General features: G+C 68.0%; 54 protein-coding genes (2 of these 54 only partly in view). 37 read left to right on the forward strand and 17 right to left on the reverse strand.

Annotated features, from left to right (window positions below; translation table 11 throughout):
- Both A7G45_RS28470 and A7G45_RS28475 read left to right on the forward strand, forming a co-directional pair.
- A protein-coding gene (locus A7G45_RS28470; RefSeq protein ID WP_260941875.1) for a hypothetical protein crosses the window boundary here: on the forward strand, nt 1–26 show its final stretch. 898 nt of this gene lie to the left of the window's left edge; only the last 26 of its 924 coding nucleotides appear in the window; the start codon falls outside the window, past its left edge; the stop codon is at nt 24–26.
- Entirely contained in the window at nt 23–1177 is a 1155-nt protein-coding gene (locus A7G45_RS28475; protein ID WP_260941877.1) for a hypothetical protein, read from the forward strand. The genes A7G45_RS28470 and A7G45_RS28475 overlap by 4 nt, the downstream gene beginning before the upstream one ends.
- 32 nt (nt 1178–1209) lie before the next feature.
- On the opposite strand, the gene A7G45_RS28480 is transcribed toward A7G45_RS28475, so the two are convergent.
- On the reverse strand, nt 1210–2247 hold the full coding sequence (locus A7G45_RS28480; RefSeq protein ID WP_260941879.1) for a DUF8017 domain-containing protein: 1038 nt from the start codon (nt 2245–2247) through the stop codon (nt 1210–1212).
- Between the two features lie 267 nt (nt 2248–2514).
- On the opposite strand from A7G45_RS28480, the gene A7G45_RS28485 reads away from it, so the two are divergent.
- Nucleotides 2515–3174: a hypothetical protein gene (locus A7G45_RS28485; protein WP_260941881.1), complete on the forward strand. Its 660-nt coding sequence runs from the start codon at nt 2515–2517 to the stop codon at nt 3172–3174.
- Between the two features lie 25 nt (nt 3175–3199).
- On the opposite strand, the gene A7G45_RS28490 is transcribed toward A7G45_RS28485, so the two are convergent.
- Nucleotides 3200–4303, reverse strand: a complete 1104-nt coding sequence (locus tag A7G45_RS28490; protein ID WP_260941883.1) for an ABC transporter substrate-binding protein — start codon at nt 4301–4303, stop codon at nt 3200–3202.
- A 211-nt stretch (nt 4304–4514) separates the two neighbouring features.
- Here A7G45_RS28490 and ctaD point away from each other — a divergent pair, with 211 nt between their 5' ends.
- From ctaD to A7G45_RS28505, 3 genes are all read left to right on the forward strand, one after another.
- Complete coding sequence (ctaD, locus tag A7G45_RS28495) at nt 4515–6212, forward strand: aa3-type cytochrome oxidase subunit I (protein ID WP_260941884.1); 1698 nt, start codon at nt 4515–4517, stop codon at nt 6210–6212.
- A 60-nt stretch (nt 6213–6272) separates the two neighbouring features.
- Nucleotides 6273–7511: a phosphoserine phosphatase SerB gene (serB, locus tag A7G45_RS28500; protein ID WP_260941885.1), complete on the forward strand. Its 1239-nt coding sequence runs from the start codon at nt 6273–6275 to the stop codon at nt 7509–7511.
- An 83-nt stretch (nt 7512–7594) separates the two neighbouring features.
- On the forward strand, nt 7595–7906 hold the full coding sequence (locus A7G45_RS28505; protein WP_260941886.1) for a hypothetical protein: 312 nt from the start codon (nt 7595–7597) through the stop codon (nt 7904–7906).
- 6 nt (nt 7907–7912) lie between these two features.
- Here the strand turns inward: A7G45_RS28505 and yczR are convergent, their stop codons facing one another.
- Entirely contained in the window at nt 7913–9364 is a 1452-nt protein-coding gene (gene yczR / locus A7G45_RS28510) for a MocR-like transcription factor YczR (protein WP_260941887.1), read from the reverse strand.
- Nucleotides 9365–9665: 301 nt separating this feature from the next.
- Here yczR and yczE point away from each other — a divergent pair, with 301 nt between their 5' ends.
- The 7 genes from yczE to A7G45_RS28545 all read left to right on the forward strand — a co-directional run bounded on the left by yczE (nt 9666) and on the right by A7G45_RS28545 (nt 15743).
- Complete coding sequence (yczE, locus tag A7G45_RS28515; RefSeq protein ID WP_260942225.1) at nt 9666–10331, forward strand: membrane protein YczE; 666 nt, start codon at nt 9666–9668, stop codon at nt 10329–10331.
- Nucleotides 10328–11158 carry an ABC transporter ATP-binding protein gene (locus A7G45_RS28520; protein ID WP_260942227.1) on the forward strand — a complete coding sequence of 277 codons (831 nt, stop codon included), beginning with the start codon at nt 10328–10330 and terminating at the stop codon, nt 11156–11158. The genes yczE and A7G45_RS28520 overlap by 4 nt, the downstream gene beginning before the upstream one ends.
- Nucleotides 11155–11955: an NUDIX hydrolase gene (locus tag A7G45_RS28525; protein ID WP_260941889.1), complete on the forward strand. Its 801-nt coding sequence runs from the start codon at nt 11155–11157 to the stop codon at nt 11953–11955. Before A7G45_RS28520 ends, A7G45_RS28525 begins: the two co-directional genes overlap by 4 nt.
- Nucleotides 11955–12605: an enoyl-CoA hydratase gene (locus A7G45_RS28530; RefSeq protein ID WP_260941891.1), complete on the forward strand. Its 651-nt coding sequence runs from the start codon at nt 11955–11957 to the stop codon at nt 12603–12605. Before A7G45_RS28525 ends, A7G45_RS28530 begins: the two co-directional genes overlap by 1 nt.
- Nucleotides 12606–12675: 70 nt before the next feature.
- A complete protein-coding gene (locus A7G45_RS28535; protein ID WP_043987816.1) occupies nt 12676–13701 on the forward strand; it encodes a class I SAM-dependent methyltransferase in 1026 nt (341 codons plus the stop codon).
- A gap of 31 nt (nt 13702–13732) precedes the next feature.
- Nucleotides 13733–14938, forward strand: coding sequence for a THUMP-like domain-containing protein (locus A7G45_RS28540; protein WP_260941894.1), 1206 nt, complete (start codon nt 13733–13735; stop codon nt 14936–14938).
- Between the two features lie 103 nt (nt 14939–15041).
- Nucleotides 15042–15743 carry an esterase gene (locus A7G45_RS28545; RefSeq protein ID WP_260941896.1) on the forward strand — a complete coding sequence of 234 codons (702 nt, stop codon included), beginning with the start codon at nt 15042–15044 and terminating at the stop codon, nt 15741–15743.
- A gap of 55 nt (nt 15744–15798) precedes the next feature.
- Here the strand turns inward: A7G45_RS28545 and A7G45_RS28550 are convergent, their stop codons facing one another.
- Entirely contained in the window at nt 15799–17130 is a 1332-nt protein-coding gene (locus A7G45_RS28550) for a BamB-related PQQ repeat family beta-propellar protein (RefSeq protein ID WP_260941899.1), read from the reverse strand.
- 64 nt (nt 17131–17194) lie between these two features.
- Here A7G45_RS28550 and A7G45_RS28555 point away from each other — a divergent pair, with 64 nt between their 5' ends.
- A complete protein-coding gene (locus A7G45_RS28555) occupies nt 17195–17932 on the forward strand; it encodes an acyltransferase (RefSeq protein ID WP_043395209.1) in 738 nt (245 codons plus the stop codon).
- Here A7G45_RS28555 and A7G45_RS28560 read toward each other — a convergent pair whose 3' ends face one another.
- The 4 genes from A7G45_RS28560 to A7G45_RS28575 are packed head-to-tail and all read right to left on the reverse strand — an operon-like array spanning nt 17933 to nt 23110.
- Nucleotides 17933–19429, reverse strand: coding sequence for a multicopper oxidase family protein (locus tag A7G45_RS28560; protein ID WP_260941901.1), 1497 nt, complete (start codon nt 19427–19429; stop codon nt 17933–17935). It lies immediately after the preceding gene.
- Nucleotides 19430–19486: 57 nt separating this feature from the next.
- Nucleotides 19487–20716 carry a glycosyltransferase family 4 protein gene (locus A7G45_RS28565; RefSeq protein ID WP_043987813.1) on the reverse strand — a complete coding sequence of 410 codons (1230 nt, stop codon included), beginning with the start codon at nt 20714–20716 and terminating at the stop codon, nt 19487–19489.
- A gap of 28 nt (nt 20717–20744) precedes the next feature.
- Complete coding sequence (locus A7G45_RS28570; RefSeq protein ID WP_260942229.1) at nt 20745–22277, reverse strand: 1,4-alpha-glucan branching protein domain-containing protein; 1533 nt, start codon at nt 22275–22277, stop codon at nt 20745–20747.
- A 29-nt stretch (nt 22278–22306) separates the two neighbouring features.
- Entirely contained in the window at nt 22307–23110 is an 804-nt protein-coding gene (locus A7G45_RS28575) for a class I SAM-dependent methyltransferase (RefSeq protein ID WP_260941903.1), read from the reverse strand.
- A gap of 263 nt (nt 23111–23373) precedes the next feature.
- On the opposite strand from A7G45_RS28575, the gene A7G45_RS28580 reads away from it, so the two are divergent.
- The 7 genes from A7G45_RS28580 to A7G45_RS28610 all read left to right on the forward strand — a co-directional run bounded on the left by A7G45_RS28580 (nt 23374) and on the right by A7G45_RS28610 (nt 30792).
- Nucleotides 23374–24174, forward strand: a complete 801-nt coding sequence (locus A7G45_RS28580; protein ID WP_043395216.1) for an electron transfer flavoprotein subunit beta/FixA family protein — start codon at nt 23374–23376, stop codon at nt 24172–24174.
- A 47-nt stretch (nt 24175–24221) separates the two neighbouring features.
- A complete protein-coding gene (locus A7G45_RS28585) occupies nt 24222–25178 on the forward strand; it encodes an electron transfer flavoprotein subunit alpha/FixB family protein (protein ID WP_260941905.1) in 957 nt (318 codons plus the stop codon).
- A 103-nt stretch (nt 25179–25281) separates the two neighbouring features.
- Nucleotides 25282–28065, forward strand: a complete 2784-nt coding sequence (locus A7G45_RS28590) for a helix-turn-helix transcriptional regulator (RefSeq protein WP_260941906.1) — start codon at nt 25282–25284, stop codon at nt 28063–28065.
- Between the two features lie 116 nt (nt 28066–28181).
- Nucleotides 28182–28580, forward strand: a complete 399-nt coding sequence (locus A7G45_RS28595; RefSeq protein ID WP_260941907.1) for a cupin domain-containing protein — start codon at nt 28182–28184, stop codon at nt 28578–28580.
- Nucleotides 28577–29236, forward strand: a complete 660-nt coding sequence (locus A7G45_RS28600; protein ID WP_260941909.1) for a nitroreductase — start codon at nt 28577–28579, stop codon at nt 29234–29236. The genes A7G45_RS28595 and A7G45_RS28600 overlap by 4 nt, the downstream gene beginning before the upstream one ends.
- 99 nt (nt 29237–29335) lie before the next feature.
- Nucleotides 29336–30079, forward strand: coding sequence for an SDR family oxidoreductase (locus tag A7G45_RS28605; protein ID WP_260941911.1), 744 nt, complete (start codon nt 29336–29338; stop codon nt 30077–30079).
- Complete coding sequence (locus A7G45_RS28610; RefSeq protein ID WP_260941913.1) at nt 30076–30792, forward strand: SDR family NAD(P)-dependent oxidoreductase; 717 nt, start codon at nt 30076–30078, stop codon at nt 30790–30792. Before A7G45_RS28605 ends, A7G45_RS28610 begins: the two co-directional genes overlap by 4 nt.
- 66 nt (nt 30793–30858) lie before the next feature.
- Here A7G45_RS28610 and A7G45_RS28615 read toward each other — a convergent pair whose 3' ends face one another.
- Nucleotides 30859–31773 carry an MBL fold metallo-hydrolase gene (locus tag A7G45_RS28615; protein WP_260941915.1) on the reverse strand — a complete coding sequence of 305 codons (915 nt, stop codon included), beginning with the start codon at nt 31771–31773 and terminating at the stop codon, nt 30859–30861.
- A gap of 203 nt (nt 31774–31976) precedes the next feature.
- Between A7G45_RS28615 and A7G45_RS28620 the strand changes: the two genes are divergently transcribed.
- The 5 genes from A7G45_RS28620 (at nt 31977) to A7G45_RS28640 (ending at nt 38108) form a co-directional block, all read left to right on the forward strand.
- A complete protein-coding gene (locus tag A7G45_RS28620; RefSeq protein ID WP_260941917.1) occupies nt 31977–32555 on the forward strand; it encodes a sigma-70 family RNA polymerase sigma factor in 579 nt (192 codons plus the stop codon).
- Between the two features lie 39 nt (nt 32556–32594).
- Nucleotides 32595–34373 carry a flavin-containing monooxygenase gene (locus A7G45_RS28625; protein ID WP_260941919.1) on the forward strand — a complete coding sequence of 593 codons (1779 nt, stop codon included), beginning with the start codon at nt 32595–32597 and terminating at the stop codon, nt 34371–34373.
- Entirely contained in the window at nt 34370–35851 is a 1482-nt protein-coding gene (locus tag A7G45_RS28630; RefSeq protein ID WP_260941921.1) for an aldehyde dehydrogenase, read from the forward strand. Before A7G45_RS28625 ends, A7G45_RS28630 begins: the two co-directional genes overlap by 4 nt.
- A 152-nt stretch (nt 35852–36003) precedes the next feature.
- Nucleotides 36004–36771, forward strand: a complete 768-nt coding sequence (locus A7G45_RS28635; RefSeq protein WP_260941923.1) for a hypothetical protein — start codon at nt 36004–36006, stop codon at nt 36769–36771.
- Nucleotides 36768–38108 (forward strand): hypothetical protein, encoded by a 1341-nt coding sequence (locus A7G45_RS28640; RefSeq protein ID WP_260941924.1) that lies wholly within the window; start codon nt 36768–36770, stop codon nt 38106–38108. The genes A7G45_RS28635 and A7G45_RS28640 overlap by 4 nt, the downstream gene beginning before the upstream one ends.
- A 17-nt stretch (nt 38109–38125) precedes the next feature.
- Here the strand turns inward: A7G45_RS28640 and A7G45_RS28645 are convergent, their stop codons facing one another.
- A complete protein-coding gene (locus A7G45_RS28645) occupies nt 38126–39268 on the reverse strand; it encodes an NDMA-dependent alcohol dehydrogenase (protein WP_260941926.1) in 1143 nt (380 codons plus the stop codon).
- Between the two features lie 108 nt (nt 39269–39376).
- On the opposite strand from A7G45_RS28645, the gene A7G45_RS28650 reads away from it, so the two are divergent.
- The 8 genes from A7G45_RS28650 to A7G45_RS28685 all read left to right on the forward strand — a co-directional run bounded on the left by A7G45_RS28650 (nt 39377) and on the right by A7G45_RS28685 (nt 46076).
- Nucleotides 39377–40210, forward strand: coding sequence for a GNAT family N-acetyltransferase (locus tag A7G45_RS28650; protein ID WP_260941928.1), 834 nt, complete (start codon nt 39377–39379; stop codon nt 40208–40210).
- Nucleotides 40207–41061 carry a lysophospholipid acyltransferase family protein gene (locus A7G45_RS28655; protein WP_260941929.1) on the forward strand — a complete coding sequence of 285 codons (855 nt, stop codon included), beginning with the start codon at nt 40207–40209 and terminating at the stop codon, nt 41059–41061. The genes A7G45_RS28650 and A7G45_RS28655 overlap by 4 nt, the downstream gene beginning before the upstream one ends.
- A gap of 33 nt (nt 41062–41094) precedes the next feature.
- On the forward strand, nt 41095–42282 hold the full coding sequence (locus A7G45_RS28660; protein WP_260941931.1) for a cysteine desulfurase family protein: 1188 nt from the start codon (nt 41095–41097) through the stop codon (nt 42280–42282).
- A gap of 2 nt (nt 42283–42284) precedes the next feature.
- Nucleotides 42285–43352 carry a tRNA 2-thiouridine(34) synthase MnmA gene (gene mnmA / locus A7G45_RS28665; RefSeq protein WP_260941934.1) on the forward strand — a complete coding sequence of 356 codons (1068 nt, stop codon included), beginning with the start codon at nt 42285–42287 and terminating at the stop codon, nt 43350–43352.
- A gap of 76 nt (nt 43353–43428) precedes the next feature.
- Nucleotides 43429–43917 carry an SRPBCC family protein gene (locus tag A7G45_RS28670; protein WP_260941936.1) on the forward strand — a complete coding sequence of 163 codons (489 nt, stop codon included), beginning with the start codon at nt 43429–43431 and terminating at the stop codon, nt 43915–43917.
- Entirely contained in the window at nt 43914–44246 is a 333-nt protein-coding gene (locus A7G45_RS28675; protein WP_260941938.1) for an ArsR/SmtB family transcription factor, read from the forward strand. Before A7G45_RS28670 ends, A7G45_RS28675 begins: the two co-directional genes overlap by 4 nt.
- A 10-nt stretch (nt 44247–44256) precedes the next feature.
- Nucleotides 44257–45267: a methionine synthase gene (locus tag A7G45_RS28680; protein WP_260941940.1), complete on the forward strand. Its 1011-nt coding sequence runs from the start codon at nt 44257–44259 to the stop codon at nt 45265–45267.
- Between the two features lie 116 nt (nt 45268–45383).
- Nucleotides 45384–46076 (forward strand): hypothetical protein, encoded by a 693-nt coding sequence (locus A7G45_RS28685; protein WP_260941942.1) that lies wholly within the window; start codon nt 45384–45386, stop codon nt 46074–46076.
- On the opposite strand, the gene A7G45_RS28690 is transcribed toward A7G45_RS28685, so the two are convergent.
- The 7 genes from A7G45_RS28690 to A7G45_RS28720 form a co-directional block, all read right to left on the reverse strand.
- A complete protein-coding gene (locus tag A7G45_RS28690; RefSeq protein WP_260941943.1) occupies nt 46073–47692 on the reverse strand; it encodes a 4-coumarate--CoA ligase family protein in 1620 nt (539 codons plus the stop codon). The genes A7G45_RS28685 and A7G45_RS28690 overlap by 4 nt on opposite strands.
- 80 nt (nt 47693–47772) lie before the next feature.
- Entirely contained in the window at nt 47773–47964 is a 192-nt protein-coding gene (locus tag A7G45_RS28695; RefSeq protein ID WP_260941945.1) for a ferredoxin, read from the reverse strand.
- On the reverse strand, nt 47961–49172 hold the full coding sequence (locus A7G45_RS28700; protein ID WP_260941947.1) for a cytochrome P450: 1212 nt from the start codon (nt 49170–49172) through the stop codon (nt 47961–47963). The genes A7G45_RS28695 and A7G45_RS28700 overlap by 4 nt, the downstream gene beginning before the upstream one ends.
- The gene (locus tag A7G45_RS28705; RefSeq protein ID WP_260941949.1) at nt 49169–51619 is read right to left on the reverse strand and encodes an Ig-like domain-containing protein; all 2451 of its coding nucleotides are present in this window, start codon (nt 51617–51619) and stop codon (nt 49169–49171) included. The genes A7G45_RS28700 and A7G45_RS28705 overlap by 4 nt, the downstream gene beginning before the upstream one ends.
- 159 nt (nt 51620–51778) lie before the next feature.
- Complete coding sequence (locus tag A7G45_RS28710) at nt 51779–52678, reverse strand: helix-turn-helix domain-containing protein (protein ID WP_260941951.1); 900 nt, start codon at nt 52676–52678, stop codon at nt 51779–51781.
- Between the two features lie 146 nt (nt 52679–52824).
- Nucleotides 52825–54021 (reverse strand): IS30 family transposase, encoded by a 1197-nt coding sequence (locus tag A7G45_RS28715; protein ID WP_276554911.1) that lies wholly within the window; start codon nt 54019–54021, stop codon nt 52825–52827.
- Between the two features lie 453 nt (nt 54022–54474).
- Entirely contained in the window at nt 54475–54888 is a 414-nt protein-coding gene (locus A7G45_RS28720; RefSeq protein ID WP_260941953.1) for a F420-dependent biliverdin reductase, read from the reverse strand.
- A gap of 35 nt (nt 54889–54923) precedes the next feature.
- Between A7G45_RS28720 and A7G45_RS28725 the strand changes: the two genes are divergently transcribed.
- The 3 genes in view from A7G45_RS28725 to cobM are tightly spaced (at most 31 nt apart) and all read left to right on the forward strand, a layout consistent with a single transcriptional unit that may run on beyond the window.
- The gene (locus A7G45_RS28725; protein WP_260941955.1) at nt 54924–55682 is read left to right on the forward strand and encodes a decaprenylphospho-beta-D-erythro-pentofuranosid-2-ulose 2-reductase; all 759 of its coding nucleotides are present in this window, start codon (nt 54924–54926) and stop codon (nt 55680–55682) included.
- A 31-nt stretch (nt 55683–55713) separates the two neighbouring features.
- The gene (cbiE, locus tag A7G45_RS28730; protein ID WP_260941957.1) at nt 55714–56895 is read left to right on the forward strand and encodes a precorrin-6y C5,15-methyltransferase (decarboxylating) subunit CbiE; all 1182 of its coding nucleotides are present in this window, start codon (nt 55714–55716) and stop codon (nt 56893–56895) included.
- A protein-coding gene (cobM, locus tag A7G45_RS28735; RefSeq protein ID WP_260941959.1) for a precorrin-4 C(11)-methyltransferase crosses the window boundary here: on the forward strand, nt 56892–57228 show its beginning. The gene runs 419 nt beyond the window's last position; the window shows 337 of its 756 coding nt (coding positions 1–337); its start codon is at nt 56892–56894; its stop codon lies off the right edge, out of view. The genes cbiE and cobM overlap by 4 nt, the downstream gene beginning before the upstream one ends.

A 57228-nucleotide genomic window follows, 5' to 3' on the forward strand; every position in this document is an offset into this window, starting at 1 on the left:
CCGCCGTGGTGAGGGACCTTTCGTGAGCAAGTGCCCACGCTGTTTCACTCCGCTGAACCCGCACCATCACCTGTGGACTCTTCCGGTCCAGGCCGGTGGTCAGCGCTACCGCGATGACATCGCCACCGCATTCCAGGGCGCCCCGGCCGACATCGGTCCCGTGTTCACCTGGACCCGACCACCCGGATTCCCCGGCCCGCCACCGGTCGCACAGGCCAGCCAGACCCTCAAAGGCCCGGCGGTCGAAATCTGCCCGGTCTGTCACTTCGAACTGCCGAACGGCTGGCGCACGGGGCATGCCATCTGCATCGCCATGGCGGGCGCCCGCGCGACCGGCAAAAGCCTGTTCATCGCGGTACTGATCAAACAGCTGCAACTCCTGGGCGAAACCCTCGGAATCTCCATCGAACCTGCCACTCGCAGCACCGCGGCGGCCTACGCCACCACATATGAAGAACCGTTGTTCGTGCAGCGCGGGCTGATCCCGCCGACCCCCACGGTGGACACCCAATCCTCCCGGCATCGCGAACCGCTGATGTTCTCGCTCGGCACCTGGCATGGTGTCCCGCGTTTCCTCGTACTGCGCGACGTCGCCGGCGAGGACATGGAATCCGGTGATCTACACGCGCCGGCGTTCCGATTCTTCGCCAACGCCGACGCCGTCTTCTTCATGTTCGACCCGCTGCGCGTCAAATCCGTGCGTGATCAACTGCAAGACCTGCTGCCCGCCCAGAGCATCAGCGGCGGCGACCCGCGCAGCGTGCTGAACAACGTGCGCCTCGCCATCGGACCGGGTCAACCCAAACTGGCGGTCATCCTGTCCAAGTTCGACGCTCTGCGCGCCCTGCGCGACGTGGAAGGTTCCGAATGGAGCCTCATCATGTCCAATTCCGGCGCCGGGTTCATGCGGGATACCTCCGGCTTCCGTTACTACGACGACGGCAGCGGAAGGCTACTGCACGAAGAGGTTCGCAGCCTGCTCACCAAACTCAATGCCGGCCCCATGGTGGCCGCCGTGGAAAACCCCGCAACCGGCGGCCCACTGCCATTCCGGTACTTCGTGGTGTCCACACTTGGGCAACCACCATCCGGGAATCGCTTGCACCCACGCGGAATTGCGCCGTTCCGTTGCACCGACCCCGTCCGCTGGGTCACCTCGGCCTACGGCGTCCTCTGAACCAGCGACCGCTGACGCACACCGCTCGGAGGTCACCCTGCGCGACGGATGGTGTCGAGGATCTGCGCGATCAACTCCGGGCGCGTTTCAGCCGAACCGTTGTTGTTGACCGACACGATGAACACCACGGTGCCGGGTTGGCCAGGAACGGTGGTGGCGACCATCCAATGATTCGCTGTCGTTGTGCCGCACGCGCCGGGCGCAATCCCGGTGACCGTCGCGACGACCGATACCGCAGGGTTACCCCCGATCGTGTAGTTGCTCGGTGAAGCCAGGACGACTTTCGGCACGACCCCGCTGTCGGAGGTGTAGATGTCGGCCACGGTCGTTGCTTCGGCGCGGATGGCGGCGCCGGGATCGTTGATCTTGCTCGCGCCGGCGGTGCCGGTGACCGCGAGCGATGACTTTTCACACCCTGGGCTCCGATTCGGCAACTCCGCGGTGCCCTTGAGTACGCGAATCGGGCAGGTGCCGAACGGGCCGTCCGGGCATGCCTTTTCCCAGCCGATGATGGTCGAGCAGGACGGGACGTTCCAGCCCGGTGGCACATCGTAGGCCAAGCCGCTCGGTGTGACGACGGTCTGCCAACCCGGTGGCGTCTGTGCTGTCGGGCCGCTGGTGACCTGTCCGCAGGTGCCGGTGCCGCCGGTTGGCGGCGGCGCTGCCGACGTTGTCGCGGAGCCTGCGGTGGACGGCGGTGCGGATACGCTGGTCGTGGTGTCCGGGCCCGCCACGGCGCTGGACTGCGTTGCAGCGGTGGAGGTTTCGGCAACAGTGCTGGAATCGTCGTCGCGGTTGAGGCCCCAGAAGACCCCGGCGACGACGAGGGCGACGACGACCACCGCCGCGACCGAGATGATGATCCACGAGGTGTTGTTGCGCTTGGATTCCACTGCCGGCAGTGGCGGCGGGATGTGGCCCCACCCGGTCTGGCCTGGGCCCGCGCTCTGGGGGTGCCCGCCGAAAGGATCGAGCCCCCCGGTCGGTAACTGCTGTCCGTACTGAAATGGGTCGCCACCGGGTTGCCCGCCATTCGGCGGCTGGGGCGGATTCTGCGGCGGGTAAGTCATGGTGTCCCTTGTGGTCGCATGATCGGGTCTGAGGCAACGTCCGCTGCTGATCGGCGTCGGTGGTCGTGCGTGAGGGGGAGGCCATCGGTGGTGGGCCATGCTCGGACTTCGGGCAATACAACCATATCGGCCACCGGAGCATGCCGAGTGCCAACACCGCGCCGACTACCGCCCCAGATCGACTGGTCGACGACGTGGAGGGGCTGGGTGTCTGTGATATTCAAGACGTGGACCACGGGTCCGAGACTGTCCGACGGAAGGGGTTCGATGTCCGCTCCATGGCAGCCTGGGCATTTCGGTCCGGGTCAACCGCTGAATATGCCGGCCCCGGAGTACCCCGTCTTCGTCGCGTCGTCGAGCGACTCCGGGCCGCCGGAGTCAGCGGCGCCGTCGGGTGCCACGGCGATCATCGCGGCGGTCTTGAGTCTGCTGGGTTGCGTGGCGATGGTGGCGCAGTCGATTCTCAATTGGCACTTGGTGTCGGTGTGGGGGGCGACGCCCATCGATGGCACCAATGATTCCCCTCAGCACTACCTGGTCTCATTCGACATCGCCATGGGCGTTGTTCAGGCGATCACGGCCGTGACCTTGCTGACCGGCGGCGCGCTGTTGATCATGGGGCGATCAGCGGGCCGCTGGATCGTGATCGGGAGTTGCGCCGCGGTGCTGCTGGCGAATGCGATCGGGCTCGTCTATGTCCTTACCGTGCTCGACGAATTGGACGGCACGCTCCATGACCGATACAGCCATTCGCTCGGGGCTGCGCGGTTGAGCTCGACGCTGCTGACACTGGTACCGATGAGCTTCGCCCTCATCACCGGTCTATTGGCCGTGCTGAAGTCGACCGCGGCGTGGTGCCGATTCAAGAGCGATCGCGCGCAGGTGGCCTCGCGCGCCAATTCTTCCGGGTACCCGCAGCCGTACTAGGCGCTGCTGCCGTCGGCGCGGTCGGTCAGTTGATGGGCGCGTTGAGCCAGTGCAGGTCGTCGAGCATGCCGCGGGCCGCCACGATGCCCTGACCGGTCTGCCACACCTCGTTGTTCACGATGAACACCCGGTTGTCGCGGGTGGCCGCGAGCTTCTTCCAGGCCGGGCTGTCGAGCAGGGTCCTGGCCTGTTCCTTGGCGGCCGGGGAATCGAATGACAGATAGACGATGTCACCGTCGGCCGACGAGAAATCGGTGCTGGGACGCAGCTTCGAGATGTCGATCTCGTGGTACGGCTTGTCGGTAAATCGTTGTGGCGCAGGCCGATCCGCGCCGATCCGGGCCAGCACACTGCCGGGGAAGTTGTTCGCGCCCCAGACCCGCATGGTGCCCTCGGTCAGTTGCACGACCGACACCTGGAAATGCGGGGCGTCGTTCTGTCCGCCGACCTTCGAGGCGTCGGCGTTGAATCCGTCGACCAGTGCGCCGGCGGCGACGCCGCGACCCGTGGCCGCACCGACCATGCGCAGATCGTCCTGCCAGGCCGCGCCGGACGGTCCGGTGAGCACGGTCGGCGCGATCGCCGACAAGGCGCCGTAGGTGTCCGACGTCGCCGACGCCTGCGAGCCGATGATCAGGTCGGGATTGGCGCCCTTGATGGCCGCCATGTCGGGCGCGCTCCGGGTGCCCGCCGTCGGCGCGTTGTGGATGACGGTGCCCAGGTATGAGGTCTGGCCCGAGGAATCCGTCGGGGTCGCCGCGGCGACGACGCGGGACTGCAGTCCCAGCGCGCACAGCGCGTCGAGTGCGGTGCCCGAGAGCACGACGATGCGCTGCGGGTCGGCCTTGACGTCCGTGTCGCCCGCCGCATGGTGCACCGAGCGCGTCGGCGGGCCGTCCTCGAGTGCTGCCGGGGCCGGCGCGCATGAGTCGTCGGGCCGGCGCTGGTTGCCCAACACGCCGGAGGTGGCGATACGCGTGGTGCTGGTGATGGGAGCTGAGTTCGCCGTCGGCCGGTCGCTGGTGTGGCCCGAACAGCCCGTCAGGACGGTCGCGGCTGCCGCGCTGAGGGCGGTGAGGACCACTGCGCTCGCGCTGGCCTGCCGGGTACGGGGAGTCGGAAACTGCACGTGGCCGACGGTAACACTCAGGCGGTCCGGCCCAGATGAGGCGCGGTCGCGGCCGCCGGCGCCACGCCGGTGCCGGCGGCCGGTCCAGCCAATTACGACAGTTTGTAGGACCCTCGCCGCAAGGCTGTGCAATGGGGGATAAGATCACCGGCAGACAACATGGGATGCCCCGTGTGCTCGAACTATTCGCCCGGAACATTTGGAGGATCTGTTGGTAGCCGAAGCGCCCCCAATCGGAGAACTCGAGGCTCGTCGCCCGTTCCCGGAGCGTATGGGCCCCAAGGGCAACCTGATCTACAAGCTGGTGACCACCACCGATCACAAGCTGATCGGCATCATGTACTGCGTCGTCTGCTTCGTGTTCTTCTTCATCGGTGGCTTGATGGCGCTGTTCATGCGCACCGAGCTGGCCATGCCGGGACTGCAGTTCCTGAGCAACGAGCAGTTCAACCAGCTGTTCACCATGCACGGCACCGTGATGCTGCTGTTCTACGCCACCCCGATCGTGTTCGGCTTCGCGAACCTGGTGCTGCCGCTGCAGATCGGCGCCCCGGACGTCGCGTTCCCGCGGCTGAACGCCTTCTCCTTCTGGCTGTTCCTGTTCGGCGCGATGATCGCCATCGCCGGCTTCATCACCCCCGGTGGTGCCGCTGACTTCGGCTGGACCGCCTACTCGCCGCTGACCGACGCGATCCACTCGCCCGGTGCCGGTGGCGACCTGTGGATCGTCGGCCTGGCCGTCGGTGGTCTTGGCACCATCCTCGGCGCCGTCAACATGGTCACCACCGTGGTCTGCATGCGCTGCCCGGGCATGACGATGTTCCGCATGCCGATCTTCACCTGGAACGTCCTGGTGACCTCGATCCTGGTGCTGCTGGCCTTCCCGCTGCTGACCGCCGCGCTGTTCGGCCTGGCCGCTGACCGCCACCTGGGCGCGCACATCTACGACCCCGCCAACGGCGGCGTCCTGCTGTGGCAGCACCTGTTCTGGTTCTTCGGCCACCCCGAGGTGTACATCATCGCGCTGCCGTTCTTCGGCATCGTGTCGGAGATCTTCCCGGTGTTCAGCCGCAAGCCGATCTTCGGTTACACCACCCTGATCTACGCGACGCTCGGTATCGCCGCACTGTCGGTTGCTGTGTGGGCGCACCACATGTACGCCACCGGCGCCGTGCTGCTGCCGTTCTTCTCGTTCATGACGTTCCTGATCGCGGTCCCGACCGGTATCAAGTTCTTCAACTGGATCGGCACCATGTGGAAGGGGCAGTTGACCTTCGAGACGCCGATGCTGTTCTCGGTCGGCTTCCTGATCACCTTCCTGCTCGGTGGTCTGTCGGGCGTGCTGCTGGCCAGCCCGCCGCTGGACTTCCACGTGACGGACAGCTACTTCGTCATCGCGCACTTCCACTACGTGCTCTTCGGCACCATCGTGTTCGCCACCTACGCGGGCATCTACTTCTGGTTCCCGAAGATGACGGGCCGCCTGCTCGATGAGCGCCTGGGCAAGCTGCACTTCTGGCTGACCTTCATCGGCTTCCACACCACCTTCCTGGTCCAGCACTGGGTCGGTGACGAGGGCATGCCGCGTCGTTACGCCGACTACCTGCCCACCGACGGCTTCACCACGCTGAACGTCGTGTCCACCATCGGTGCCTTCATCCTGGGCCTGTCCACGCTGCCCTTCGTATGGAACGTGTTCAAGAGCTGGCGTTACGGCGAGCCCGTCGTGGTCGACGACCCGTGGGGCTACGGCAACTCCCTGGAGTGGGCCACCAGCTGCCCGCCGCCGCGGCACAACTTCACCGAGCTGCCCCGGATCCGTTCGGAGCGCCCGGCGTTCGAGCTGCACTACCCGCACATGGTCGAGCGGATGCGCGCCGAAGCGCACATCGGCCGATCGCACCACTAGAAATCAGCCGACCCGCCCGCGCCTAAGGCGCGGGCGGTTCTGCGTTAGGGGACCTAACGGATGACGCAGGAAAGCAAATCGAACGGGTCGGTGCTGATCACCGTCACCGGACTGGACAAGCCGGGTGTGACGTCGACGCTGTTCGGCGTGCTGTCGCGGCACAACATCGAACTCTTGAACGTCGAGCAGGTGGTCATCCGTGGCCGCCTGACGCTCGGCGTGCTCGTTGCGGTGCCGGCCGAGGTGGCCGGCGAGGTCCTGCGCAGTGACGTGCAGCAGGCCATCGGGGAGCTGGGTCTGGATGTCACGATCGACAGCAGTGACGACCAGCCCGTCCTGACCGAGCCGTCGACCCACACGATCGTGGTGCTGGGCCGGCCCATCACTGCCGAGGCCTTCACGGTCGTCGCCCGCGAGGTCGCGGCGCTCGGGGTGAACATCGACTTCATCCGCGGTGTGTCCGATTACCCGGTGACCGGGCTGGAGCTGCGGGTGTCGGTGCCGCCGGTGGGCGGGGCCTACGCGCAGCTGCAGGCGGCGCTGGCCCGTGTCGCGGTCGACGAGGGCGTCGACATCGCGCTCGAGGACTACAGCCTGGCCCGGCGGGCCAAGCGGCTCATCGTGTTCGACGTCGATTCGACCCTGATCCAGGGTGAGGTCATCGAGATGCTGGCCGCCCGTGCCGGCGCCGAGGCCAAGGTCGCCGCGATCACCGAGGCGGCCATGCGCGGCGAGCTCGACTTCGAGGAGTCGCTGCGGGAACGTGTGGCCACGCTCGCCGGTCTGCCGGCCGAGGTAGTCGATGAGGTCGCCGATCAGATCGAGCTCACTCCGGGCGCCCGGACCACCCTGCGTACGCTGCGCCGGCTGGGTTACCACTGTGGTGTGGTCTCCGGCGGGTTCCGTCAGGTGATCGAGCCGCTGGCCGAGGAACTGATGCTCGACTTCGTGGCGGCCAACCACCTGGAGATCGTGGACGGCAAGTTGACCGGACGGGTGACCGGCCCGATCGTCGACCGTCCGGGCAAGGCGAAGGCGCTGCGTGACTTCGCCAACCAGGCCGGCGTGCCCATGGAGCAGACCGTCGCGGTCGGCGATGGCGCCAACGACATCGACATGCTGTCGGCCGCGGGCCTCGGGGTGGCGTTCAACGCCAAGCCGGCGCTGCGGGCCGTCGCCGACGCCTCGCTGAGCCACCCGTATCTGGACACCGTGCTGTTCATCCTGGGCATCACGCGTGGCGAGATCGAGGCCGCCGACGCCGTCGACGGTGTGGTGCGCCGGGTCGATATTCCCTAGCCAGGACACACCGGGACCGCTGTCGCGTTACAGTGGTGACTATTGATATTGATTTGCTGCGTAAGCGTGTGGGAGATGGTGACATGAAGCGTGCGGTTCTGGTTGGTGTGAGTGCTGTCGCGTTGGTCGCCGGCCCCTTGTCGGTCGTCTCGCTGACGGCGGCCGCGCCGGCCTACGCGTGCCCGTGGGGGACCGTGCCGAGCCACTTCGAAGGGGTGTGCGTCAAGGGCACGGCGAATGGCAGTGGCCCGCAGGCCGTGCCGCCGCAGACGTCCAACAGCGGCACGGGCGCACAGATCACCCAGTCGGTCGGTGGGTTGCAGACGGTCAACGGCATTCCGTGCACGCCGGAGCACCTCGGCACCTGCATCGGCCTGATTCAGAGCCAGCAGTAATACCGCTCAGACCATGACGGCGTGCGCGTCCGGCGCACCGGCGCCGGTGACGCCGCGCCACGCCTGAGCCAGCACCGCAACCGATTCGCGCAGGCGCTCCTCGGGTTGGGTGTAGGGCACCCGGATGAAGCGCTCCAGGGTGCCGTCGACCCCGAATCGGGGACCCGCCGGGATGACGAGCCCCATCCGGGATGCCGCGGCGGACAGCGCTGAACTCATGGGTGCGGGTAGCCGCATCCACATCGACATGCCGCCGTGGCAGGGGCTGGCCGTCCAGTCCGGAAGTTGTTCTCGCAGCAGCGAACTCACGAGGTCCCGTCGGTCGCGCAGCAGTTCGCGCCGGGCGGGCAGCACGGTGTCGGCCTGCCGGAGCAGGTCGGCCGACGCCAGTTGCTCGACGATGGCGGTGCCCAGGTCGATCGACGGCCGCACCGCGGCGATGGCGGCCAGCGTGGACCGTTCGGCACGAATCCAGCCCACCCGCAGCCCGCCCCAGAACGACTTCGACATCGAGCCGACGGTGATCACCAGGTCGCGGCGGCTCTCCAGGTAGGAGGCCAGTGGCGGCGGCAGTGGCTGGTCCAGCCAGATGTCGCAGATGGTTTCGTCGATGATGGTGCGGGTCCGGGTCTCGGAGATGATGCGGGCGAGCCGTTCCCGCCCCGCGGCCGGCAGGCTCAGCCCGGTCGGGTTGTGGTTGTCGACGATCAGGTACGCCAGATTGGGGGCCAGTTGCCGCATGGCGGCCTGCACGGCGTCCAGTTCCCAGCCGTCGTCGGTCATGCTGACCGGCACCGGTCGGGCCCCGGACGCGGCGATCAGCGAGATGGCGCCGTGGTAGGTCGGCTGTTCGATCAGCACCCGGTCGCCTGGACGGGCATAGGTGGCCAGCACCAGATTGATGGCGTGCAGCGCCCCGCTGGTCACCATGATCTCGTCGGGATCGGTGGGAAGTCCTCTGGCGCAATATCTTTCGGCGATGGCCTGGCGGAGCTCGAGGACGCCGGTGAGCTCGATGCCGATGTCGTGCAGGTGCGGCGCCAGACGCTGGGTGGCGCGGGTGAAGGCCTCGAGGGTGGCGGCCGCCGGTGCGGACGGGGCGGCGTCGGCCAGGCTCAGCGTGCCTGTTCGGACGATGGGCGTCGGCCCGGCGGTCGGCGCGGTGTGTGGCAGGGCCGTGGTGCTGCGGGCGCCGCGCCGGGCGTTGAGGTAGCCGTCCTCGCGGAGCTGGGCGTAGGCCGCCGTGACGGTGGTGCGGGAGACGCGCAGGGCGTCGGCCAGCGCGCGTTCGCTCGGATACCGGGCGCCGACGGGGAGGCGGCCGTCGACGATGAGCAGCCGGATGGCGTCGGCCAGGCCCAGATAGGCGGGGCCACTGAGGCTGGAGGTGCGCCAGTTGCCCAATTCGCGTGCCAGAAGGACTTCGTCAAGTGATCTGGCTGACATCTCGATCGACATTGAAGCCAGTATCGACCAACTGGCTATTGATAAGCAAGCCAGTTGGTCGGAAAACTGGTGTCATGCGTACGAACTGGCTATCTAAACTGGCTGCCAAGCACCTCCGGTCAGGACGCGACAACCGCGCCGATATCCGTGATCTCGATGCCGCCCGAGTCCGTCACGAACTGGATGCCATCCGTGCGCGCTTCCAGGATCACGCGTGAAGCAGCAGACGGCACGCACATCCGGACGCAGGGCCACGACCACCGCCATCCGCTCGGCGCTGCTGCTGGCCGGGCTGACGGGCTACGGCGTCTCGATGGCGCTGTTCGTGCGGGCCGGCCTCGGCCTGGACCCGTGGGACGTCTTCCACCAGGGCCTGGCCAAGCACACCGGGCTGACCATCGGCGGCGCCACCGCGCTCGTCGGTGTCGTGGTGCTGCTGGGCTGGATCCCGCTGCGCAACCGGCCCGGTGTCGGCACCGTCGCGAACGTCATCGTCATCTCCATCACCGTCGACGCCGCACTGGCGGTCATGCCGCAGCCGGCGACGCTGCCGGTGCGCACGGTCATGATGGTCGGCGCCGTGGTGCTCAACGCGGTGAGCACCGTGATGTACATCGGTGCCGGGATGGGACCGGGCCCGCGCGACGGACTGATGACCGGGCTGGTGGCTCGGACCGGATGGTCCGTGCGACTGGTTCGCACAGGCATCGAGGTCACCGTGCTGGCCACCGGCTGGCTGCTGGGTGGCACCGTCGGCGTCGGAACCGTGGTGTACGCCTTGGGGATTGGACCGCTGGTGCAACTGGTGCTGCGGTGCACCCCGGCTCGCTGGCTCGCGGCCAGCGGATGGGCGCACGTGGTGGGGGACCGGGCCGGCCAATCGGACGTCGAACCGGCCGTGGCTACGATGAGCGAGTGCCCGGCGCCCTCAGCAACAACCCCGCAAGACCAGATGTCGCGCCCGACTCCAACCAGCTGATCGACTCCGCCGATCCTGACCTCCTGATCCAATTCTCCGGGGTCACGCTGCGCCGCGGCGGAGCCACCCTGGTCGGTCCGATCGATTGGTCGGTGGAACTCGATGAGCGCTGGGTCGTCCTCGGCCCCAACGGCGCCGGCAAGACGTCGCTGCTGCGTATGGCGGCCGCCGTCGAACATCCGTCGTCGGGCACCGCGTTCGTCCTCGGCGAGCGGCTGGGTCGCACCGACATGTCAGAGCTGCGGTCCCGGATCGGGTTGAGCAGTTCGGCCCTGTCGCAGCGGATACCGGACGACGAAGTGGTGCGCGATCTGGTGGTCTCCGCCGGTTACGCGGTGCTGGGCCGGTGGCGCGAACAGTACGACGACGTCGACTACAACCGGGCGCTCGACACCCTGGAGAGCATCGGTGCCGAACACCTCGCCGACCGTCGCTACGGCACGCTGTCCGAGGGCGAGCGCAAGCGGGTGCTGATCGCCCGGTCGCTGATGACCGATCCGGAACTGCTGCTGCTCGACGAGCCGGCGGCCGGGCTGGACCTCGGCGGCCGGGAAGAACTGGTGGCCCGACTGGCGGATCTGGCCGCCGACGCGGACGCACCGGCGTCGGTCCTGGTGACCCATCACGTCGAGGAGATCCCCGAGGGCTTCACGCACTGCATGCTGCTCTCCGAAGGCCAGGCCGTCGCCTCAGGTCTGCTGACCGACGTGCTGACGTCCGAGAATCTCTCCCAGGCCTTCGGTCAGTCGATTGCCCTGGAGTACATCGACGGGCGGTACTTCGCCCGTCGTACCCGCAGTCGTGCGGCACACAGGAGGCGTTTATGACCGAACCAGACCCATTGCATCCGAGGCCGGCCGCGACCGTGATGCTGGTGCGCGACGGTGCCCTTGGCATCGAGGTCTTCCTGATGCGCCGCACCATGTCGATGGAATTCGCCGGCGGCATGACGGTGTTCCCCGGCGGCGGCGTGGATGAGCGCGACCGCGACGCCGACATCGCCTGGACCGGACCCGACCGCACCTGGTGGGCCGAGAAGTTCGGAGTGGACCCGGTGCTGGCCGGCGCGCTGGTGTGCGCCGCCGCGCGGGAGACCTTCGAGGAATCCGGCGTGCTGTTCGCCGGGCCGGCCGATGACCCGGACGGCATCGTCTCCGACAGCTCCGTGTACCACGACTCGCGGGTCGCGCTCGAGAGCCGCGAGCTGTCGTTCGGTGAGTTCCTGGCCCGCGAGAAGCTGGTGCTGCGCGCCGATCTGCTGTGGCCGTGGGCCAACTGGATCACGCCCAAGGAAGAACGCACCCGCCGCTACGACACGTTCTTCTTCGTCGGCGCCCTGCCGGCCGGACAGCGTGCCGACGGCAACAACACCGAGAGCGACCACGTCGCCTGGCGCACACCCGAAGCTGCGCTGCAGGAGTTCGCGCAAGGGCATTCGTTCCTCTTGCCGCCCACCTGGACCCAGCTCAGCTCGCTGGACGGCCGCACGGTCGGTGAACTGCTCAAGGACGAGCGGAAGATCGAGCCCATCGAACCCGTGCTCACCATGGGCGAAGGCAGCTGGGACATCGAGTTCTTCGACGCCGACCGGTACAAGGCCGCTCGCGGCGGTAGGGCGCAGTGATGGACATCGGTGAGTTCGTCCAGATCCACGTCACCGACGGCATTGGCACCCTGCTGCTGGCGAGGCCCCCGCTCAACGCGCTGACCCGCCAGATGTGTCGGGAGATCGGGGTGGCCGCCGAGGAGCTGGGGCAGCGGTCCGACGTCAACGCTGTCATCGTGTACGGCGGCCACGAGGTGTTCTGCACCGGTGACGACGACCACGAGACCAGCACGCTGGACGCGGCCGAAGCGCGCGTCGCGGGCGCGGTCTGCCGTGCCGCGGTCGACGCCGTCGCCGCCATCCCGCGGCCCACCGTCGCGGCCGTGACCGGCTACGCGCTGGGCAGTGGCCTGACGCTGGCACTGGCGGCCGACTGGCGGATCAGCGGCGACAACGTGAAGGTCGGGTCGACGGAGATCCTGTCCGGCCGGGCACCGGCCGAGGGCGCGGCCGCGCGGCTGGCGGCGGCCGTCGGCGACAGCCGGGCCAAGGACCTGGTGTTCAGCGGCCGGTTCGCCGGCGCTGAGGAAGCGGTGTCCCTGGGTCTGATCGACCAATTGGTGGCTCCCGACCACGTCTACGACGAGGCGCAGCAGTGGGCGCGCAGGTTCCTGGACTCCTCGCCCGAGGCGCTGGCCACAGCAAAGGCGGCGTTCGGGGTTCGCTGAACCGCTGCTCGATCCATGTACAGAACCGTGGATGTGAACTCACGGTGACCGGGCAGTTAGGCTGACCTGCATGACGAGTACCGACCAGACGTCTGAGGTCGCGGCAGCCGAGGCAGCCACCCAGGTGTCCGACGTAGTTGACCAGGCACCCAACCCGCACGCGACTGCCGAACAGGTCGAGGCGGCACGCCACGACACCAAGCTGGCGCAGGTCCTGTACCACGACTGGGAAGCCGAGAGCTACGACGACAAGTGGTCGATCTCGTACGACCAGCGGTGCATCGACTACGCCCGCGGGCGCTTCGACGCCATCGTCCCCGACGAGGTCCAGCGTGAGCTGCCCTACGACCGCGCCCTCGAGCTCGGCTGTGGCACCGGCTTCTTCCTGCTGAACCTGATCCAGGCCGGCGTCGCCCGCCGTGGCTCGGTCACCGACCTGTCCCCGGGCATGGTCAAGGTGGCCACCCGCAACGGCCAGGCACTCGGCCTGGACATCGACGGCCGCGTCGCCGACGCCGAGGGAATCCCTTACGAGGACAACACCTTCGACCTGGTCGTCGGACACGCGGTGCTGCACCACATCCCCGATGTCGAGCTGTCGCTGCGCGAGGTGGTCCGGGTGCTCAAGCCGGGCGGCCGGTTCATCTTCGCCGGCGAGCCCACCACGGTCGGTAACTTCTACGCCCGTCGCCTGGCCGACCTGACCTGGAAGACCACCGTCGCGGCCATGAAGCTGCCCGGGCTGGAGTCCTGGCGCCGTCCGCAGGAAGAGCTCGACGAGAACTCGCGCGCCGCGGCGCTGGAGTGGATCGTTGACCTGCACACCTTCGATCCGGCAGACCTGGAGCGCATGGCGACCAACGCCGGTGCGGTCGAAGTCGCCACCGCCAGTGAGGAATTCACCGCCGCCATGCTGGGCTGGCCGGTGCGGACCTTCGAGTCGACCGTGCCCCAGGGCAAGCTCGGCTTCAAGTGGGCCAAGTTCGCTTTCGGCGGCTGGACCACGCTGAGCTGGTTCGACGCCAACGTGTGGCGCCGCGTGGTGCCGAAGGGCTGGTTCTACAACGTGATGATCACCGGGGTCAAGCCGTCCTGACGGCGTCCCTGACGCATCTGACGCTCCCGACGTGAGCGGTTACGCCTTCACGCTCGACGATGTCGCCTACCTGAGCGGAGCCGGTCAGGAGGCGCTCGTCGAGGTGGCTGCCCGGCCGCTGACCGACGCCCATCGGGTGTCCGACATCGCCTGGGCGCGTTCGCGTTTCGGCGACCGCGCGGCGGTACTGGTCGAGACGGTGCTGTTGCGCCGGCGCGCTGCCGCCAAACTGGCCGACCTAGGCGACGTCGCCGGCTGGCTGTTCACCGACGAGGCGCTGCAGCAGGCCACCGCCGGGGCCGTCGCGGTGCATCGCGCACGCCGGCTGGCCGGCCGCGTCGTGCACGATGCGACGTGTTCGGTCGGGACAGAGCTTGCCGCCCTGATCGATTCGGGTGATTCGGCGTCTCTTCGCATCGGCAGCGACCTCGATGCGGTCCGTCTGGCCATGGCGCAGCACAACGTCGGCGACCATGCGCTGCTGTGCCGCGCCGACGCGCTGCGCCCGGTGACCCGGGACGCGGTGGTGGTCGTCGACCCGGCGCGGCGCAGCTCCGGGCGCCGCAAGTTCGACCCCCGCGACTATGCGCCGCCATTGGACGAACTGCTCGAGGTGTACCGGGGCCGCGACCTGGTGGTGAAGTGCGCTCCCGGCGTCGATTTCGGCCAGCTGGCCGAGCTGGGATTCCGCGGCGAGGTGCAGATCACGTCGCTGGCCGGCAACGTCCGGGAGGCCTGTCTGTGGTCGCCGGGGCTGACCGCATCCGGGGTCACCCGCCGGGCCACCGTGCTGGACAAAGCCGGCCGGGTAGCCGAGGAATTCACCGATACGGACCCCGATGAGTGTCCTTGTGCACCCGTGGGGCGGTGGATCGTCGACCCCGATGGCGCGGTGGTTAGGGCCGGTCTGGTCCGCCACTACGCGGCGCGGCATGGCCTGTGGCAGCTGGATCCGGCGATCGCCTACCTGTCTGGCGACGAGTTGCCGAGCGGTACAAGGGGATTCGAGGTCATCGAGCAGATCGCCTACAACGAGAAGCGGCTGCGTCAGGCGCTCTCCGCGCATGGGGCGTCGGCCGTCGAGATCCTGATTCGCGGCGTCGACGTCGACCCGGATGCGTTGCGGTCCAAGCTGAAGCTCCAGCGTTCGGGTGTGCAGCTGTCGGTGGTGATCACCCGGATCGGGACCGGTGCCGCGGCCCGGCCGACGGCCTTCATTTGCCGCCCATCGCGCTGAACCACCTGGTCGCAGATCATGCCCGGTCCGGGTGGGGCTGACAGGTACGCTGGAACCGGCGGCGATGTGCCGCCATTCATTCATCCCCCGGAGGATTCACCAGATGCGCCTTCCCGTACTCGCCGCAGTGATCGCTGCTTCAGGCGCTGTCGGTTGGCTCGGCGTGCCTCTGGCAGCCGCGAACCCGAACCCGCCGAAGTGCGCGGAGCTGGCCGGTGTCGTCGACGGCTCGCGGATGTGCCAGATTCGCGACACCTCGCGCGGCTACGCGCTCAACATCAGCTACCCGATCGACTACCCGGATCAGCAGGCCGTAGTCGACTACATCACGCAGACGCGTGACGGGTACGTCAACGTCGCCAAGATGCCCGGGCCGCACGAGACCTCATACGAGTTGGACACCACGGCGACCCTGCACAGCTCCACGACGCCGAACCGCAGCACCCAGTCGGTGGTGTTCAAGACATTCCAGGACGTCGGTGGTGCGCACCCGCAGACGTTCTACAAGTCATTCAACTGGGACCAGAACCAGCGCAAGCCGATCACCATCGACACCCTGTTCGCCCCTGGCGCACAACCGTTTCCGGTGATCCTGCCGATGGTCCAAGGAGAACTGGTCAGACAGTCCGCACAGCCGGTGCTGCTGCCACCGTCTGCCGGCCTGGACCCCGACACCTACCAGAACTTCGCGCTCACCAACGACTCGCTGATCTTCTTCTTCAGCCAGGGCCAGGTGCTGCCGGAATCCGCTGGCGCGGTGCAGGTGACGGTGCCCCGGGCCCCGGTCGACGCGATGCTGGCCTAGCGATTTGTGCACGATTTTCCGCGCCGGCCGCGGATTTTCGTGCACAAATCCCTGATCAGGCAGGCGCGAACGCGTAGACCTGGCCGTCGCTGGTCGCTGTGACGACGCGCTTGTCGTGCCCGACGGACACTCCGACCGGCCAGCCGGTGGCACCCGGCAGCGGATAGCTGTTCACGGTGTGGCCGTCGGCGGGGGAGAAGACCAGCAGTGCCTGGCCGTGGTCACCGTCGCGGACGACGGCGTATCCGATGTCGCTGCCGGCGCGCGTAGACGTCGTCAGCGGCTCGACGTCGTTGCGGGACCACGCGACTTCGCCCTTGTCGCCCTTGTCCTTGACCGCGGTGAGCTTGCTCTGCGGCCCGCCTCCGGCGACCACCAGACCGTCCGGCGTCACCGACGGCGGCGTCTGCGGTTGGAAGCCGAGATTGACGGACCACTTGGCCTTGCCGTCGGCGGAGTTCAGCGCCCAGAGGTGCTGGTCGCGGCCGTTGACGTAGACGGTCTTGCCGTCGGCTGACAGCACCGGGCTGGCGATCGGGCCGCCGCCTACCGCGGTGCTGGTCCATTCGCGGCTGAGTAGCGGCGTCTGGCCCTCGTGGTAGCGCAGCCCGACGAGGGCGGGGGCGTCAGCGCCCGGCTGCCACAGACCCAGCACCACCATGTCGGTGTCGGGGGAGTACGCGGGCGCCGCCGAGATGGGGCAGGCCGCTTTGGCGGGCTGGCAATCGGCGAGGCCGCGCGCCGAGTCGGCGGGATCGACGCCACTGACCAGATCCAGCGGGGCGCCGATGGTCTGGCCGCGGTGCGCGTCGAACACCAGCACCTGGCCCAGATGCGTCACCACCAGGAGCTGGCCGGGCGACAGGATGCGCGGAGTCGTCGGCATTCCGATCACCGGCTGGCGCCACCGGATCCACTGGGTCGGCGGGAACGACATGATCGCGCCCGGTTGCCCGACATACATGTTGTCGAAGCCATCGAAAAGAGGCGAGGACAGCGGCCCCCCTGGACCTGGGCCCGGCCACAGGCGCGTGCACCAGCGCTGGCGGCCGTGCTCGTCGCTTTCCCAGACCATCAGTGAGCAACCGTTGGCCGATTGCGCGTTGATCGCCAGATAGTTGCCGGAGCCGAGGATCACCTGGGCGCCGAGGTTGCCTTTGGCCGACCGCGCCCAGTCCTGCTTCAGGTTGCTTGCCCCGGCCAGCGTGGTCGAGCTGCTGTTGGCGGCGTCGCCGTACTGTGCCGGCCAGCCGTCCGAAGGATGGGCCTTGACCCAGGAGTCGGTGTTGCCACACCCGGCAATGGTCAGGGCGGCCGCCGAGGTCAGCAGGGTGGTGGCGACAGTGGCCGTGCTGGCGGCAAGACGGCGCATTCGGTGTGCAGGCATCGAGTCCCGAGACTAGCCCGAGACCGGCGAATGTCCGATTTCGCCTCGCGTAGGCTTTCCGGCCATGACGACGATGTGGGGCGCACCGATTCACAAACGATGGCGGGGTTCGCGGTTGCGCGATCCGCGACAGGCGCGCTTCCTCACCCGCGAGTCGCTGAAATGGGTGCTCGACAACAAGGCCTACACCCCGTGGTACCTCGTGCGGTACTGGCGTCTGCTCAAGTTCAAGCTGGCCAACCCGCACATCATCACGCGCGGCATGGTGTTCCTCGGCAAAGGCGTGGAGATTCAGTGCACGCCCGAGCTGGCGCAGATGGAGATCGGCCGCTGGGTCCACATCGGTGACAAGAACACCATTCGCTGTCACGAGGGGTCGCTGCGATTCGGCGACAAGGTGGTGCTGGGCCGCGACAACGTCATCAACACCTACCTGGACATCGAGCTCGGCGATTCGGCGCTGATGGCCGACTGGTGCTATGTCTGCGACTTCGACCACAAGATGGACAGCATGGAGCTGCCGATCAAGGACCAGGGCATCGTCAAGGGCCCGGTGCGGATCGGTCCGGACACCTGGGTTGCCGCCAAGGTGACGATCCTGCGCAACACCAGCATCGGCCGCGGCTGCGTGCTGGGTGCCCACGCGGTGGTCAAGGGCGAGATTCCGGACTTCTCCATTGCCGTCGGTGCACCGGCCAAGGTGGTCAGGAACCGCAAGCTGGACTGGGAGACCTCGGCCGCCGAGCGCGAGGAACTCGCCCGGGCGTTGGCCGACATCGAACGCAAGAAGAGCTCTCGGTAGTCAGCTCGTGTAGTTGAGCGTCGTCATCATGCCTGCCTCCTGGTGATAGGCGTTGTGGCAGTGCAGCATCCACTCGCCGGGGTTGTCCGCGATGAGCGCGACGGTCACCTTCTGTTTGGGTAGCACGATCAGCGTGTCCTTGCGCGGGCCGCGCCGGACTGCATCTGCACTGGCCTGCAGCACCTGGAAGGTGTGCCCGTGCAGGTGCATGGGATGCCACATGGTCGTCGAGTTGGTGAAGGTCATGGTGGCGCGCTGGCCCTGACGGACGGTCAGTGCCTGCCGGTTGTCGAACGACCGCCCGTTGATACCCCAGTCGTACTTCATCATCGAGCCGGTGAGTTCCGCGGTCAGCGCGACGTCCGGCGTGAGCGGTCCAAGGTCGACGGCTGAGGTGGCGGTGAAATCGGCGACGGTGCCGACCTTTTGGGTCAGCTCCTTGGGCCGAAATGTGGGCTCCGGCGCGGTGCCCGCGCCGGTCGACAGGATGGCGCGGGCGGCGTCGTCCTTACCTTCGGCGACGGCTACCAACGGGAAGACCCCGTCGCCCGCGGTGACGATGACGTCGTAGCGCTCGCCCATGCCCAGCAGCAGCGCGTCCACGTCCACCGGGTCGACCGGGAATCCGTCGGTGTGCGTGACGGTCATGCGGTGCCCGGCCAGGGCCACCCGGAACGCGGTGTCGGCGCCGGCGTTGATGATGCGCAGCCGGATTCGTTGTCCCGGCTTGGCATTGAAAACTGTTGGTGCGGTGGGAATGCGGCCGTTGGCGAGGAAGTAGGGGTACTTGACGTCACCGGCGTCGCCGCCGAGCAGCGCGCTCGTCGCCATGGGCATGTCGCCCATGCTGCTCATGTCGTGCCCGCCCATGTTGCCCATGGCGCGCAGGCCGTCGTAGATCTGCTGCGGTGACTTGCCGGCGCCTGAGGTCCAGTCATCAAGGACCACAATCCATTCCGCGTCGTACCGGCCGCGGTCGGCTGGGTCGTCGACGATCACCGGTAGGTACAGCCCGTAGTCCGCGTCGAGCCCGGTGTGCGGATGCGCCCAGTAGGTGCCGGCGTGCGGGACGGAGAAGTTGTAGGTGAAGTCGTTGCCCGGCTTGATATTCGGTGTCGCGGGCGATGCACCGTCCATGTCGTTGCGCAGCGCGATTCCGTGCCAGTGCAACGACGTGTCATGGTCGAGGCCGTTGGACACACGGACTGCCAACTCGTCGCCCACCGACGCGCGGATCAGCGGGCCAGGGACCTGGTCGCCGTACGCGAGGGTCTGCACGGTGACGCCGCCGAGGTCGACGGTGGCCGGCTGCGGGCGCAGTGCCACGGAGACGGTGCGGCCGGTGTGCGGGCGGGCCGCCTCGGCGGCGGCAATAGCCTTCTGGTCGATGCCACTTGCCGCGGCGGGGGACGGCGTCTTGCCGCACGCGGCGACCCCGGCGAGGGTGGACGCGCCCGTGACGGCAGACGCGATCAGGAAACTACGGCGAGTGAACACACTGCCGTTTGTACCCCCGGGGGGTATATCCGTCAAGCGAAGCTCGCGGAGAAACCCTCAGCCGCGGTCGGGCAGCGGGCGCTCCACGATGGGACGACGGGCATGTGGCAGGCGTTCGCCGCGCTTGGCGGCCAGGTACACGTCCGACGTCTCGGCGGCGACGTGCTGCCACGAGAAGTCGTGGTTCAACCGGTCCCGGGCGGCCAGGGCGCGCTGCTGCGCGGCCGGCGGATCGTCGAGCACCTTGCGGACCGCGGCAGCCAGTGCGCCGACGTTCCGCGGCGGGCAGGAGACACCGGTCTTGCCGTTGATCACGGCCTCGCCGAGCCCGCCGACGTTGGACGTCACCAGTGGCGTGCCGGCTGCGGCAGCCTCCAGTGCCACGATGCCGAACGGTTCGTAGTGGCTCGGCAGGACCGCGGCGTCGGCCCGGTGCAGCAGCTCCAGCAGGCCTGAATGGTCCACGCGGCCAACGAAATTCACGGCCTTGGTGACCTTGGCTTTGCGGGCTTCCTCGACCAGCCAGTCGTACTGCGTGCCGTCGCCGGCGATGGTCAGCGTGGTGCCGGGGTGGGTCCGCCGGATGCGGGGCAGCGCGGCGATGACGTCGTGCACGCCCTTCTCGTACTCGAGCCGGCCGACGAACAGGAGCTCGGCCGGGCCGTCGTGCTTGCGCCGCATCGCGAACGGCCAGCCGGCCGTGTCGATGCCGTTGCAGATGACGCTCACGTCGGGCAGCTCGGGCCCGAACAGCTCGGTGATCTCCTCGCCCATGGACACCGAGCAGGTGATCAGCGAGTCCGACTCGTGCACGAGCCACGACTCCAGCGAGTGCACCTGCCGGCTCACCGGTCCGGAGAGCCAGCCGGAATGCCGGCCGGCCTCGGTGGCGTGGATGGTGGAGACCAATGGCACGTCGAAGAACTCGGCCAGGGTGACGGCGGGGTGCGCGACCAGCCAGTCGTGGGCATGCACCACATCGGGCGTCCAGTCGCGCAGGCTCAGGCCGGCACGAACCATGGCGTGCCCCATGGCCAGTGTCCAGGCCATCATGTCGGTGCCGAAGGTGAACTCGTTCGGGTCGAGCGCCGCGGAGATCACCCACACGCCTTCGTGCACCTCGTTGGTGGTGGGGTGCGTGCTGGGGTCGGTACCGGCGGGCCGGCGACACAGCACCACGACCTCGTGGCCGCGGGCGGCCAGCTCGACGGCCAGATGGTGGACGTGGCGTCCGAGACCACCGATCACCACGGGTGGGTACTCCCACGAGACCATGAGGATTTTCATCGGTGCCCTCTGCTCTTCGCGCAAGCGCTCATCGCGGCAACCTCCGCGCGTCCAGGGCGCCGAACAGTCCGTCGGCGCGGTTCCAACCCTCCGCGAGCGTCTGAGCCTGATCGCGCCGTCCAGACGCGAGGGCACCGGCGATCTCCCGGGTGGCGTGTGCGTGCAGATGCGCGCGATAGCGAGCATATTCCGCCGCGGTGTCTTTACTGACCATGAAGGGCCAGTCGCTCGAGACAGTCAGGAGCGCCTCGCGCAGGATCTGGTCGGCCACGCGGTCCCGCGCCGGGTAGGCCGAATCCTGGGCCAGGGCCTTGTCCACTGTGGTCAGCGCGGTATCCACGACCTCGGCGTTGAGCGTGACGAAGTCGGCGACCTGCTCACCGGACCAGACCTGCCAGTCCTTGCCCGAACCCCAGGAGCTCGGCGGCAGCTCGACCGGGGAGCCGACGAAGCCGTTGTTGATCGCGTCCGAGAGGGTGCCGACCTGGACCCCGGCCTCGGGCAGCGCGCGCAACACCCGCGCCAGCCATTCCGGTCCCTCGTGCCACCAGTGCCCGAACAGCTCGGTGTCGAACGCGGCGACCACGTGGGCCGGGCGTCCGATGCGCTCGGACTCCGAGATCAGCCGTCGCCGAACGGTGTTCACGAAATCCGCGACGTGCGCGTCGATGGCCGCGACGGCCCGTTCCGGCTCGTAGGGCGCCTTCGACTCCGACGCGACGGTGCGGCCGGTGACCCTGGCGGGCTTGAGTCCGGTGAGATGGTCGTAGGTGTGGAAGTCCCGGTAGGCCGGGTGCCCCGGGTAGCCGGACTTGGGGGACCACACGCGGTAACTGACCTGCAGGTCGCGCCCGAAGGCGACGACGTCCGACTCGCCGACCGGGCGGCCGAGCGCCGTATCGCCGTGCAGCGACGGGCCGTCGACCATGAAGTGGGTGACGCCGGCAGCCGCATAGCCGGTCTCCATGCCGGGGGCGTACGCACATTCGGGCGCCCAGATGCCGCCGGGGGTGTGCGCGAACCGGGCGCCGGCGTCGGCCAGGCCCTCGCGCAGCGCGAACTCCCGCAGCCGGGGGTTGAGCAGCGGCTGGAACGGATGCGACAGCGGGCCGCCGAGCAATTCGATGGTGCCCGCGCCGATGAGCTGCCGCAGCACCGGGCTGCCGCCGTGCTGCCAGTGGTCGGCGAATTCGGCGAGTGCCGCACCGGCCTGCTGGTGCTCGTGAATACCGAAGGCGCGCAACGCTTCCGGTGAGTTGAAGGTCTCAGGGGCGCCGCCGCCGTCACGAACGGTGGTCGCCTCGAGGGCGCGCAGCTGCCAGTTGGACAGCCACTGCTGCATGCCGGCCAGGCAGTACGGGTCATCGAGTTGTGCGGTGACGACGGGCGTCATGCCCAGGGTCAGGAGGTGGCCGCGACCTTCCTCCGCCAGCTCGCGGAGCACACGGGTCAGGGGCAAGTACGCCGTCGCCCACGACTGGTACAGCCACTCCTCGCCGACCGGCCAGCGGCCGTGGTGCGCCAGCCACGGCAGGTGCGTGTGCAGCACCAGGGTGAACATCCCCGGTACGGGCGCGGTGGACGAATCACTCACGGCCGCACCGCGATTGCCACCAGGTCGAGGCTGTCGTCGATATCGATGTCGGCGGCAGCGGCATCCAGCAGATCGAAGTCGTCGATCGTCACCGCGGCCACGTCGGCCAGCAGGTCCGCCGGCCAGGGTGCGTCGGCCACCGCGCGGTCGATCTGCGCCTGGATGATGGAGCCGCCGTACCGGGCGTCGAGCGCACGCAGCCCGGCGCCGTGATAGACGCCCAGCATGGCTTCCACGACGAAGCCCTGTTCGGTCAGCAGCTCTGTCATCTCGGCGGCGTTGAGTTCGCGGGTGTGGAACGGGTTCAGCGGGACGTCGCTGCCGGGCGTGAAGGTGATGCGGTTCGGCGTCGACATCAGCAGGACGCCACCCGGACGCAGCACGCGCAGGCACTCGGCGACGAATTGGCCCTGGTCCCACAGGTGTTCGATGACCTGGAAGTTGACCACCACATCGACGGAGGCGTCGGGCAGGGGCAGTGCGGCGAGGTTGCCGTGCAGCATCTCGACCCGCGGGTAGCGGGCGCGGATGTGCGCCACCGAGGACTCGTCGTAGTCCAGTCCGATCACGCGGCGCGCGACGTCGGCGATGAGATCTGCGCCATAGCCCTCGCCGGCGCCGGCTTCCAGGACGTCGCGGTCGCGGCAGCGGTCGACCAGTCGCCGGTAGACCACCTCGTGGCGGCGGAACCAGTAGTTCTCCTCGGCCAGATCCGGAACGGTGCGCTCACCGGTCAGTGGCATGACTGGCACTGACGGTGCCGCGTGGCTGTCCGGCTGGGTTTCGGGAAAAGTGCTCATTAGATAGGCAGGCTAGTGCAGAGTGGTCGCTGAACTACCAGGCCCAATTGGTTGGGCCGTCCCACCTGCTGGTTCTGCCATGTTGCCGAACCGGTTCAAGTGTGGTCAAGAAAACAAAAGGCGGCATCCTCGGGCGGCGCTCGACCAGCTATGGTGTTCCTGCGCCATGCCACATAAGTTACCGAGTAGTAACATGTTGGTCGTTGCGTGAATCGTGAATGCCAGGCCGACGCCGGCCTCATCGAGGAGGACGAACCACACCCATGACGAACATCGTGGTCCTGATCAAACAGGTCCCTGACTATGAGTCGGAGCGCAAGCTCAACGACGGCGACTTCACCCTCGACCGCGAGTCCGCGGACGCGGTGCTCGACGAGATCAACGAGCGCGCCGTCGAGGCAGCGCTGCAGATCAAGGAGAAGGAAGAGGCCGCCGGCGGCGCCGGCACCGTCACCGTGCTGACGGTCGGACCGGAGCGGGCCACCGAGGCCATCCGCAAGGCTCTGTCCATGGGCGCCGACAACGCGGTGCACGTGAAGGACGACCAGCTCAAGGGTTCGGACATCGTGCAGACCGGTTGGACCCTGGCCCGCGCCCTGGGCACCATCGAGGGCGCCGAGCTGGTCATCGGTGGCAACGAGTCCACCGATGGTGTCGGTGGCGCGGTTCCCGCTGTCATCGCCGAGCTGCTGGGCCTGCCGCAGCTGACCTCCCTGCGCAGCATCTCCGTCGAGGGCGGCAAGGTCACCGGTGAGCGCGAGACCGACGACGGCGTCTTCGGCCTGGAGGCCGCACTGCCCGCCGTCGTCAGTGTCAACGAGCGCATCGGCGAAGCCCGCTTCCCGTCGTTCAAGGGCATCATGGCCGCCAAGAAGAAGCCGGTCACCGTGCTGACCCTGGCTGAGATCGGTGTCGAGGCCGACGAGGTCGGTGTCGCCAACGCCAGCAGCAAGGTGCTGTCGTCGACGCCGAAGCCGGCCAAGGCCGCGGGCGAGAAGATCGCTGACGAGGGCGAGGGCGGCAACAAGATCGCTGAGTACCTCGTTGCTCAGAAGCTGATCTAGCCCCCACCCCACCGAAACTTCCACGAAAGACACAGAGGCAAATACGCATGGCTGAAGTACTTGTGCTCGTCGAGCACGCCGATGGTGCCCTCAAGAAGGTGAGCACCGAACTGATCACCGCCGCTCGCGTGCTCGGTGAGCCGGCTGCCGTGGTGGTGGGTGCCCCGGGCACCGCCGCCCCGCTGACCGACGCCCTCAAGGCCGCCGGCGCGGCCAAGATCTACGTCGCCGAGTCGGCTGACGCGGCGAACTTCCTGGTCACCCCGACCGTCGATGTGCTGGAGGCGCTCGTCGAGTCCGCCGGCCCGGCCGCGGTTCTGACCGTCGCCAGCACCGAGGGCAAAGAGGTCGCCGGTCGTCTGGCCGCTCGCCTGGGTGCCGGCCTGCTGGTCGACGTCATCGACGTCAAGGCCGGCGGCATCGGTGTGCACAGCATCTTCGGTGGCGCTTACACCGTCGAGGCGCAGGCCAACGACGTGCTCCCGGTCATCGCAGTCCGTCCGGGTGCCGTCGAGGCCGCCCCGGCAGCTGGCGCCGGCGAGGTCGTCAACGTCGAGGTTCCGGCCCAGGCCGAGAACGCCACCAAGATCACCTCGCGCGAGCCGGCTGTCGCCGGTGACCGTCCGGAGCTCACCGAGGCCAGCGTCGTGGTCGCCGGTGGCCGTGGTGTCGGCAGCGCCGACAACTTCGCGGTCGTCGAGGCCCTGGCCGACTCGCTCGGCGGTGCCGTCGGTGCCTCGCGTGCCGCGGTCGACTCGGGCTACTACGGCGGTCAGTTCCAGGTCGGCCAGACCGGTAAGACCGTTGCCCCGCAGCTGTACATCGCCCTGGGTATCTCGGGCGCCATCCAGCACCGCGCCGGTATGCAGACGTCCAAGACCATCATCGCGGTCAACAAGGACGAAGAGGCCCCGATCTTCGAGATCGCGGACCTCGGCATCGTGGGCGACCTGTTCAACGTCAGCCCGCAGCTGACCGACGCCATCAAGGCTCGCAAGGGCTAGTTCTTCTCTGCACGAGCAGCCGCGAAGGTGCCCCAGAACTCCGGTTTTGGGGCACTTTTGTGTCTGGTAAGACTGCTGACAGCAACTAGATACGGTGGTGCCGATGTCGAGCCAGGGGCGTGGGCCGCGCTTGCGGGGCCGTGACAAGGAGATCGCGACGCTACGCGATCTGTTGTCGACCGCACAGGCCGGTGGCAGCCAGGTGCTGGTGCTGCGCGGTGAGGCGGGGGTCGGCAAGACGGCGCTGCTGCGCCAGGCGGCGGAGACGGCCGACGGATTTCGCCGCATCCAGGTGACGGGCGTCGAGTCCGATATGGAGCTGGCCTACGCGGGCCTGCACCAGCTCTGTGCACCGCTGCTGCATCACCTCGACGAGCTGCCCACGCCACAGCGCGAAGCATTGGATGTGGCCTTCGGCCGGGGCGTGGGGGCGGCGCCCGATCGGTTTCTGGTGGGGCTCGCGGTGCTCAGCCTGCTGGCTGCGGCGACTGCCGACCAGCCCCTGCTGTGCCTCGTCGATGACGCGCAGTGGCTCGACCAGGTGTCTGTGCAGACCCTCGCCTTCGTCGCCCGGCGCTTCCTGGCCGAGCCCGTCGTCATGCTGTTCGCGGCCCGCAATACCGGGGCCGAGGCGCTTGGCGGCCTGCCGGAACTGGCGATAACCGGGCTGTCGGATGCCGACGCTCGCGAGCTACTCGACTCGGTGCTCTTGGCCCGGATCGACGAGCGGGTACGCGACCGCGTCGTGGCCGAGACGCGCGGGATTCCGCTGGCCCTGCTCGAGGTGCCGCGAAGTGTCCCCGCGGCAGAGCTTGCGGGCGGTTTCTGGAACATGGCGACCGGACGCGGCGTGATGGGGCAGGTCGAGGACGGCTATATCCGTCGTATCCAGGCGCTGCCACCGGACGCCCAGCGGCTGTTGTTGTTGGCGGCTGCGGAACCGGTGGGCGACGCCGCGTTGTTCGTACGCGCGGCGGCCAATCTGGGGGTGCCCGTCGACGCGTTGGCGCCGGCCGAGGCACAGGGATGCATCGAGCTCGGGTCGCGGATGCGCTTCCGTCATCCGTTGATGCGTTCGGCCGCATACCGCGCGGCAAACCTCAACGCGCGCAGGGCAGTTCACCGGGCGCTGGCCGATGCCACAGATCCGATCCATGACCCGGACCGCCGGGCCTGGCATGCGGCCAACGCCGCGTCCGGTCCCGACGATGTGGTCGCCGCGGATCTGGAGCGTTCAGCCGACCGCGCGCACGGCAAGGGCGGCATCGCAGCGGCGGCGGCTTTCATGGAACGTGCGACTGTGCTCACCGCAGACCCGGCGCTGCGCACAGTCCGGGCGCTTGCCGCGGCACAGGCCAAACGCGACGCCGCAGCACCGGCTGCCGCAGCTGAACTGCTGGCGATTGCAGAGCTCGGTCCACTCACGGATCTGCAACGCGCGCAAGTGGATCGGCTACGAGCCCAGATGGAATTCGCCCGCAGCCGAGGCGGCGGTTCCGGCGTCCGGCCGCTGAGCGACTCTGTGTCGGAGCTGCTTGCGGCCGCGAAATATCTTGAAGCGCTTGACGAAAACCTCGCCAGGGAGACGTACCTCGAAGCGCTGGCCGCGGCGATGTATGCCGGCCGCCTCGGCGCGCCGGGCATGTTGGTGCAGGTGGCCGAAGCCGCGGGTGCGGCGCTCGGTGACGCGAAGAACCTCGATCGGCCCGTCGACCTCTTGCTGAGTGGTGTGACGAGTCGCATCACCACCGGCGACGGTGGGGAACAGATGCGCACCGCATTGGAACTCATGTGCAGTGATGCGCACGAAGAGCATGTCCTGCGGTGGATGTCGTTGGGCTTGGCCATCATTCAGGAATCAGCCACCGGCGAGGTGTGGGACGACACGCTCTACCGGCAATTGGCCACCGCCGCGGTGGGGCAGGCGCGAGATGCCGGAGCCCTGGCCGTCCTTCCGGCGGCGCTCGCCTTTCGGGCGGGTGTGCACATGGTGGCAGGTGAATTCAGCACGGCGACAACGCTGATCGATGAGGCTGCCTCGATCGCTGCCGCGACGGACTATGCGCCGCTGCGCTACCACTCGCTGTCGTTGGCGGCGTTCCGCGGCGTTCCAGGTGAAGCGACCGGCCTGATCGAGGCTGCCGCGGCCGACGCGCGGGCCAGGGGCGAAGGCCGGGTACTCGGCGTCACCGGCTATCTGTCGGCGGTGCTCTACAACGGGCTGGGACGGTACCCGGAGGCCTTCGCGGCGGCCCGGGACAGCTGCGAATACAACGACCTCGGCTTCCACAGCTGGTGCCTGTTCGAGCTGACCGAAGCGGCAATGCGCATCGGGGACAAAGCAACTGCCGAGTGGGCGGTACAGCGGCTGGCTGTGCGCGCAGGCACCAGCGGCACCGACTGGGGGCTCGGTGCTCTCGCCCATGCGCGGGCATTCATCGCCGATGACGAGGACGCCGACGCCCTGTACACCGAAGCCATCGAACGACTCGAGCGCACTGCGATCCTCATCCATCTGGCGCGGACCCAGCTGTGCTACGGGGAGTGGCTGCGCCGCATGAACCGACGCACCGACGCGCGCAAGCACCTCGACGAGGCGTACCGGATGTTCAGCCGCATGGGCGCGCAGGCCTTCGCCGAGCGGGCACGCCGCGAGCTGATCGCAGCCGGGAAGAAGGTCCGCAAGGAGCCGGTCAACTCCGGGGACGAGCTGACGGCGCAGGAGGCCCAGATCGCTCGCCTCGCCGGCGAAGGGCTGACGAACCAGGAGATCGGTGCGCAGTTGTTCATCAGCACGCACACCGTCGAATGGCATCTGCGGAAGGTCTTCGTGAAACTCGGCATCACGTCCCGGCGTCAGCTGCGCACGGTTTTCGCCGCGCACTGAATTGCGCCACAGGACCACGAACTTCCAAGGGCGCCGCACGGCGGCTTCGCTGCAACGCTGAACTCATACCCGCCACGGCTGTCCGCCCGGGTCTGAATTCGACGCAAGGAGCAACGATGTTCGCGACCGACGACCTGATGAAAGCCATCACGACGATCCAGACCGTCACGCCGCCGTTCATTCCGGCCGACGCCCACGTGATGACGTCGATCATCGAGTGGCCGGCGGGCAGCGCGGGTGCACCGCCGCACCGGCACCCCGGGGGACCGTCGTTCGGCTATGTCTTGGAGGGCGAGATGCTCTTCGAGTTGGAGGGCGAAGCGCCGCGAGTCATCAAGGCCGGGGAGGCGTTCTGGGAGCCGGGCGGTGACATCATCCACTACTCGGACGCCAACAATCGTTCCGATGTCCCGCTGCGGTTTCTCGTGACGATGATCTGCACGCCCGGCGTGCCGATGCTCGTGGTCGTCGAGGAGGACGAACTCGAAGCCCGTAAGGACCGGCGAGTCCGATGACGACCGGGTTCGGCGACATCGTCCGGGCACGTCGCTCGGCTCGGATGTTCTTGCCGGACAAGCCGGTTCCGCGTGAGCTACTCGACGAGGCCCTGGCGCTGGCGATCCGGGCGCCGTCGAACTCCAACACCCAGCCGCGGCACGTGTACCTCGTCACCGGCGAACGGCGCGCAAAGCTGGTCGAAGCGCTGCTCGCCGCCGTCGACACCGCGCCGCCCGAGGTGGGCTCGGCCGGTCTGCCGCCCCGGTTCGCGCACCTGCGTCGGGAGAGCGGCGCTCTGGTCTATGGCGCGATGGGCATCGAGCGCACCGATGCGGAGGGCCGCTGGGCGGCGCAGCGGCGCAACTGGGAATTCTTTCGTGCCCCCGTCGCGGGGGTGGTGTGCATGCACCGTGATTTCGGCGCCGTGGACGCGATGGGCGTCGGAATGTTCCTGCAGACGTTGATGCTGGCATTGACCGAGCGGGGCCTGGGGAGTTGTGTTCAGGTGTCGATCAGTTTTTACCCGGAGGTGCTGCGTGAGCAGCTCGACATTCCCGAGGAGCTCTCGATCCTGTGCGGGATCGCGATCGGCTACCCCGACCCGGCTTTCCCGGCCAACCACCTTGATACGCCCCGAAATCCGATCGGCGAGAACGTGGCCTTCCTCGACTGATCACCGGGCGCAGACTACGGACTTTCCGGGGTCCGCCCGCCCTCGGCAACTGCCAGGTTTGAAGCTGCACAACCGAAACAACTCGAAAGGGTGTGTCTGATGAAGATCACTGTGATGGGCGCCAGCGGCCAGATCGGTTCGAAGGTCGTCGCGCTGCTCAAAGAGGCCGGTCACGAGACCGTGGCGGCTTCGCGGGACACGGGCGCCGATGTCCTGACCGGCGCGGGTCTGACGGAGGCGCTCGCGGGCTCCGACGTGCTGGTCGACGTCGTCAACTCGCCTGACTTCGCCGACGGTCCGGTGCTGGAGTTCTTCACCAAGTCGGCGACCAACTTGGTGGCTGCGGCGAAGGCCACGGGCGTCGGACACTACGTCGCGCTGTCCATCGTCGGGTGCGACGGCCTGCCCGACAGCGGGTACATGCGCGCCAAGGTCGCCCAGGAACGCATCATCACCGAGTCTGGGCTGCCACACACCATCGCGCGGGCCACCCAGTTCCATGAGTTCGCCGACGCGATCACCGCATCGCTGACGGTGGACGGCGAGGTGCGGGTGCCCGAGGGGCTTATCCAGCCGATCGCCGGCGCCGACGTCGCCGCGGAAGTGGCACGGGCCGCGCAGGCCGCGCCGGTCGACGGCATCGTGAACATCGGCGGACCGGACAAGCTGACGTTCGCCGGCCTGGCCAAACTGGCGCTGGCCCACCGCGGCGAAACCCTGCCGATCGTGGTCGACCCGGCGGCCGTGTACTTCGGCACCAAGGTCGGCGACACGGGTCTGGTCACCAGCGGCGACGCCATCATCTCCGACCTCCGGTTGGTGGACTGGCTGGCCACGCAGTGACGGAACTGACCGGGCTGACCGCGCTGGTCACCGGCGGGACCGCGGGCATCGGGTTCGAGACGGCGCGCCTGCTGGCCGCTGAAGGCGCCGCGGTGATCATCACCGGACGCTCCGCGGACCGCGGTGCGGCGGCGGCCGAACTCGGGGTGCGGTTCATCGCAGCGGACCTGGCCGACCTCGAATCGGTGAAAGCCCTTGCTCGGCAATGCGGTGATGTCGACATCGTGGTCAACAACGCCGCCAGCTTTCCGGGCGCGCTGACCGTGGAGCAGGACGTGGCGTCGTTCGAATCCACCTTCGACACCAATGTGCGCGGCGCCTATTTCCTCGTCGCGGCACTGGTGCCGGGCATGCTCCGCCGGGGCCGGGGGAGCATCGTCAACGTCACCTCGATGGTCGCGTTCAAGGGTGTGCCCGGGGCGTCCAGCTACAGCGCGTCCAAGGCGGCGCTGGAATCGCTGACCCGCACGTGGGCAACAGAATTCGGGCCACAAGGGGTGCGCGTCAACAGCGTCGCCCCCGGACCGACCGCGACACCCGGAGTGGTCGCCGAATGGGGCGACACCAACGACGAACTGGGTCGTGCACTGCCGCTGGGCCGCACGGCACAGCCGGCCGAGATCGCACAGGCGGTGCTGTTCCTGGCATCCCCGCGGTCCAGTTTCATCACCGGCTCGACGCTGCACGCCGACGGCGGCGGCGCCGCGGCCTGACCGCGCGGAGGACACACTGAAAACGGCCCCCGGACCACAGGTCCGGGGGCCGTTCTCGTTCAGCGGTCAGTAATCCCAGGTCGCGGGCACGCACCGGAAAGTGTCGCCGACGGCCGCCACATGGCACACGGACGGGAACGGCAAGTGCGTCGCAACCAATGCCTCGCCGGTCGCCGCGACCTCCCGCAGCAGGCGGACACGGACGCGGGCCGCCTCTTCGGGGTCGTGCTCGAAACCGTTCTGCCACTCGGGATTATCGAAGCCGGGAGCGAACACGGCGTCGCCCGCGAACGTCAGCTTCTCGCCACGGGACTCCAGCCGGACCACGCTGTGGCCGGGTGTGTGACCGCCGGTGCGGGAGATGAGCACGCCCGGTGCGACTTCGAAGTCCGTCTCGAATGTCCGCAGTTGGCCACGGTATTCGTTCAGGAACTGCGTGGCGACCCGCTTCAGCACATCCGGAATGGGCTGCGGCATGACCGTGCGCGAAAAATCGGGGGCCTCCCAGAACTCGGCCTCGGCGGTCGACGCGTGGACTCGCAGATCGGGACGCAGTCGGTCCTTCAATCCCTCGGTGATCAGCCCGCCGACGTGGTCCATGTGCATGTGGGTGAGCACGATGTCGGTCACGGAATCGAGATCGACGCCCGCAGCCTCCAGGCGCTGGATCGTCTGGCCGGCACGTGGGAAGTCCGGGAACTCGAGTCCCAATCCCGCGTCGACCAGGATGGTCCGATCGCCGCTGCGCACCACGACGACGTTCAGCGGCCAGTCGACGATCTCGGGCGGCAGGAAGTTGTCGCCCAGCCAGCCGGCGAGTTCGGCCGGCGGGGTCTTGGTGGCCAACGTCGATGCGGTGATGGGCAGGACGCCGTCACTGATGACCAGTACTTCGATGTCGCCGACCTGCACCGCGTAGCGCGACGGAACCAACTCATCGAGCCCTGCCTGCCCGAGGTGGGAAATGTTGTCCAAGCTCACGTTGTCTCCTTTGGCTGGTTCGGCAGGGAGTTGACCCTGCGCGGAGTTGAACGCACGCCGGCCCGCGAAGTCATCCATCCCGCCGCGACCACGGATTCGAGTTGTCGACTACGGACTTTCAAAGGTCCCCTGCGGCCGCCGTGCGACGAGTCTGAATTCAGCGGTGCGACATCACCGTCACCGGTTGCAAAGGGGATTCGATCGTGACGGCAGCAGCGGTGCCGGACCCTGAACTCGCGGCCCGGTTCGTCGCCGAGGCGGTCCCGCTGCTCGACACGCTCGGCCGCGGCGCCCGCCGACTGACGCACTCTGAAGCCGACGCCGAAGATCTGTTGCAGGACACCCTGTTACATGCCTACGAGGGCTTCGGATCGTTTCGGCAGGGCACCAATCTCAACGCGTGGCTCTTCCGGATTCTGCACAACCGGTGGGTCAGCAGACACCGGTACCGGCAGAGTCGACCTGCCGAAGTGTCACTCGAGGTGGTCGCCGCGGCTGGCCATGAACCATCGGCCGCCCGTCGTTCCGCGGAGGTGGAGGTACTCGACGTCATGCCCGACGCTGACGTCGTGGCTGCGCTTGCCGAGCTGCCCGACGGTGCCCGGACGGCCGTGTTCTACGTCGGGGTCCAGGGCCACACCTACGCCGAGACTGCCGTGCTCATGGGCGTGCCGATGGGCACGGTGATGTCGCGGGTGTCGCGTGGGCGGCAGCAGCTGCGTATCGCGTTGGCGCACCGCGACCGCCAGGAGTTCGTGGACCCAGAAGAGCGCACCGCATGAACCCTTGCCAGAAACTGAAACGTGTTCCAGTATGCATCGATGACGCATGGGAGCTCGGGCAGCGACGACGGCACGACGTTCGACCCCGACGCGCTGCGTCAGCGGTACGCCCAGGAACGCGCGCGGCGACTGCGGACCGACGGTATCGGTCAGTACGTGGAGATCGCCGGCCGGTTCGCCGCCTTCGGTGAAGACCCTTGGGCTGAGCCGGGTTTCACCCGTAGGCCGCTGACCGACGCGGTCGACGTCGCGATCATCGGGGCCGGTTTCGGCGGGCTGCTCACCGGCGCCCGGCTGCGGGAATTGGGTGTGGCCAACATCCGGCTCATCGACAAGGCGTCCGACGTGGGCGGCACCTGGTACTGGAACCGGTATCCCGGGATCGCCTGTGACGTCGAGTCGTATGTGTACATGCCGCTGCTCGAAGAGCTGGGCTATGTGCCGACCGAGAAGTACGCCAAGGGTGCCGAGATCTTCGCGCACTGCCAGGCCATCGCCGAGCACTACGACCTGTACCGCAACGCCTGCCTGCAGACCGAGGTGCAGGAAATCCGTTGGGACCCGGCCGATTCGCGCTGGGTGATCGCCACCAACCACGGCGACGCCATCCGGGCCAGGTTCGTCTCGATGGCCAACGGCTATCTGCAGAAGCCGAAGCTGCCGGGTATCGAGGGCATCACCGAGTTCCGAGGTCATGCGTTCCACACCAGCCGCTGGGACTACGAGTACACCGGCGCAGGCCTGGAGAACCTGGCCGACAAGCGGGTCGGGATCATCGGGACCGGCGCGACGTCCATCCAGTGCGTGCCGCGCCTGGCACCGGCGGTCGGGGAGTTGTTCGTGTTCCAGCGCACGCCGTCGACGGTCGACGTGCGGGCGAACGCGCCCACCGACCCGTCCTGGGCGGCAGCGCTCGAACCCGGTTGGCAGCAGCGCCGCATCGAGAATTTCCAGATCCTCACCGCGGGTGGGCAGGCCGATGAGGACCTGGTCGCTGATGCCTGGACGAGCCTGGCCAAAGCCATGCCGATCGCGAAGGAAGGCACCGACCCGCGGGCCTCGACGGCGGAGCTGGCCGACTTCGCGAAGATGGAGCAGATCCGCGCGCGCATCGACGCGCTGGTGACCGACCCGGCCACCGCCGAGGGGCTCAAGCCTTGGTACGGCTACTACTGCAAGCGGCCCTGCTTCCACGACGAATACCTGCAGGCGTTCAACCGGGACAACGTCACCCTCGTAGATACCCGGGGCTGCGGCGTCGAGCAGATCAGCGCTGCCGGGGTCGTGGTGGACGGCACCGAGTTCCCCTTGGACTGCCTGATCTTCGCCACCGGCTTCGAGGTCGGCACCGACTACACCCGGCGCACTGGCTTCGAGGTGATCGGCCGCGACGGAAAGACGTTGACCGACAAGTGGTCCGATGGGGTCCGCACCCTGCACGGTTTGCACGTCAACGGATTTCCCAACTGTTTCATCGCCAGCATCGCGCAGTCCGGATTCACGGTGAACTTCCCGTATCTGATCGACACCCAGTCCAGGCACACCGCGTGGGTGATCGCGTGGGCGCTCAAGAACGACATCGCCGAACTGGAAGCGAGCGAAGCGGCCGAGGAGGCCTGGGTCCGGAATGTGGTGGCACGGTCGGTGGTGATCGCCGGCCGCCGCGAAGCCTGCACACCCGGCTACTACAACCGCGAAGGGCAGCCCAGCGACCGGCTGAACCAGGACAGCTTCTTCTTCGGCAGCCCCACCGAGTACGCCGACATCCTCGCCGCCTGGCGGGACGCGGAAACCCTTGAGGGACTGACGATCACGTGAGCACCGCCCTGCTGATCGACGGGCAGCTCGTGGCAGGCCGCGGCGGCGAGTTCGCGACGATCAACCCGGCCACCGAGGAGACATTGGGGCACGCCGCCGACGCTGACGCCGAGGACCTGGACCGCGCCATCGCCGCCGCCCGCACCGCATTCGACGACACCGACTGGTCCCGGGACACCGCGCTGCGGGTGCACTGCCTGCGGCAGTTGCGCGACGCACTCACCGACGAGATCGAGCACCTGCGGACCGTCACCGTGGCCGAGGTGGGTGCCCCGGTCGCGCTGACCTACGGCGGTCACCTGCAGGCACCGGTCGACGGTCTGGGTTATGTGGCCGACCTCGCCGAAAACTACCAATGGACAACCGATCTCGGGGAGGCCGCGCCGTTCGGCAAACCGACCAGACGCACCGTGGTCCGCGAGCCCTGCGGCGTCGTCGGCGCGGTCACGCCCTGGAATTTCCCGCACCAGATCAACTTCGCCAAACTCGGCCCGGCGCTGGCCGCCGGTAACACTGTCGTGCTCAAGGCGGCCCCGGACACCCCGTGGTGTGCGGCCGAAGCGGGCCGGATCATCAACGAGTGCACCGACTTTCCCGCGGGTGTTGTCAACGTCGTCACCTCCAGCGACCACCGGATCGGCGCCCAACTCACCGAGGATCCACGCGTGGATCTGGTGTCGTTCACCGGGTCGACGGCCACCGGCCGGGCCGTCATGGTGGCCGCGTCGCACACCATCAAGAAGGTGTTCCTGGAACTCGGCGGCAAGTCGGCCTACGTCGTGCTCGACGACGCCGACCTACCCGCTGCCTGTGCCGCCGCGGCCGCCGGCGTCGCGATGCATGCCGGTCAGGGCTGCGCCTTCACCACCCGACTGCTGGTGCCGCGCGCACGGTACGACGAGGCTGTCGCCGCGGCCGCAACGGCCATGTCCGGCATCGGTTTCGGGGATCCGACCGATCCGGCCACGGTGTGCGGCCCACTGATCTCGGCGCGCCAGCGTGACCGGGTCGAGGGCTACCTGCGGCTGGCATTCGAGGAGGGCGGCCGGTTCGCCTGCGGCGGCGGCCGCCCCGCGGACCGGACCCGCGGCTTCTACATCGAGCCGACCGTCATCGCCGGACTGACCAACGACGCCCGGGTGGCGCGCGAAGAGATCTTCGGCCCGGTGCTCACCGTGATCGCCCACGACGGTGACGCCGACGCCGTGCGCATCGCCAACGACTCGCCATACGGCCTGTCCGGTGCGGTCGTCGGCACCGATCAGGACCGGGTCGACTGGGTTGCGTCGCGGTTGCGCACCGGGACCATCAACGTCAACGGCGGCGTCTGGTACTCGCCGGACGCACCGTTCGGCGGCTACAAGCAGTCCGGCATCGGCCGGGAGATGGGTCTGGCCGGCTTCGAGGAGTACCTGGAGACGAAGCTCATTGCCAGTGGGGTGAGGGCGTCGAAGGCCCGCTTGCTCCCGAACCGATGACGGTTGAAGAGCCACTCGTTTGGCGAGGCCGCCAGATTGGTGTCCGGGGGAGTCGTGAACTGGCGGGACAATCAAATGCAGAGGCCGCCACGGGCAGGCCGATATCGGGGGTGGGAGAACATCGTGGTGCACAAGCGGATCCGGACCGCGGCATGAGCGCGTTACCGAAGCCTGACGGCTGGAAGGACCGCTACCTGCTGATCGGCGTCGTGGGTGCGGTGACCGCCGTCCTATTCGCCTACTTCGGGTACCTCGCGGTCATCGCTGCGACGCACACGCACTGGCTGGCCGCGACCATCGGCCTGTGCGGGGCGGTGGTGTTCGGCATCATCACCATCGGGGCGATCGTCCAGCTCACCTCTGCCGGCACGCTGCGGGCCCACTACGACGAGACCGGCACCACCTTCGGTCCGCCGCCGGCAGCCCTCTGGCTGCTCGCCATGTGCGTGGCGTTGGGCCTCGGTAGCGGTCTGTACCTGCTCTACGGTGCGCGCGTACGCGACGATCTGCCGGCATTGAGCAGCCGCGATAGTGGCCGGCTGATCACCCTGCTGGTGGTCAGCGTCATTGCCATCGTGATGTTGCTGCGGAACATGACCAAAGGCAGACCCGCCTTGACGTTGTCGCCGCAGCGGATCGACTACGGCTTTCCCGGCGACGGCAGGTTCTCCATCGCATGGGACGACATCGTCGACATCACGGGCCTGCATACCGCCAAGCGAAAACCGCCGCGCCCCATCATTTTCGACTGCGCCGACGGCACCCGCGCCATCATCACCAACGCCAGCACGTGGGTTCCCGGGGGTACCAGCCTTTACTGGCTGTGCCGCTACTACTGGCACCATCCCGCCGACCGCGGGGAATTGGCCAACGGCCTCGCGCTGGACAGGTTGGCGGAGAACCGTATTCCCGCCGCATGACTGAATCCACCACTGGCCGCACCGTCGGCCTGCGCGGCGCATCCGCCTCACGGGGCCCGCGGCGCGCCGTCAACACGGTGGTGCTTCTCGTCGTCCTTCTGGCCGCCGCCGGATGCCAGGAACATCGCCGGCCCGCTGCTACTGCAAGCGGGCCGCTGATCGCCTACACCCTGCCCAAATCCACGCCGTGGTTCCGGCCAGGGGACGTGAGTTTCGTTGTCACAAAAGGGCAAGCGGCCATAAAGACCTGGACGAAACAGGTTGACTCGTCGCGGTTCGGGGGCTTCAGCAGACCTGTGTTTACCGCTGACGGCCAGTTTGCCGTCGCGCGGTATTCCGATGAGCAGGTTGGGCGGTACCCATACGACGGTGGCGACATCCGTGCAGAGCTGGCGTGGGTGGACGTCGCGACCAGCGAAATCCATGAAGTGTCCATTGACGCGCGATCGCGAACAGGGTCGCAACCGCCGAGCCGGCCCGGGAACCCGTACGCGCTGCAGGGCAGTACCGTCGTCTGGCAAGCTCCGACTCCTGCCAACGCACCCGATGGCCAAGTCGTCTTGATGCAGCTCGACCTGAGCCAGCCGAATCCGCAGCCGACAATCCTTCGCACTGTGCAGCTGCCGCCGAGAACACCTGGGCAGCAGGCGGTTCCGTACCGCACCCAAGGCTTCACCGGAGATGTGATCGGTGCCGGCCACGGCCGGGTGGCGGTCGCCAAAAAGTACGATACGGACCCCGAGACCCAAGCTGACCGTCTCTTCCTCGTCGACGCTGACGGGACGGTGCGCGACCTCAGCCATGAGCCGACCAGTCAATGGGTGACAGCGACATTCAGCGCGGACGGGACACGATTGGCCTACGAGACCGGCAAGTACGCCAAAGCCGGAACCTGTGGTGAACACCAAGTCAGCGTGTTCGATACAGCCACCGGACGGCCCGCGGCCGACTTCCCGCCCGGGCCTTTCGACGCCACCCCCAAGCCCTACTTCTACGGCAACGTCGACGCCGCGGTGTGGTGGACATCGGATGGAAAGTTGCGAGCAGCTGCCGGCGCCGACAAATGCCCGGGCAACCCTTCCGAGATCACCCCGTACGACGGAGTGTGGGAGCTACGCGGCTCTCAGTGGACCCAGGTCGACCCCGCCGAAACGTACCGCGATTTCCCCTTCCCGAACGGGGCCGTCCTGGTGAAAGCCAAGACGGCCGCGTCAGGCGATAAGCAGCAGTCCGCTCAAACATCCAACGGCACGGGACTGTTCATCAGAACGGGCGCTCAGCTCATCCACGTAGCGGACGTTGAGGCCGCTGATGTCGCGGTGGCGCCCGCGCAATAGCGGCAATCGGCAGGGAGTTACAGCGAGTAGTCGATCACCGCGCGAATCACCCGGCCGCCCAGCAGGTCGTCGAAGGCCTCGTTGATGTCGTCGAGCCGGTAGCGGCGGGTGATCATCTCATCGAGCTTGAGCCGGCCCTCTTGATACAGCTGTGCCAGCGCCGGCACTTCGGTGGTCGGGTTGCACGAGCCGAAAAGCGTGCCGCACAGGTTCTTGTTCATCAGGATCAGGTCCTGCAGGTCGAGTTGCACGGCCCCGGCCGATGGTGCGGCCATCCCGGTCAGCACGCAGGTGCCGCCCTTCCGGGTCAGGGACAAGGCGTCGGAGACGTCGCCGTCACCGATCATCGACGGTGACACGACGACGGCGTCGGCCATCACGCCGCGGGTCAGCTCCCGAACGAGGTCAACAGCTTCGGTGATCGTTGCCGCGGTGTGGGTCGCGCCGAAGGACAGAGCGGAATTCCGCTTGAACGCCACCGGATCGACCGCGACAACCTGCGATGCGCCACCGAGGTGCGCACCTTGGACTGCGGCGGTGCCGATGCCTCCGGCGCCGATGACCACGACCGTGTCGCCGGCGCGCACCCCGGCGCGGCGCACCGTCGACCCGTATCCGGTGGGCACCGCGCAGGACAGCAGCGCGCTGGGCACCAGGGGCAACGACGGGTCGATCTTCACCAGCGAATCTGCCGCCACCACAGTGTGTTCGGCGAACGCGCCGATCTTCGAGGTGTGCCGCAGCTCCTCACCGGAGAGGCTGTGGTGGCGGAAGGTGCCATCGGTCGGCATGCCCGGGATGAGGGTGCCGGCGCCGACGTCGCACAGATACTCCATACCGCTTGTGCACCAACGACATTTCCCGCACACCGCCAGGAACGACGTCACCACGTGGTCGCCGGGGGAGAACCCGGTGACGTCCGGACCCACCTCGAGCACCACCGCCGAACCTTCGTGACCACCGATCGTGGGCGGCATGCTCGGCACCGCAGCACCTTTGGGCGCGGCCAGCTGCCCCGATCGGATGTGATCGTCGGAGTGGCACAGCCCGGCGGCCGCCATCTGCAGTAAAACCTCACCGGCGCGCGGCGGGTCGAGCTCGAATTCCTCCACCGACCAGTTCCCGCCGACCTCACGGACAATCGCGGCGCGGCTCCTCATCGCGGCATCATGCGCCGAATGTAACGGACCGTGATGTTTCGCAACCGGTCATCAACGCGTTACGTGCTTGATGCCGCCGCGCCGAACGGCTCCGTCACCGTGCACAACATGAGCACTAGTTCTGTACTCATCGCCCCTGACGACACCACTGCATCGACCGACACTCCGCGGTACACACTGCTGTTGTCGGCCGACTCCGAACACATCGAAGCCGCGCAACGGCTTCGTTACCACGTGTTCACCTCGGAGCCGGGTTACACCCTCACCGACGACAGCCCCGGTTTCGAAAGCGGCCGGGACGCCGACCGATTCGACGAATTCTGCGACCACCTGCTGGTCCGCGAGGACCACACCGGCGAGTACGTCGGCTGCTACCGCATGCTGCCTCCGCCGGGCGCCATCGCCGCGGGCGGGCTGTACACCGCAACCGAATTCGATGTCAGCGCGTTGGACAGCATCCGCCCGTCGATGGTGGAGATGGGCCGCGCCGTGGTGCGCGCCGATCACCGCAACGGCGCCGTCGTGCTGCTCATGTGGGGCGGCATCCTGGCCTACCTGGACCACAGCGGCTACGACTACGTCACCGGCTGCGTGTCGGTGCCCATCCAGGGCAGCCCAGACGAGGCCCCGGCCACCCAGATTCGCGGTGTGCGCGACTTCGTCAACAAGCGGCACGCCTCGGAGTACAAGGTGCGCCCGTACCGCCCGGTGATCATCGACGGCAAGCTGCTCGACGACATCGAGCCGCCTGCCCGCGTGACCGTGCCGCCGCTGATGCGCGGCTACCTGCGCCTGGGCGCCAAGGTGTGCGGCGACCCGGCCTACGACCCCGACTTCGGTGTCGGTGACTTCCCGGCCCTGCTGGACAAGCGGGAGGCCGACGTCCGGTACCTGACGCGGCTGCGTTCGGCCGCCGCCGCAACCGACAAGGCCGGACAGTGACCGCGCCCGCCACGGTGCAGGAGCACCCCTGGCTGCCCAAGGCGTCCTGCGACGCCAGCTGCATCCGGGTGGACGCCGCGCACGTCAGCCGTCCGGTCGTCGTCGCGCTGCGCACCGCGGCGCGGTTGGTCATGACGTTGTTGCTGCTGCCCACCCTGCCGCTACTGGCGGTGCCGCTGCCGGGCCGGTCGCGCATCCAGCGGATGTACTGCCGGCTGGTGCTGCGCGGCCTGGGCGTCCGGATCACCGTCTCGGGCGGGCCGATCCGCAACCTGAGCGGCGTCCTGGTGGTCGCCGGACATGTCTCGTGGGTCGACATCTTCGTGATCGGCGCGGTCATGCCCGGGTCGTTCGTGGCGCGTGCCGACCTGATCGAGTGGCCGGCGTTGGGCTTCCTGGCCCGGCTGATGAAGGTCATCCCGATCGACCGCAACAGCCTGCGCCGGCTGCCCGACGTGGTCCGCACCGTCGCGGACCGGCTCACCGCAGGTCAGACCGTCGTCGCCTTCCCTGAGGGCACCACGTGGTGCGGTCTGGGTCATGGCACGTTCGCCCCGGCGATGTTCCAGGCCGCGGTGGACGCCGGCCGCCCGGTGCAGCCGCTGCAGCTGACGTACCGGCACCGCGACGGCGCGCAGTCGACCATTCCGGCGTTCATCGGTGACGACTCGCTGCTGACGTCGATCAAACGGGTCATCACCGCCAAGCTGACGGTGTGCCACATCCAGGTGCAGTCGCTGCAGTTGCCCGGCGCCGACCGCCGCGATCTGGCCGGCCGTTGCCAAGCTGCGGTGCACCAGGTGGGCCCGCTGCCCGTCGCTGCTGTTCACGGGCACGCGCTGGCCGCCTGATCGGTTTGGCCTGGCCGGTATCCTGGACAGGCCATGAGCCCCGCATACCTGGACCACGCCGCCACGACCCCGATGCAGCCCGCTGCCATCGAGGCGATGACGGCGGTCCTGGCAGCCGGCGGCAATGCGTCCTCGTTGCACACCTCCGGCCGGGCGGCCCGGCGCCGGATGGAGGAGGCCCGCGAGTCCCTGGCCCAGCAGTTGGGTGCCCGACCCTCCGAGGTGATCTTCACCGCGGGCGGCACCGAGAGCGACAACCTGGCCGTCAAGGGCATCTTCTGGGCGCGCCGCGACAGCTGCCCGGGACGCCGCCGGATCGTGACGTCGCCCATCGAGCACCACGCCGTGCTCGACGCCGTCGAGTGGCTGGCCGAGCACGAAGGCGCGGAGGTGACCTGGTTGCCCGTGGACAGCGCGGGCAGCACGTCGCCCGCGGCATTGCGTGAGATTCTCGAAACCCACGACGACGTCGCGCTCGTCAGTGTCATGTGGGCCAACAACGAGGTCGGCACCATCCAGCCGATCGCTGAATTGGCCGCTGTGGCAGCTGAATTCGACGTACCCATGCACAGCGACGCGATCCAGGCGATCGGTGCGGTGCCGGTCGATTTCGCCGCGAGCGGGCTGTCCGCGTTGAGCGTGGCGGCACACAAGTTCGGCGGCCCCACCGGGGTGGGTGCGCTGCTGCTGCGCCGCGATGTCGCATGCGTGCCGCTGCTGCACGGCGGTGGGCAGGAACGTGACGTGCGTTCGGGCACACCGGATGTCGCGGGCGTGGTGGCCATGGCTGCCGCCGCGCGTGTCGCGGTCGAGGGTCTGGACGCGCACCGGACCCGGATCGGCGCTTTGCGTGACCGCCTGGTCGACGGCGTGCTGTCCGGTATCGAGGATGTGGTGCTCAACGGCGGCACCGGCGATGACCGCCTTGCGGGCAACGCGCACTTCACTTTTCGCGGCTGCGAGGGCGATGCCCTGTTGATGCTGCTGGATGCCAAGGGCATCGAGTGCTCGACGGGTTCGGCCTGCACGGCCGGCGTCGCGCAGCCGTCACATGTCTTGATCGCGATGGGCGCCGCTCCGGCCAGTGCCCGCGGATCACTCCGATTTTCGTTGGGGCACACCAGTTCTGATGCCGACATCGACGCCGTGCTGGCTGTGCTGCCGGCTGCGGTCGAACGGGCTCGTCAGGCTGCACTGGCCAGTGCCGGGTTGGGAAGGTAGTCATGCGGGTTCTGGTAGCGATGAGTGGGGGAGTGGACTCCTCGGTGGCCGCGGCGCGCATGGTCGACGCCGGCCATGACGTCGTGGGCGTACACCTGGCACTGTCCACCGCGCCCGGCACCCTGCGTACCGGGTCGCGCGGGTGCTGCTCCAAGGAAGACGCCGGGGATGCCCGCCGAGTCGCGGACATCCTGGAAATCCCGTTCTACGTCTGGGATTTCGCGGACCGATTCAAGGAAGACGTCATCGACGACTTCGTCGAGTCGTACGCCCGCGGTGAAACGCCGAACCCGTGCGTGCGCTGCAACGAGAAGATCAAGTTCTCGGCGCTGTCGGCCCGCGCATTGGCGCTCGGTTTCGACGCCGTCGCAACCGGGCACTACGCGCGACTGGAAGACGGTCGGCTCCGTCGTGCCGTCGACGCGGACAAGGACCAGTCGTACGTGCTCGGGGTGCTGACCGCCGAGCAGCTCAGCCACGCGCTGTTCCCGATCGGCGACACCCCCAAGCCGCAGATCCGGCAGGAAGCCGCCGAGCGTGGGCTGGCAGTGGCCGAGAAGCCGGACAGCCACGACATCTGCTTCATCCCGTCCGGCGACACCCGCGCCTTCCTGGGTGCCCGCATCGGCATCCGTCCCGGCGCCGTCGTCGATGCCGGCGGCACGAAGCTCGCGGAGCACGACGGCGTGCATGGGTTCACCATCGGGCAGCGCAAGGGCCTCGGCATCGCCGGCCCGGGGCCTGACGGCCTGCCGCGCTACGTCACCGGCATCGATGCGGAGACCGGGACCGTGCACGTCGGCGGCGTGGCAGATCTCGAGATTCACTCGTTGATCGGCGAGCGGCCGGTGTTCACCTCGGGTGCCGAGCCGGTCGGGCCCATCGAATGCCTGATCCAGGTGCGGGCGCACGGCGGGTTGGCCGACGCGGTCGCCGAGTTCGCCGGCGGGGTGCTCGATGTGCAGCTGCGCACGCCGCTGCGTGGCGTCGCCCCAGGCCAGACCATGGTGCTGTACCGCCGCGACCCTGACGGTGACGAGGTCATCGGCAGCGCCACCATCGCGCGCTGAACCCAATCAAGAGCAACTGAACGGTTGCGCTTCCGACTGTTCGGTCGTAGCGTGATAGGCAACCAGGAGGTTGCTTATGAGTTCCGATCGCATCGAAAAGGAAGTCACGCTGCGCGCACCGCTGGACCGGGTGTGGCGCGCCGTCGCCAACGCCGACGAGTTCGGCCGGTGGTTCGGCGTGCGTTTCGACGGCCCGTTCGTCGCCGGTGAATCGGTGACCGGCGTGATCACCCCGACCGAGGTCGACGACGAGGTCGCCGCCGCACAGGAACCGCACGCCGGGAAGAAGTCGGTCTGGCACGTGGTCGCGGTGGAGCCGCAGCGGCGACTGGCGTTCCGGTGGCATCCGTATGCCGTCGAGCCGGGCGCAGACTACGCCGACGAGCCGACCACGCTGGTCGAGTTCACCCTGACCGACACCGCCGACGGTGTGTTGCTGCGGATCGTCGAGTCCGGGTTCGACAACATCCCGGCCGACCGCCGTGCCGAGGCGTTCGAAGCCAACAGTGGCGGTTGGGAAGCCCAGACCAAACTGGTACGCAAGTACCTGGACGAGCCGGTGTGAGGACGACGGCCGACGCCCGGGCGCCGCTGTTCGACGCGCTCGGTGACCCCAATCGGTTACGCATCGTCGTGCGTCTGTGTGAAGCTGGCCCGTCCTCGACTTCGCAAGTGACACAAGTGATCCCGGTGACTCGGCAAGCGGCCACCAAACATCTGCTGCTGCTGGAGGCGGTGGGACTGGTGACCAGCAGCCGGCACGGGCGCGAGCGCATCTGGCGCATCCAGCCGGACCCGCTCGCCGAAGCCAGTGAGTATCTGACTGCGCTGTCGAAGCGATGGGACCGCGCACTCGACCGCCTGCGCAGCTACGTGGAAGAGCCCATCGAATAGTGTTGGCCGCGTGACTATTTTCGCCCAGGCAACCGGTATCGGCTCGTGGCCGGGAACGGTCGCCCGGGAAGCGGCTGCCGTTGTGGTCGGTGAGCTGCCCGCCCTGCCGCACCTGGTGGAGCTCCCCGCCCGCGGCGTCGGTGCCGACATGATCGGACGGGCGGCTGCGTTGCTGGTCGACATCGGCATGGACACCGTTCCGCGCGGGTATCGCATCGCCCCCGGCCGCAGCTCCGTCGTGCGCCGCGCAACGGGTCTGCTCGACGAGGATGTCGACGCGCTGGAAGAGGCGTGGGAGAAGGCCGGGCTGCGCGGGACCGGGCGGACCATCAAGGTGCAGGTCCCCGGTCCGTTGACGCTGGCCGCCGAACTCGAATTGTCCGGGGGACACCGGGCTATCTCCGATCAGGGCGCGCTGCGCGACCTGACCGGTTCACTCGCCGAGGGCGTCGCGCACCATCGCGCCGAGGTCGCGCGGCGCTGCGAGGCCGAGGTGGTGGTGCAGTTCGACGAACCGTCACTGCCCGCCGCTCTGGCCGGGCGGCTGGCGGGCGTGACCCGGATGTCGCCGGTGGCGCCGGTCGACGCGCTGTTGGCTGCGAGCCTGCTCGATCAGTGCATCGCGACTGTCGGGGGACCGGCGAGCATTCATGTGTGTGCCACCGACGTGCCGTGGAAAACCTTGGCGCGCACTGCCTTCAGCGCGATCTCGGTCGATGCGGCCAAGCTGACCGCGGCTGATCTCGACGGCATCGGCGAGTGGGTCGAGGCAGGCCGGACCATCATGCTGGGTGTGCTGCCGGGCGTCGCCCCGGAACATCCGGTCCCGGTCGAGCAGGTTGCCGCCGCAGCCGCGAGTATCACCGACCGACTCGGCTTTCCACGCACGGTCCTACGCGAACGCGTCGGATTGACACCCGCCTGCGGTCTGGCCGGGGCGACGCAGACGTGGGCGCGCAGCGCGCTGACGCTGTTGCGCAAGGCCGCCGATGGGATCGCGCAGGACCCGGATTCGGCCTGAGCGCCGACCTGCCCGGCTAACCGCGGAAATCGTCAACCCGGGCACGGTGACGTGCCATGATGAGGGTCCGGAGTGCGCAGGGGGTTGCCACTCAGCCGGAGTGATCGGGGGCGGACGTGCGCCGTGAGGATGCGCTGCTGAGGGTCGCCAACCTTTCGATCGCTGCCTTTGTGGTGCTGGCCGGCCCCTCGCTGGCGATCGCCGCCGCCGACCCCGGCGGATCGCATGGCAACGGTGGGAACAGCAATTCGGGCAAGTCAGGTTCCGGCCAGAGCAGCGCGTCGCGCGGTAACTCCGGCGCTGGCGGTGGGTCCGCCGGGAACGGCAACCCCGGCCCCAAATCGTCGGCCTCGGGTCGGACCAACACAGGAAATTCGTCGAAGTCGAACGGCAACGGCAATGGCAACGACAACGGCAGCTGGAACAACTTCGCGCCGGGTGCCCAGTCCAACAGCGGCTCTGACGGCCCGGACGCGGTGGTGCCCACGCCGGTCAACCCGCCGGTGCCCGTCGTCGTAGCCGAACAGCACACCGGCACAGCGCCGGCGGGCCGGTCCTGGTGGTCAGCCCCGGATGTGGCGCCGCCCGTCGAGGTACCCGCGCCGGCGGCGCCGAGCGAGGAAGGCGCCGCGGATCTGCTGTCCGTCGACCACACCGGTATCCCGGTGTGGGCCGCCGCCGAGCCGGTTGGGGTGCGCGGCGACCTGTTCGGCCTGGCCGGGTTGGTGCTGATGCCGCTCGTCGGGTTGGTGGTCGGCTATCGCCAGGCCAAGGCCGCGCGCGAGGTCGGCCTGACGATTCAGCCCTAGACCTCGCGGATGGCGCGCAGTTCGCGGCGCAGAATCTTGCCGGCCGCGGACTTCGGGATCGCATCGATGAACGCGACCTGACGGACCTTCTTGTACGGCGCGACCTGGCCGGCGACGAAATCCATGATCTCGTCGCCCGACAACGTGGCCTCCGGCTGCAGCACCACGAATGCCTTGGGCACTTCCTCGCCCGAATCCGGATCGCGGACCCCGACCACCGCCGCATCGGCGATACCGGTGTGCGTGAGCAGCACCGCCTCGAGTTCGGCCGGCGGCACTTGGTAGCCCTTGTACTTGATGAGCTCCTTGAGCCGGTCGACGATGTAGATGCAGCCGCTGGCGTCGACCCGAGCCAGGTCACCGGTGTGCAGGAAGCCGTCGGCGTCGATGGTCTCGCGGGTAGCGGCATCGTTGTTGAGGTAACCGGCCATGACGTTGGGGCCACGGAAGCACAGTTCGCCGACCTCGCTCAGGCCGTGTTCGGGCTGGCCGATCTCGGCGCCCGTGTCGGGGTCGACGATCTTGCTGACGGCGCCCGGCACCGTCCAGCCGCACGAGCTCAACGGCGCGACGGCACCGACGAGTTCGCGGCCACCGTCGAACGGCATGCAGTGGCTCACTGGGCTCAGTTCGCTCATGCCGTAGCCCTGCACGATGGGGCACCCGAGCCGTTCGGCGACCGCCATCCCGAGGTCGTCATCGAGCGGCGCGGCGCCCGACATCAGCCCCTTCAACGAATCGAGCCGGTAGGAGTCGACCATCGGGTGCTTCGCCAGCGCCACCGCGACCGGCGGCGCGATGAACGCGAATGTGCACTTGTGGTCCTGGATGGTCCCGAGGAACTGGGCGAGGTCGAAGCTGGGCATGATGACCAGCCGGGCCCGCGCGTGCAGGACCGAGTTGAGCAGCACCGTCATGCCGTAGATGTGGAAGAACGGCAGCACCGCCAGCACCCGGTCATCCTGGCCCATGGCCTGGATCGGGCGAATCTGCGCCACGTTGGCCGCCAGATTCGTGTGGGTGAGCATGACGCCCTTGGGGTTTCCCGTGGTGCCCGAGCTGTACGGCAGCGCCGCCAGATGAGTGGCGGGGTCGAAGCTGACCTGCGGCGCGGGCAGGGCGGCGTCGAGCAGTTCGGCGGCATTCGGATGACCGTCGACCGAGCTGCCGGGACCGTCGAGGACGACGATGCGGTCGGCGGCCAACCCAACGGCCTCCGCAGCCTGCAGCGCCTGCGGCGCCAGCGCGGTGACGGTGATCAGCAAGGCGGCACGGGAGTCCGTCAGCTGCTTGGCGATGTCCTTGGCGGTGAACAACGCATTGATCGTGGTGGCCGTGGCACCGGACCGCAGAATGCCGTGGAAGGCGACCGCGAATGCGGCGCTGTTGGGCGCCAGCAGGCCGACCACGTCGCCGACGCCCAGGCCTCGGGCGGCCAGCGCACCGGCGAACGCCTCGATCCGAGTGGTCAGCTCGCGATAGGTGAACTCAGCGCCGGTCGCGACCTCGGTGATGGCGATGCGATCGGCATCCGACTCGGCCAGACCGCCGAAGATGTACTCGTAGACGGCCGTCGTCGGGATCTGGACCTCGGGGAAAGGGCTGGCGATAGTCATGGCGTCATAGATCGAACCATGCCGGGGTGACGTGCGTCATGCCGGTTGGTTGCCGTCGGCAGGCCGGTTGCGGGACCGCGTTACACGTCGTCGGCCATGCGCAACGCACCCGTCGGACACGCCGCCACGGCCCGTCGCAGCACCAGCGGGTCGACCTCGGTGGTGTCGCCGATGTCGACCGTGCCGCCGTCGTCGACCCGGAACGCCGCGCTGATGCCCTCGCACATACCCATGCCGATGCAGATCTCGCGATCGACCTCCACCTGGCTCATGGCTGCGCCGTGAACGGAAGATGCGTGGGGCGGCGCACGTAGCTGCCTTCGGCGTACTCGACCGCGTCGGCGTCCACGTCGAAATCCGGGCACCGGATCAGGAGCTCCTCGAGCGCGACGCGCGCCTGCATGCGGGCCGCCGCGGCGCCGAGACAGTGGTGGTTGCCGTGGCTGAACGTGAGGATCTGAGCCGGGCGGCGCAGTACGTTCAGCTCCTCGGCGTCCGGGCCGAACTGCCGGTGGTCGCGGTTGCCCGAGCCGTACAACAGGAAGGTCTTGCGGCCGGCCGGAATGGTGGTGCCCTCGATCTCGACGTCGCGCTTCGTCATGCGGGCCAGGCCCTGCACCGGCGAGGTGAGCCGTAGCAGCTCTTCCACGGCGTCCGGGATCAGTGCCGGGTCGTCGATCAGGAGCTGACGTTGGTCGCGGCGGGCGGTGAGCAATTGCACTGCGCCACCGAGCATTCCGGTCGTGGTGTCGTTGCCACCGGTGATCATCGTGAAGGCGAAGCCCAGGATGGACAGGATTCCGGACATGTCGCCGTCCGTGCCGAAGCCGGCTGCCACCAGATGCGAGACGGTGTCGTCCTCGGGATGTTTCTGGCGGTAGGCGATCAATTCGTTGAAGTAGGTGAACAATTCGGCGATGGCGGGGGCGGCCGCGGGCTGGTGCCCGGTGGAATTGGCCGCCACGATGGCATCGGTCCAAGCGTCGAAGCGATCCCAATCCTTCTGCGGGACACCGAGATAGTGCGCCACCACCATGCTGGGCAGTGGTTTGAGGAATTCGGTGATGATGTCGCCGGTGCCCTTGGCGCGCAGCTTCTCGATGCGGTCCACCACGAACTCGCGCACCTTGGGTTCGACCGCGGTGACCTGCCGCGGGGTGAATCCCTTGGCCACCAATCGGCGAAAGGTGGTGTGGACCGGCGGGTCCTGCATCACCATCGGCGGATTATCCTTGATGCCAACGGCTTCCATGTCGTCGTAGTTGAAGGTGAGGCCCTCGGCCGACGAGAAGGTTGCGTGGTCCTTGGCCGCCGCGGAGATGTCGGCGTAGCGCGACAGCACCCAGTAGTCCTTGTCCGGAGCGTGCGCGGGGACGACACGGTGGACCGGATCATGTTCGCGCAATGCGGCGTACATGGCCCAGGGGCTGCGCCAAGTGGCGGCGGAACCGGGGGTGAAGGTGACGGCGGTGGCGGTCATGCGGACTGTGCTCCTGTGGTGATCTGGGGGTAGGGGCCGAAGCGGCCGTTGTAGCCGTCCTGGCGGGCGGCGAGCTGGGCCTGTCGTTCGGCGTCGGTCACGTACTTGGTGCCGGCCGGCAGCACGGTGCCGAGTTGATCCAGGGTGACGACCTGCTGCGAGACGATCATTGGTACCGCCGACGAGGTGGCGTCGAGCGCCTGGAACCGGATGTACAGGGTGCCCTGGTTGAGGCCGCCGGTGGAGACCCAGTTGGCCGCGCCGGGGTCGTCGGGGGAGATGACGAGCGTGTAGGTGCCGTCCGGATTGGCGATGGACTGCGCGTTGTTGAGGCTCGTCTGCGCGGTGCCGTCGCCGGGCGACAGCTCCCAGTCGTTGGTCACCGGCACCACGAAGTATCCGGCGTTGCCCGGATTGATCGTGATGACCAAGGCCTGGTTGTCGGCCAATTGGAAGTAGCCGAGGCTCTGCTTCTGCGACACCAGGGTGCCGGGGAAGTTGAACGGCTGCGTCAGCGTGTTGGGTGGCTTGAGCTGGCCGGTCTGCAGGTTGAGGGTGACGATGTCGAGCGCCGTATTGTGTGCGCTGGTACCGAAATTCGCGAGGATGTCGGCGGTGTGGGCCACCATCTCGTCGAAGCTCTCCGCGCGGGAGCCCGCCGGACCACTCGTGCGGGTGACCGTGATGCCCGGCGCCGATTCGGTGTTCCAATCCGCCATCGTGTACCGGACGAAGATCTGCTGGGCCTCCGGCGGCAGATAGATGTGGTTGGTCTGCCCCGGCTGGGTGGGATTGCCGTCCACCGTGATGGTGAATGTGCCGTCGGCATTGACCACGAGGTCCTTCGCCAACAGATTGCCGATGGGTTTGGCATCGCTGATGTCGGCGTAGACGCCGAAGTTCCCGTCGGCGGGAACGCCGCCGAGGTACTTGCCGCTGATGACATACGTCGAATCGCTGCGCACCGGGATGGTGCGGTAGATGGTGTCGGGGTTGTCGTAGATGAACCGTCCGCCAGGGGTATCGGTGCCGTACCAGCTGTGAGCGCGCATATCGACGGCCATCACCAGCGGGTTGTCGGGGTCGTTGTTGACGACCGTCATCGCGGCATTGAGCGCCTGCTCCCGGGCGGCTGCGTCGAGCAGTGCGAGGTTCTTCGCATCGACGCCTCCGACGAGGCCGAACCGCTGCTGTGCATGCGCCAGCCAGGCCTGCTTGAGTGCCTCGATGGCGGCCTGCACCTGCGGGGTGTTGACGATTGCCTGGGCCTTCTGTTCCAGCGCGATCTGGTCGGCGGTGCCGAGCGGGCTGGTCGGCTTCACCGTGACAGTGACGGTCTCGGTGGTGGTGGCACCGGCGTTCGGCTGGAACAGCTTCAGCAGGTTGATGTGGAACGGGTTGCCCGGCCGGTCGTCGACGGTGACCGTGAACGAGTCGGTGCCACCGGTGAATGCCAGTGCGTCGCTTGGGGTGTACGTGAACGTGCCGTCCGGGCGGACCGTCACGGCGCCCTTCGTCGGGCCCTTGTCGACGGTGTAGGTGAGCTTGTCGGCGTTGGCGTCCGTGGCCTTCAGGTCACCCTTGATGACGCCGCCGAACGTCTGGCTGGTCTCGGTCTGCTTGTAGTTGACGATCGGCGACGCATTGAAGAACGTGTTGCCGATCTCGCGGCGAATCCAGCTGAAGAGGGTCCACAGCGCCGGCGCCTGCGGCGGTGCTGTGGGACTGGTTCCGACGTGCGGGACCAGCCCGATGGCACCGAGCAGGCTGGACACCACGTGCGTGACGAAGTTGCCGCCGGTGGCGGCGGTCGGGACGGGATGCGTTGTGGCCGTGAGGGTGTTGATGTTGGTCGCGGCGGCAGACAGGGCCGACGACACGGTGGTGGCGGCGGACTCCACTGAAGGTGTCTGCGCTGCAGCCGGTTTCGGTGCGGTCGCCGCCGCGGTCGAGGTGGGTGCCGGGCTCGTCTTGGGGGTGGTCTTGGCTGTTGCGGCGGCCGGCCGGGGGACCGATGCGGCAGGTTTGGGTGCCTGGGTTCGACGCTGGTTCTGCCGGGACTTCTTGGTGGTCGAGTTCGTGGTCTCGGCCGGGTTGTCGGATCCAGGATTTGTGGCGGCCGGCGTCTGGTCGGTGGTGTCGGACTTCGGGTTGTCGGTGTCCCCGGGCTTGCCGGGTGTCGTGGCCGACGAATCCTGCTGCCGCTTGGGATTTTTCGCCTTCTTGGCGGGCTTCTCTGCCTTCGGCTTGGTGGCCGGCGACGGGTTGTCGGCGGACGCTGCGGGCGTGGACGTGCCGGTGCCGGTGTCGGCCAGGCAGGCTGGACTGTTCGCGACGGCGATGCCGATGCCGAGGGCAACGGCCAGTGCGCCTACGCGGCCGATGAACCGGGCGTGACCCGATCCGGCCGAGCTACCAATGCGATGCAGCGTCGTCGCTGTGTCCATCCATGCTCCCGAAATGGTGACGAATAATTGTCATTTGACTGCCAAATAATTGGCGGCGGGCAGATGGTAAGCACCCCGGTGACGGACGCGCAAGCATTGTTTTCCGCTGAGTGGGTGGCGAAAGTGCCCGCCGGATTGCCGACGGGTGGTGGCGTGGGACTACTGGTGCTGGCTGAGCTTTGCTGCGGCCGAGCGCAATTCGTGGATGTACCGCGCGCGGTCGGCGGCGCTGACCGATGGATCCAGCGGTCCGAGCTGAAGCTCGTAGGCGGGATGGCCGGCGGCGTTGTCCACGGCCGTGCTCAGATAACTCACGGCCAGCGGTTCGGGCGATTCGAGCTGTGCTGTGCTGTAAGGCTTTCCGCCGAGGCTGACCAGTGTCTCGAAAACCCGCTGCCGTAGCGCACTGCGCCGGGGGTGCTCGGAGAGCAGTTCGGCGACGTCGCCCAGCACTCCCAGCACTTCGGGGTTGGAGTCGCCGAAATCGAATATGGCGACGCCGTCCCTGCGCAGCTGATCGAGCAGGTTGCTGAAGTCGGGGCGCAGCTCCTGCGGCGCACCGGCCAGCCACTGTTGTTGACTCGCTACGTCGCGGCGAGCGATCACCGTCGCCCCGGCCGGCGGCGTCAGCGGCAGGCGGACGCCGACACCGACGCCGCCCGGGATGTGGCCGACGCCGCGCACCACGCTGACGAACGTCATCTCGGTGGTGCCGACCATGGCCAGCGACACGCCGCACTTGGTGGCATGTGCCAGGTCGTGCAGGACCTCGGTGTGGTTCTCTGGCAGGGGCAGGGCATTACGAACGGCCTCGGCGACCCCGAGCATGCCTGGCCCGAGGGTGTAGCTCCGATCGGCAAGGCGCACAACCCAACCCGCGCGCTCCAGGGCCAGCAGGATCGAGGTGACGGTCGCGCGGTTGAGGTCCAGTCGGGATGCGATGGAGGCCACCGAACTCGGTTCGGACTGCTGCGCCAGGAGTTCGATGATGCTGACGACGCGGTCGGTGGGCGGTGAGCCCGCCCGTGCACTGTCTTCCAGCGGAGTGCCGCGTGCCATCGATGCTCCTGCCGGTCTGGGGACGCTGAGCATCTTATGACGAATAGTTGTCGTTCGTGTGGACGCTGGCCCGTCATGCGGTCGAGATGGACGAAATGGTCGTTGTTGCAGCGGGCGGTTTCTAGGGGTCGTCGCAACACTGCTGGTTATTGAGTCAGCAGTAGATCACGCAAGCGCTCGGCTGGGGTGTCCCAGTCGAGCGTTTTGCGTGGGCGTCCGTTGAGTTGCTGGGCGACGTGTTCGAGGTCTTCGGGTCCGAACACACTCAGGTCGCTGCCCTTGGGGAAGTACTGGCGCAGCAGGCCGTTGGTGTTCTCGTTGGTGCCGCGCTGCCACGGGCTGGCCGGGTCGCAGAAGTACACCTGCATGTCGGTGGCGGTGGTGAATCCTTTGTGGCCGGCCATCTCGGCGCCTTGGTCCCAGGTCAGCGATCCCCGCAGGTGCTCGGGCAGGGTCATCATCGTGGCGATCAGCCCGTCGCGAACCGTTTCGGCGTCATGGCTGCCGGGCAGGTGCACCAGCATCGTGTAGCGGGTCGCGCGTTCGACCAGGGTGCCGATCGCGGTCTTGTTGAGTTCACCCATGATCAGGTCGCCTTCCCAGTGCCCCGGGACGGCCCGATCCTCGATGTCGGGCCGGTCGGCGATCATGAGCATCGGGTCGACGAACCGCTGGTAGCGCTCGCCGGGTTTGCGTTGCGGTTTGCGTGTGGTGCGGCCGGACCGAAGTGCTTGAGTCACTTCCTTTTTCAGCCCACCACGGGCCTGAAAATACAGGGCTTGATAGATCGTTTCGTGGCTCACCCGCATGCTCTCGTCGTCTGGAAAGTCCTTGACCAGGCGATGCGAAATCTCCTCCGGGGACCACCGCTGATCCAGCCCCTGTTCGACCTGTTCCCGCAGCCTCTGGTTGGTGACAAGTTTGGACTCTTTTGGCCGGGACCGGGCCAATGCGGCCGCCGCATCGGCCTGATACGGCAGATACAGGCCCTCGATACTGCGCGCAGAGATCTCGCGGGACACCGTGGACTTGTGCCGGCCGATCATGTCGGCGATCGCGGTGCGGGTCAGCCCGGCGGCCAGTCCATCAGCGATCGCCAGCCGGTCCGTGAGCTGCAAATACCTGCTAGCCGACTCGTCATCAGATGTGGTTTCAGTATGGGCTGCACGGGTTTTCACCGGTCGTGTGTACCGCCTGCCGGCGATGTCATCGCTGACCGTGCCATCGGGATGCACCCGCGTGTTGCCGACTCGCCGGTCCCCGTACCGCCAACGCTGGCCTGTCTTGACATGGACCTCGACCTCGCGGGCCGCCCGCGCGACAGACCACCCTTCATCGAGCAGTTCAAAGAACCGAGCCCGTGCAGCGGACTTACCCCGCCGCTGCTGCTCGGGCTCGATCAAGCCCTGATCAACGAGCACCTGCCGAACCGTGGAATGCGCCCGCCCGACCGCTTTGGCGGCCGCGTTCACCGACCCGGTCTTGATGAACACATCGGCCACCTGAGCCGGATCAACGCCACGCATGCCCGGTCTCAGCGGACCCAGCGACTGCCCCATCGCCCGCAAGATCGCATACACCCGTGGCTCCGACAACCTCAACGCCTGCGCAGCTTCCCGCACCGACACACCCGCATCAATCAGCTTTGCTAGCTGATCATCACGCCGAACACGATCCCCTGAAAACGACACGATCGCCGCAACCCCTCACATTCATGAGTGTTGCGACGACCGCGTGAACCCGCCGCGGCAAGTGCGACCATTTGGTCGATCTCGACGGCCAGGAGGGGGGACTGACTAAACCTCGCCGCGGTCCAGCAGCTCGCTGGAGCCGAGGACGCGTTCCACCCGGACTTCGATCACCACGCGTCGGGGATTCACCCGTGGGGTGCGGTAGCGCTGGGCGTAGCGCAGTTCGGCGTCGCGGACGTCGTCGGTGTCATGGCTGACCGTCGACTTGCCTTCGAGGGACAACCACCGGGCGCCGTCGACCTGGCTCAGCACCGCGACGCCACGCTGGGCCGCGTTGAGCGCCTTCTGGGAACCGCCGGTGGTGATGACGCGCGCGATGTGGGTCTTCGGGTCGAAGGTGAAACCGACAGCCACGACGTGCGGGGAATTGTCCGACCGCAGGGTGGTCAGCATCGCCAGATGACGCTCGGTGAGGAATGCCAGCGCGTCACTGGTGAGCCGTGTCGTTTCCTTGGCCATCACGGTCAAAACTAGCGCAGGTGATAATCGCAGCCGTGAACGACACGGCGGATGCTGGCGGCGAGGTGGTCGTCATCTTCGGCGGCCGGAGCGAGATCGGCTTGGAACTGGCCATCCGGCTGGCGCCGGGCAACACGGTGGTGCTTGCAGCCCGCCGGGCCGACCAGCTGACCGACGAGGTGCAGGCGGTCAGGGCGGCGGGCGCTGCCAACGTGCAGACCTGCGAGTTCGACGCCGACGACCTGGCCTCGCACGTTGCGTTGGTGGACGCGATCGAGGCCGGGCACGGGCCGATCGGTACCGCGGTCCTCGCGTTCGGCGTCCTTGGTGACCAGGCCCGGGCCGAGGAGGACGCCGCACACGCGGTGGCCGTCGTGCACACCGACTACGTGGCCCAGGTGAACCTGCTGACGCTGCTGACGCAGCGCATGCGTGCCGCCGGGCGGGGACGCCTCGTGGTGTTCTCGTCGATCGCCGGCGCGCGGGTCCGCCGGGCGAACTACGTCTACGGGTCGGCCAAGGCGGGCCTGGACGGCTTCGCCTGCGGATTGGCCGACGCGCTGCACGGCACCGCCATCCAGCTGCTGATCGTGCGGCCGGGCTTCGTGATCGGCCGGATGACCGACGGCATGGACCCGGCGCCGATGTCGAGCACGCCCGCGCAGGTCGCTGACGCTGCCGCGACGGCGCTGCAGAGGGGCAAGTCAGCGGTGTGGGTGCCCTGGGGTATTCGGCCGCTGATCTTCGCGACGCGGTTTGTGCCGAAGGCGATCTGGCGGAAGATGCCACGGTGATGAGCGCTTGCGCGAAGAACAGAGGACTCCAGTGACAACCGGGAAAATCACCGTCGTCGGTATCGGGGCCGACGGCATGGCCGGTCTCGGTCAGACGGCGCGCAATGAACTGCTCGGCGCCAGAGTGATTTTCGGTGGACCGCGGCAGCTGGACCTGCTGGACCCGGAGGTGACCGCCGAGCGCCGGGCCTGGCCGTCGCCGCTGCTGCCGGCCCTGCCCACGTTGTTCGACGGACTGCCCGACGTGCACGTGGTGGCTTCCGGTGATCCGATGCTGCACGGCATCGGCGCCACCCTGATCCGGTTGTTCGGTCGGGATCGGGTGACGGTACTGCCGCACGTGTCGTCGGTGACCCTGGCCTGCGCGCGACTGGGATGGAGCGTGCAGAACACCGAGGTGATCAGCCTCGTCAACGCCGCGCCCCACACCGCGATGCGGCTCGGCGGCCACGCAGTCGTGCTGTCCAAGGGTGCCGACACCCCGCGGACATTGGCCCGGCTGCTCACCGAAGCTCGGCGCGGCCAATCGGAATTCACCGTCCTGGAACAACTCGGCGGGCCGGCCGAACGTGTCACCACGATGACTGCCGCGGATTGGGATGCGGCGGCCCCTGACGTCGACGCGTTGAATGTCATTGCGGTGCGGTACGTCCCCGATCTGCGGATCGGAGCGGCGTTGCCGGACACCGCTTTCGCGCACGACGGGCAGATCACCAAGCAGCACGTGCGCGCGGTGACCCTGGCCACGCTGCAGCCGCGGCCGGACCAAATCCTGTGGGACGTCGGCTCGGGTTCGGGCAGTGTGGCGATCGAATGGTGCCGGGCCTCGGGTGGTCGCGCGGTTGCCTTCGAAAGCGACGACGTGCGCCGCGCGCGGATCATCGACAACGTCACCACGTTCGGCGTGCGGGTCGATGTCCGTGGCGCGGCACCGGAGAGTTTCGCCGACGTACCCGCGCCGCACACCATCTTCATCGGTGGCGGCCTGACCCGGCCGGGCCTGTTCGACGCCTGCTTCGACGCGCTCGAATCCGGTGGAAGGCTGGTCGCCAACGCGGTTACGGTGGAGTCGGAAGCCTATGTGGTGCAACTCTATTCAAGGCTGGGCGGCGACCTGCGCCGCTTCCAGCACTATCACGGCGAACCGATCGGTGGCTTCACCGGTTGGCGCCCGGCATTGCCGGTAACCCAGTGGACGGTGGTCAAAGAATGACGGTGTACTTCATCGGCGCGGGGCCCGGTGCCGCCGATCTCATCACCGTGCGGGGGCAGCGGCTGCTGCAATCGTGCCAGGTCTGCCTGTACGCCGGTTCGATCATGCCCGACGACCTGCTGGCGGAGTGCCCGCCGAACGCTCGGGTGGTCGACACCGGTCCGCTCAACCTTGAGCAGATCATCGGCGAGCTGGCCGCCGCGCACGAAGCCGGGCTCGATGTGGCGCGTCTGCACTCCGGCGACCCGTCCATCTACAGTGCGGTCGCTGAACAGTGCCGACGGCTCGACGAACTCGGTATCGACTACGAAATCGTCCCCGGCGTACCGGCTT

This window comes from Mycolicibacterium llatzerense, assembly GCF_025331195.1.
In the GTDB taxonomy this organism is placed as follows: domain Bacteria; phylum Actinomycetota; class Actinomycetes; order Mycobacteriales; family Mycobacteriaceae; genus Mycobacterium; species Mycobacterium llatzerense.

What these genes read in the sequence shown, in the direction of transcription:
- A7G45_RS28480 (WP_260941879.1), bottom strand. Translation starts at nt 2,247, where the DNA reads ATGACTTACCCGCCGCAGAATCCGCCCCAGCCGCCGAATGGCGGGCAA.
- A7G45_RS28485 (WP_260941881.1), top strand. Translation starts at nt 2,515, where the DNA reads ATGTCCGCTCCATGGCAGCCTGGGCATTTCGGTCCGGGTCAACCGCTG.
- serB (WP_260941885.1), top strand. Translation starts at nt 6,273, where the DNA reads ATGACGCAGGAAAGCAAATCGAACGGGTCGGTGCTGATCACCGTCACC.
- A7G45_RS28505 (WP_260941886.1), top strand. Translation starts at nt 7,595, where the DNA reads ATGAAGCGTGCGGTTCTGGTTGGTGTGAGTGCTGTCGCGTTGGTCGCC.
- yczR (WP_260941887.1), bottom strand. Translation starts at nt 9,364, where the DNA reads ATGTCGATCGAGATGTCAGCCAGATCACTTGACGAAGTCCTTCTGGCA.
- yczE (WP_260942225.1), top strand. Translation starts at nt 9,666, where the DNA reads ATGGCGCTGTTCGTGCGGGCCGGCCTCGGCCTGGACCCGTGGGACGTC.
- A7G45_RS28525 (WP_260941889.1), top strand. Translation starts at nt 11,155, where the DNA reads ATGACCGAACCAGACCCATTGCATCCGAGGCCGGCCGCGACCGTGATG.
- A7G45_RS28530 (WP_260941891.1), top strand. Translation starts at nt 11,955, where the DNA reads ATGGACATCGGTGAGTTCGTCCAGATCCACGTCACCGACGGCATTGGC.
- A7G45_RS28535 (WP_043987816.1), top strand. Translation starts at nt 12,676, where the DNA reads ATGACGAGTACCGACCAGACGTCTGAGGTCGCGGCAGCCGAGGCAGCC.
- A7G45_RS28545 (WP_260941896.1), top strand. Translation starts at nt 15,042, where the DNA reads ATGCGCCTTCCCGTACTCGCCGCAGTGATCGCTGCTTCAGGCGCTGTC.
- A7G45_RS28550 (WP_260941899.1), bottom strand. Translation starts at nt 17,130, where the DNA reads ATGCCTGCACACCGAATGCGCCGTCTTGCCGCCAGCACGGCCACTGTC.
- A7G45_RS28555 (WP_043395209.1), top strand. Translation starts at nt 17,195, where the DNA reads ATGACGACGATGTGGGGCGCACCGATTCACAAACGATGGCGGGGTTCG.
- A7G45_RS28565 (WP_043987813.1), bottom strand. Translation starts at nt 20,716, where the DNA reads ATGAAAATCCTCATGGTCTCGTGGGAGTACCCACCCGTGGTGATCGGT.
- A7G45_RS28570 (WP_260942229.1), bottom strand. Translation starts at nt 22,277, where the DNA reads ATGTTCACCCTGGTGCTGCACACGCACCTGCCGTGGCTGGCGCACCAC.
- A7G45_RS28575 (WP_260941903.1), bottom strand. Translation starts at nt 23,110, where the DNA reads ATGAGCACTTTTCCCGAAACCCAGCCGGACAGCCACGCGGCACCGTCA.
- A7G45_RS28580 (WP_043395216.1), top strand. Translation starts at nt 23,374, where the DNA reads ATGACGAACATCGTGGTCCTGATCAAACAGGTCCCTGACTATGAGTCG.
- A7G45_RS28585 (WP_260941905.1), top strand. Translation starts at nt 24,222, where the DNA reads ATGGCTGAAGTACTTGTGCTCGTCGAGCACGCCGATGGTGCCCTCAAG.
- A7G45_RS28590 (WP_260941906.1), top strand. Translation starts at nt 25,282, where the DNA reads ATGTCGAGCCAGGGGCGTGGGCCGCGCTTGCGGGGCCGTGACAAGGAG.
- A7G45_RS28595 (WP_260941907.1), top strand. Translation starts at nt 28,182, where the DNA reads ATGTTCGCGACCGACGACCTGATGAAAGCCATCACGACGATCCAGACC.
- A7G45_RS28600 (WP_260941909.1), top strand. Translation starts at nt 28,577, where the DNA reads ATGACGACCGGGTTCGGCGACATCGTCCGGGCACGTCGCTCGGCTCGG.
- A7G45_RS28605 (WP_260941911.1), top strand. Translation starts at nt 29,336, where the DNA reads ATGAAGATCACTGTGATGGGCGCCAGCGGCCAGATCGGTTCGAAGGTC.
- A7G45_RS28625 (WP_260941919.1), top strand. Translation starts at nt 32,595, where the DNA reads ATGACGCATGGGAGCTCGGGCAGCGACGACGGCACGACGTTCGACCCC.
- A7G45_RS28635 (WP_260941923.1), top strand. Translation starts at nt 36,004, where the DNA reads ATGAGCGCGTTACCGAAGCCTGACGGCTGGAAGGACCGCTACCTGCTG.
- A7G45_RS28640 (WP_260941924.1), top strand. Translation starts at nt 36,768, where the DNA reads ATGACTGAATCCACCACTGGCCGCACCGTCGGCCTGCGCGGCGCATCC.
- A7G45_RS28645 (WP_260941926.1), bottom strand. Translation starts at nt 39,268, where the DNA reads ATGAGGAGCCGCGCCGCGATTGTCCGTGAGGTCGGCGGGAACTGGTCG.
- A7G45_RS28650 (WP_260941928.1), top strand. Translation starts at nt 39,377, where the DNA reads ATGAGCACTAGTTCTGTACTCATCGCCCCTGACGACACCACTGCATCG.
- A7G45_RS28660 (WP_260941931.1), top strand. Translation starts at nt 41,095, where the DNA reads ATGAGCCCCGCATACCTGGACCACGCCGCCACGACCCCGATGCAGCCC.
- mnmA (WP_260941934.1), top strand. Translation starts at nt 42,285, where the DNA reads ATGCGGGTTCTGGTAGCGATGAGTGGGGGAGTGGACTCCTCGGTGGCC.
- A7G45_RS28670 (WP_260941936.1), top strand. Translation starts at nt 43,429, where the DNA reads ATGAGTTCCGATCGCATCGAAAAGGAAGTCACGCTGCGCGCACCGCTG.
- A7G45_RS28690 (WP_260941943.1), bottom strand. Translation starts at nt 47,692, where the DNA reads ATGACTATCGCCAGCCCTTTCCCCGAGGTCCAGATCCCGACGACGGCC.
- A7G45_RS28695 (WP_260941945.1), bottom strand. Translation starts at nt 47,964, where the DNA reads ATGAGCCAGGTGGAGGTCGATCGCGAGATCTGCATCGGCATGGGTATG.
- A7G45_RS28700 (WP_260941947.1), bottom strand. Translation starts at nt 49,172, where the DNA reads ATGACCGCCACCGCCGTCACCTTCACCCCCGGTTCCGCCGCCACTTGG.
- A7G45_RS28705 (WP_260941949.1), bottom strand. Translation starts at nt 51,619, where the DNA reads ATGGACACAGCGACGACGCTGCATCGCATTGGTAGCTCGGCCGGATCG.
- A7G45_RS28710 (WP_260941951.1), bottom strand. Translation starts at nt 52,678, where the DNA reads ATGGCACGCGGCACTCCGCTGGAAGACAGTGCACGGGCGGGCTCACCG.
- A7G45_RS28720 (WP_260941953.1), bottom strand. Translation starts at nt 54,888, where the DNA reads ATGGCCAAGGAAACGACACGGCTCACCAGTGACGCGCTGGCATTCCTC.